Genomic DNA, 57,671 nt, shown 5'->3' on the forward strand with positions numbered 1-57,671 from the left:
TCCACAGTTTGATGGTGTTGTCACTGCTTCCAGAAGCCAAAGTCAACCCATCTGGACTAAAAGCCACGCTATTGACCGAACTGCTATGCCCGGTGAGGGTAGCGATGGGTTTTTGGCTTTGCAGGTGCCACAGTTTGATGGTCTTGTCATCGCTTGCAGAAGCCAAAGTCAACCCATCTGGACTAAAGGCGACGCTATAGACCGGATTGCTATGCCCGGTGAGGGTAGCGATGGGTTTTTGGGTTTGCAGGTTCCACAGTTTGATGGTTTTGTCACTGCTTGCAGAAGCCAAAGTTAAGCCATCTGGACTAAAGGCTAGGCTAATAAGCGAATTGCTATGCCCGGTGAGGGTAGCGATGGGTTTTTGGGTTTGCAGGTTCCACAGTTTGATGGTTTTGTCATCGCTTCCAGAAGCCAAAGTTTTGCCATCTGGACTAAAGGCTAGGCTAATAAGCGAATTGCTATGCCCGGTGAGGGTAGCGATGGGTTTTTGACTTTGCAGGTTCCACAGTTTGATGGTGTTGTCATAGCTTGCAGAAGCCAAAGTTTTGCCATCAGGACTAAAAGCGACGCTATTGACCAAATCGCTATGGCCAGTGAGGGTAGCGATGGGTTTTTGGCTTTGCAGGTTCCACAGTTTGATGGTTTTGTCACCGCTTGCAGAAGCCAAAGTTTTGCCATCGGGACTAAAAGCGACGCTATAGACCGGATTGCTATGCCCGGTGAGGGTAGCGATGGGTTTTTGCGTTTGCAGGTTCCACAGTTTGATGGTTTTGTCATCGCTTCCAGAAGCCAAAGTTTTGCCATCGGGACTAAAAGCGACGCTCCAGACCCAATTGCTATGCCCGGTGAGGGTAGCGATGGGTTTTTGGGTTTGCAGGTTCCACAGTTTGATGGTCTTGTCATAGCTTGCAGAAGCCAAAGTTTTGCCATCGGGACTAAAGGCAACGCTATTGACCAAACTGCTATGCCTGGTGAGGGTGTAGAGTTCTTTTTGGGTTTGCAGGTTCCACAGTTTGATGGTGTTGTCATAGCTTGCAGAAGCCAAAGTCAAGCCATCTGGACTAAAGGCGACGCTATTGACCGAATTGCTATGCCCGGTGAGGGTAGCGATGGGTTTTTGGGTTTGCAGGTTCCACAGTTTGATGGTCTTGTCATCGCTTCCAGAAGCCAAAGTTTTGCCATCGGGACTAAAAGCGACGCTATTGACCAAATCGCTATGCCCGGTGAGGGTAGCGATGGGTTTTTGGGTTTGCAGGTTCCACAGTTTGATGGTGTTGTCATCGCTTCCAGAAGCCAAAGTTTTGCCATCGGGACTAAAAGCGACGCTATTGACCAAATCGCTATGGTCAGTGAGGGTGGCGATGGGTTTTTGGCTTTGCAGATTCCACAGTTTGATGGTGTTGTCATAGCTTACAGAAGCCAAAGTTTTGCCATCGGGACTAACGGCGACGCTAATGACCACATTGTTATGCCCTTCCAAATGATTGCGCTCTTTTACTGCGGACACTGCTTGTTGCAGCGCAGCTATCACTCGTCCTCTAATTTGTTTTGTCGTCTCGGCAGAAGCATCTAGTTGTTTGAATGCTTGCCCTGCCTTTAATGCTTCCAAAAGTGCTGGGAATGTCTGTCCTGAACGAAATGATTCATTAGAAAAAGCAGTTTCCTGGATTACATTTGCTAAATTCTGGGCTTGAGTGACTTTATAGGTGGCTAATTGCTCTGCTTTAATTAGCGTCTGATTGGCTTGAGTCAAAATTTTATTCGCTTGTCTCTGTGCTTCTAACTCTCGTTCAACTTCCCGTTGTTGGACTTCCCGACTGGCATTTAAAAACTGATAATCCAAATCGCTCAAACTTTTATCTGCGGTCCAATTTTGAGCATCTTGCAAAGCTTGCCCCCGCAACAGTCGCGATTCATCTTGGCAATCAGAATCTATCCAAGCTTTAAAGCTTTCGCTATAAGGGCGGAGATTCGCTAATTGCTTTTCCACCCAATTAAGGTTAAAAATCGATTGATAAATCCGGTTATAAACTTTAAGTTTGCCAGACTGCTTAACCACCAACCCAGTTAATCGTAGTTCCATTTGTTCGGGACTATCATCAGCCGCTATCTCATTGTGCTGCAAAATTTGCTGATATAGTCCCAATAACCTACTTGCCCGTTGTTCGCTGCGTAAAATGCGATCGCGAATCGTCTTTAAATGCTCTGGTTCATCCTGCCCTTCCCAATTTTCAATCACCTTTTCTCGAACTAAATCTCCTACCCACTCAGCAGGATTTTGGATTGAGGCAGAGTTGGCGTAAATGAGAAGTAATTTACAAATTTTTTGTGTTATAAAGGGCTGTCCCCCCGTCCAATATAAGATTGCTTCTAATAATGCTTGCGAATTTTTTTCTTGAATTTCTAACCCAACTGCCAAAGGTTGGGCTTCTGCTAATTGAAACCCTGTTAACTCTATTCCTCGACCAATATTAAACGGAGTGCGTCGCTTGTCTTGAATTAAATCTGAGGGAGTTGCTACCCCTAACATCGTAAATGTTAATCGACGATAGTCGGGTTTATCCGCTCGATTATTATAGCAATCACGAATTACAGCAAAAAAATCTTCTATTTTAAAGTTTAAGCTGATTAAGCTGTCCGATTCATCGACAAAGATTACTATATTTTCTGAGATATTCTTGAGTAATACTTCTTCAATAAATTTACTAAATCGTTTAACATTCGATAGTAATCTGTTCTGCTCCCACCATTCATCTAAATCAAAAACGTCATACAAATTTAATCGGCTGATGATGCTATCTATCACCCCGGCATACCACTCTTCTGGCGTAATATCTGAGGTGCCAATTTCTGTAATATCAATGCTACTACAGGCAATTCCCTCTGCTTGTAACCGCTGCATTGTCCGCACTCGCAGGGAAGATTTTCCCATTTGTCGGGAATTAAGAACATAGCAAAATTCTCCGGCTTTTAAAGCTTGATAAAGTTCTTCGTCCGCCTTTCTAGTGACATAAGTTGGGGCGTTTGCAGGCAGGCTCCCTCCCACTTGATATTGATAATCTTTCATAGGTATTTGTTAATTCATAGGTGGAAAATCAGAGAATCAAGGAATCAATTTGTAGAGTCTTACACGTTCAGAAATTCCCTTTAACTCTTGCAGACCTAAGTCAATCACATTTAAAGATAAATGGGTTTTAACGACTTGATAAGCTGTCTCAGAAATACAGATCCCTCCTGGCTCTGCTTTCCCTTCTAAACGAGCAGCTAAATTTACGCCAGCCCCCCTGATATCATTATTAAGAGAGAAGATTTCTCCCAAGTGAATACCAATGCGGTGTTGCAGGACATGACTCGGAGGTAAGGTTGTAGCAGCTTCGGCGAAATTTCGTTGTACTTCTAATGCACAGGCGACTGCTTTTACGGCACTTTCGGGAAAGCAAATTAATAAACCATCGCCCATTTCTTTCAGGACTTTGCCTTGATGTTTAGCGCAGATGCCTCGGATGATGTTAAAATCTCGATTCACTAATTCTAGTGTCAGCTTTTGGTTGGCAACTGATAAGGCGGTGGAATTAACGACATCCGAGAAAATAATAGCTGCTAAATTACTCTCTACGTGCAAGCTTGATTGGTTATTAATTTGTTGCACAGCAGTCATCTTCGCTTGGGGAGAGGCTAGGCGATGGCGAAAATATTGACGATACAAACCACAGAAGGGCATTACAGCATTTCCCTGAAATTTGATCAACCCCATGCTTCGCAATTTAAAAGCCTCTCCGGTATTAATTTCTACAGGTTGTTCGCTGTTAATGACTTCTCTAATTGTTGCTGCTAGTTCTGCATCTGTTTCCAAGTTAACTAAATGCCGTCGTAAATGATCGTAGTAAGGGCCTTCTTCAGTAGGAGCGACTTTTAGCAAGCGCTCTAAGGTAATTCTCCCCCTAGCCACTTGGTAGAGAGCAACTCTAACTAAATAAGGATGACCGCCCACCATTTCCATCAGGTCACAAATCTCTTGATTTGACCAATTTAATCGGTGTCGATACACTAAATCTGTTACCTGTCTCTGATTGAGTTCAGGTAACTCTATGGGCAATCCCACGTTAAATGGCGATTGATTAATGTTGAGAGGTATATAAACTTCTTGAGAGTGAGAAATGACTAACCTCAGCTTTTTCCAAATAGGCTCATTTTTTCCCCGCTCGTGCCAAGCTCGTAATAATCCAAAGAAGTCGGTGGCTATTTCCGAATACTGAAAAATCCGATCAACTTCATCTAACCCTAAAACAACAGACCGATCACTGTCCGATAGTAGATAGCGTTGGAAATACTTCGTGCTTTTATTTTTACTGCCGAGAACCCCTTTCCAATATTCTCCTAACCTATCTTCTAAATTTAATTCATTGGTAATCTCACCACAAAACCACTGCAACAACTCATCAATATTGGTCAGAGAACTGCCATCAGCCGATTGAAAGTTTAAATAAGCCGTTTGATATCCCTGTTGGTTGGCGTGGGATAAAATTCGCTGCACTAAGGAAGTTTTTCCCATTTGCCGGGGGGCTTTGATTCGGATTAAAGCTCCGGGCTTTACAATAGTTTGGTAGGAGTCCCATTCAATGGGACGCCGGTCAATATATAGGGGTGAATCTAAACTAACAGAACCTTCTGGGTTATCTAAATTGAGAATAGAAAGGGGAGGTGCGGCGATCGCTCGCGCAGCTTCCAGCACAAGCAACGACTCCTCTGCATTCAACTCAGAAAAACCCGACTTCTTCTTTAATACCGGAGTAAGTTCTTCTGGAATCCCTGCCATGCTGATGCTAACGCAACCCAACTTATAGGCACGTTCGATCGACTCCCCCGCCGCCAACGTATCGTAAAAACCTACAGCAAATTCTCGTGCGGCGTTATCTCCCACCGTTTGCTTCAGGCCGATAACGTATGGAATGTGACGTGCGATCGCAGCCGCTTGCACTTCTCAATAGCAAGCGTTGAGTATGACGCACTCCACGTACTCATTAAACGCCTCAAACAAAGCTGCCAAAGCTTTAGCATTGACTAGCTTAATCTGCCCCATGCCATCTTCTAGGGCTAAACCCCCTTCTCCTGCACCATGCCCAGAGAAATGCACAATCTCTGGTTTATAATCTAATACGGCTCGCTGCATTTCTCTTGGCGTCACCGCCCACTGTTGCTCCAGTTGAAAATTGTCGCCCTTTTTAGAGCGTTGCAATCCCTCTGCAATTTCCTTCGCCTCTTTCTGTAAGTCCACATGGGTGGTATTTTTGGGGTTGGCTGCCAAAAACAGGATGGTTTTTTTCTTTCTTGGGGAACTACTCATCAATGGAACCTTCACGCTTAGGAGATACAGGAGCTTAACGACACTACCCCAGTCAGGGCGAGATATTTCTTGCCTTTAGGGTATTTAACCACAAACATCTTTATTTTTGTTGGTCAGTAAACTGGCAGAAATGAGCACCCTGACTCAAGCATAACCAATCCACAAGGCGATCGCGACTCTCAACTAATCTTTTTAGCTACGTATTCAACAAGTGCGATCGCCTTCCCCTTTTGCAGTCCTATTTCATAAATATCGAGATTCTTTAGAGTTTTATTCTCATGCCCGATCCAGGATTTTTTGATTATTATTATTGCCTAAATTAGTACATAAAATCTTCTATACTTCCGCATTTATTTAATCCACGCCCTCAGAAAAAAACGGGTTTTTTATCAACTCTGTGGATAACAACAATGATTTATTTTAGTTTACTTAAACAATCATTCAATTCCCCTACCAACCATTTTTTCTCAGCTTGCGGCAAAAATAAGCCAAAACAATAGTTACGCGACGTGGTGCGAATCCGGCAAAAAGTCATCGATTTTTTGAGCAATGGCAGATGAATTCCGCTCAACTTTACCCGCTGGATATCTTGGGGAGTGATTTTAATTGGTCTGATGAATAGACGAGAAGCAATCCTAAACAAGCACCTACACAACCACATCAAAGCATAAAATACTGTAGCTATTATTATAGCTAGGATTGATATAACGAAAAATTGGTTAAATAATTTATCTAGCCAGTCGGCAGGAGCGTATTGAGACAAACTAAATATAAAAAATACCAGAATCAAAGAGAAGGGAAGTAAAAATTTATAACTCAGATGAATGAACTGGAAAAAACACTTGATTTTGCTAGGTGAACGATCGGGGTGTATCTTGATTAATAACCACCGTTTAGCATCAATTAAAGTAATTCGTGATTGGGGCGATCGCTTAAACATTTTTTCGGGATTAATCCCGCTTGGCTGTTCCCCTCGCAGCGCTGATAAAGCATCTTTTGCTGAGTCAAATCGATCTTCACTTGCGGGTTCAATTATCTTCTCTAACCAGTCGGCAAACTCTGGAGAAATAGAGACGCGATCGCGGAATTGTACCTTCAGCTTGTGTCTGGGTAGATCGGATGGAAATTTCTGGGTTAACAAGAAAAGCAGCGTTGTGCCTAATCCATACAAATCTGTTGATAATACAGCTTTTCCTCTGAATTGTTCAGGTGCCATGTAACCGTAGGTTCCGACAACGGTACTGCCTCCTGTAACGGTATGATGGTAAGTATTTTGAACTGCACCAAAATCAACTAGGAAGACTCGCCCATTTTTTTGCAGAATTATATTTTGAGGTTTAATATCTCGGTGGATAGTAGCAGGTAACAGCGATTGCAGATAAACTAAAATTTCTAGCAATTGAGAGGCGATATGACGAACTTGCGATTCATTGGGTTTCCAGCCATTTTCTATCAATTGTGCGAGAGATTTTCCAGGTGCGAGTTGTTGGGCGATATAAAAACAACGATCTTGGGAAGTATCAACTTGAAAGTAGTCAATGTAGCGAGGAATTCCCGGATGATTCAATCCCGATAAAGTTTTGGCTTCTCGTTCAAATAACTCGACTTTCTTCCATTCAGTTGTCAGGCGCAGGGATAAAGCTTTGAGTGCAACTTTTTGATTGCTGTTTAAATCTACAGCAGCATAGGTAATCCCAACTCCACCCTGTCCTAATTTGCCGAGAATGCGATATCTTTCAGCAATGATTTTTTCCGATTTTTGCAGGATTTCCATATTTTTATGCTTGGGTTGATTTTGGATGATTAGTCTGTTGCACCGCGAGATATAAGTATTTCGGCTGCTGCTTCTCGGTTGGGGTTCGAGTCGGTTTCTGCTATCTTTAGTGGCGTTTCACCATAAGAGTTTTTAGCGTCAATCTTTGCACCTTTAGCAATCAGCAATTTTATGATTCCTAGAGTGCCATAATGTGCGGCTTGGTGGAGTGGAGTTGTGCCTGATACATCTATATTATTAACATCTGTACCGTTGTTAATTAGCAGTGCAGCAATATCATTATGTCCGAGCGCGATCGCTCGATACAATGGAGTTTGACCCTTCACATTTCTAGCGTTAACCCTCGCACCTTTAGCAATTAGCAGTTCAGCGATATCTAGAGATCCTCGAGTAGTGGCAAGATGCAGGGGAGTTTGAAGCAAGTTATTTTTGGCATTAACGAATGCACCTTTGGCAATGAGTTGTTTGGCTGCATCCTTAAGTTTGAAATCGACAGCGATATGCAGTAAGGTTCTGCCATATTTGTATTCACTATTAACATCTGGGTGTTTGCTAATCATCAACGCTACTGTATCCCTATCTGTCGAGTCTACGGCGATATCCAGTGGAGTTGTTTTGTTATTATCCTGGATATTAATTTCGGCACCATGTTCTAGCAGTCGTTCGATATTCTGCATATTGATATTCTGCATATTATTTGACATAGCAACCCGCCTATTGAACACAGCAATATGTAGAGGAGTATGTCCATAACAATCTTTAACATTGACTTTCGCACCATTAGCAATTAAAAAAGAGACGATTTCTAGGCGAGCGCGTGGAAGATCTGAGTGTAGGTAATCGTATTTAACAGCTTGGTGTAACGGAGTATTTCCAGATTCGTCCCTAGCGTTGATATCTAGCATGAGTAAAGCAGCAACTTCTTTGGTGGCTGCATAGTGCAGTGGAGTTCTTTTTCTACCATCTCTGATAACAACATTTGCGCCGTCTTTAATTAGGTGTTGTACCAACTCCTTAAAGCCTATTTTTGCTGCGTTATGTAATAAAGTTGTACCCTTGCCATTTCGGGCATTGTCTTCTTTGATGTTAATTTTTGCGCCTGCTGCGAGTAGTATTTGTGCGATTGCCTTCGAGCGCGCCGTATGTAGAGGAGTTATGCCATTTTTGTTTTTGGCATTGACATTTGCACCTTTAGCAATCAGCAACTTGGCCATTTCAGGCGATCCCGCAAAGAACAGAGGAGTTATACCCATACAATTGTCAGGTAAAAACCTTCGCAATTTATAAGTACATAGAGAATTCGACACATCCCAATCAATATGAGGTTCACTCTGGGCGTTAATATCTGCACCTTTAGCAATTAGCATCTTTGCCAATTTTACGCGACCATATGCAGCAGCAAAGTGTAACGGGGTAAAGCCAAGTGTATCCCTAGCGTTGACATCTGCACCCTTGGCAATTAACAATTCTGCCACCTCTTTTGAGCCAGCCAAGTGTAGTAAATTCAGATTGTGTACCCTGGTATTAGCACTAATACCGAGATCCAGATAATGCCTAACAGTTTTAGTATCTCCCTGTTCAACAGCGTTGACAACTGCATTGGGGGTAAATCCAATCCGGTTGAGTATGGGATATTTAAAGTGATTGAAAACAGCAACAGTAGCAATAGCAGCAATTCCTATTTTGAGGCGTTTTTTCCATTGCGTCGGATTGGATTTAACGCTAGATATTCGAGGACTGCGAAGCAATTCAAGCGCTTCTTTTGCCGAGTTAAAGCGGTTTTCTAAATCGGACGCGATCATTTTTTTTAACCAATCGGCAAATGCTGAAGAAATCTGAATTTGAGAGCGAAAATCTCCCTCTAGTATATTTGTTGGTAATTCGGCGGGGGAACGGTGGGTTAGTAAATACAACAACGTCGCTCCTAAACCATATAAATCTGTTGCAGGTACGGCTTGTCCGAGAAATTGTTCTGGAGCCATATAACCATAGGTTCCAACTACGGTACTTCCTCGCATTAAAGTATTGTTATAAGTGTTTTGCACGGCTCCAAAATCTACCAAGCAGACTTCCCAGTCTTTTTGTTGGTGGGAATTGATGGGCGATTTGAAAACAATATTCTCTGGTTTAATATCCCGGTGGATAACGGGTGGTGTCTGTGAATGGAGATAAACTAAAATCTCCAAAATTTGTGTGGCAATGCGTTGAATTTCGGGTTCAGAAGCGTGCCAGCCACTTTCGACTAAGCTTGCTAGAGATTGCCCTTGGGCCAGTTCTTGTACTATATAAAAACAACGGTTATCGGGAGTATCGACATAAAAATAATCCAAATAACGCGGAATTCCCGGATGATTCAATTTTGATAAAACATTGGCTTCTCGTTCAAAGAGTTCCAGGACTTTCCAGTCATTCATCTTCTGTAAAGACAAAGCTTTGAGTGCGACTCGCTGGTGTGTTTGGAGGTCAACGGCTTCATAAGTTGTGCTACTACCGCCTTCTCCGAGTAGCTTTTTAATTTGATAGTGTTTGACTAAGTTATGGGGAATTTGTTCAACAATATCCATAGCATTATCCTGGGTTGATGAGTACCAACAAAAATTTTATATTTGGGTTTTAAAAACACAAATTTTGAAAATTTATGCAATGTAAATTGAGTGTTTGAGTATATTTCAAACAAGTCAATAGAAAAGTCAATGACGGACTCTGTATATTTGCTTAAATTTCAATTACCGTATTTCTATGGATAACTTACCCAGAATTTTGGAGTGTCATATCACCTTTGGCGAAAATTTACGTACGGGATATTGATCGTAATCGAGCCGATAATCATAGCCGACGCGATCGTAAATGCCTGCAAGCAATTCCGGCAAATTAACAATAGGTTCTACATCTTCTTCGCGCAAAGGAAGTTGTCGGTCTTTTTGAGATGCTAGCCAACGTTCGTAGGCTTCTCTATCGCCACTTTTTCTCTCAGCGCCCTCTGCGTCCTCTGCGGTTAATCAAAAAAAGTAGTGATTTTGGATACAATTCCCGACTCAACAGTCGATCGAACTCCTCAATTTTCGATCGGGATCTAAAATTCACCTAAAGTTCGACGCCCTTTGGCAAAACCCTCCCTAAGATAGAAGTTAGGGGACGATCGGTCTAATAGCCGATACAGGCGCAAGTGTCAAGCACCTGAAAATCCCAAACTCAGAGCCGCAAGACAGGGAGGTTATCAATATCATGGTACAAGCGCCGACAGGGGAAGCCCGACTGGGCCCGATCGATCAGGTGCAAGCCTTAGACCGCGATTGCACTACTCTCTCCCGTCACGTACTCCAGCAACTCCACAGCTTTTCAGCAGATGCTCAGGATCTCAGCGCGCTGATGAATCGCATCGGGCTGGCGGCAAAGCTGATCGCGAGGCGGCTCAGCAGAGCCGGATTAATGGCAGATGCCTTGGGGTTTACAGGGGCTACGAACGTGCAGGGAGAATCCGTCAAAAAGATGGATATCTATGCCAATGAAGTCTTTATCTCGGTATTCCAGCAAAGCGGACTTGTCTGCCGCTTGGCTTCCGAGGAAATGGAAAAACCCTACTACATTCCCGAAAACTGTCCCATCGGGCGTTACAGTCTGCTCTACGACCCCATAGACGGTTCTTCCAATCTTGACATCAATCTCAATGTCGGCTCCATATTCAGCATCCGCAAGCAAGAGGGGGACGATGAAGACGGTTCTGCTTCCGACTTGCTGCAACACGGACACAAACAAATAGCGGCCGGCTACGTGCTCTACGGCCCGAGTACCATGCTGGTTTATTCGATCGGTCAGGGCGTTCATTCCTTTACCCTCGACCCCAGTTTGGGCGAGTTTATTCTAGCTAACGAAAACATTAAGGTTCCCGATCGCGGCCCGATTTACAGCGTTAATGAAGGCAACTTCTGGCAGTGGGAGGAATCTTTGAGGGACTACATTCGCTACGTACACCGCAGCGAAGGCTACAGCGCCCGGTACGGCGGGGCTTTGGTGGGAGATTTCCACCGGATTTTATTTCAGGGAGGCGTGTTTTTGTACCCGGGAACGGTGAAAAACCCGGAAGGCAAATTGCGCTTGCTCTACGAATCGGCTCCTTTGGCGTTTTTGATGGAGCAAGCCGGCGGGCGGGCAAGTACGGGCATTCAAGACATCTTAGACGTAGTGCCGACCAAACTGCACGAGCGATCGCCCTTAATTATCGGCAGCAAAGAAAATGTAGCGATGGTCGAGTCTTTTATTCAAGATCGATCGCGCAATCCTAGAACAGTCCAAGAGTGAAGGAAGAAGGAAGAAGGAAGAGGGAAGAAGGAAGAAGGAAGAAGGAAGAAGGAAGAGGGAAGAAGGAAGAGGGAAGAAGGAAGAGGGTTTTAATTTATAACTTTCGACTCCCAATTACCAATTCCCCATTGCCAATTTTCAATTACCAATTTTCAATTTCCAATTTCCAATTTCCAAGTCCCAATAAACAGCTATCAAATTGTAGGAGTTACAGTAATGACAGCAACACAAACGAATCACCTGTTAGAAATCAAAGAAATTGGCCAAAGTATCTGGATGGACAATTTGACTCGCGATCTGATCGAGTCCGGCGAGCTCAAACAGATGATTGAAAGTCGGGGACTGCGCGGGATTACATCTAATCCGGCTATTTTTGAGAAAGCGATCGCGGGTAATGTGATTTACGACGCGGATATCGAAGCGGGCATCCGCGCGGGTAAATCTGTAATGGAGATTTACGAATCTCTGGTATTTGAAGATATCCGTAACGCTTGCGACATCTTCGCCCCCGTTTACGCAGAGTCGAAGGGTTTGGACGGTTACATAAGCATTGAAGTGCCACCGACGATCGCCAACGACACAGAAAGCACGATTAGCGAAGCCATACGCTATTACAAAGCCCTCGGCAAAGAAAACGTGATGATTAAGATTCCGGGAACCGCTCAAGGTTTACCCGCAGTCGAGCAAGTCATCAGCGAAGGGATTAACGTTAACGTGACTTTACTGTTCTCGGTTGACAGCTACGTCGAAACCTTCTGGGCTTACATTCGCGGTTTGGAAGCGCGGGTGGCTAAAGGTTTGGATGTGAGCAATATTGCGTCTGTTGCCAGTTTCTTCTTGAGCCGGATCGACATCAATATCGATGGCAAGATTGATGAGAAACTCAAAAATGTCACCGATATTTCCACAAAAGCTAAACTGGAAGCAGTGAAGGGGAAAATTGCGATCGCCAATGCGAAGATAGCTTACCAGAAGTATAAAGAGATCGTAGCGAGCGATCGCTGGCAAGCTTTAGCGGCCAAGGGAGCGAAAGTACAGCGCTTGCTGTGGGCTTCCACCAGCACCAAAAACCCCAACTACAGCGATGTCATGTACGTTGATGAACTAATCGGCCCCGACACCGTTAACACTTTGCCGCCAAACACTGTTGAAGCTTGTTTCGATCACTGCGATGTCGCACCCCGGATTGAGAACAATGTTGCAGAAGCTTACACCCTGATCGAAAGTCTCAAAGATCCCGACATCGACATCAACTTGGACCAAGTGATGGCAGACTTGCTCTTGGACGGGATTGATAAATTCGTCACCCCGTTCCAATCCCTGATGGATTCCTTGCAAGAGAAAGTGCAGAAGTTGTCACCCGTCGCCTAGACAGATATCTGTATCCTTGAAGGCAGAAGCATTTAGGAGTCGGAATAGATAATTGTTTGGCTTCTTAAATGCTGAGTTTTAAATCCTCTCTAGGATTTTTGAGATTAATGCCTCTCAGAGTTCCTAGAGAGCAAAATCATCTGCCTCCTCTAGCAGTATGAAGAAGCGATTAACTCTCTCACCAAGAAACTAGCAGAAATGACCGCAAACTATCATGGTGTTTTGGCACGGTTAACAGCACTAGAACAAGGAAAATAAATAATGGTAACGCTACTTGAAAATCCACTGCGGGTCGGTTTACGAAAAGAACGGGTGCCGGAACCACAAATTCTGGTAATCTTCGGAGCTTCTGGGGATCTCACCCAGCGCAAACTGGTACCTGCAATTTATCAGATGAAGCGCGATCGACGCTTGCCACCGGAAACCACCGTGGTGGGAGTAGCCCGCCGCCCTTGGAGTCACGATTACTTCCGAGAGCAAATGCGCGAAGGCATTGAAGAATTTGGCGGCGGCATTGGCAATGAAGAATTTTGGCAAGAATTCGCTAAAGGTTTGTACTACTGTCCGGGCGACATTGACAACCCCGAAAGCTATCAAAAACTCAAAGATTTCTTAGCGGAACTCGACGAAGAAAGGAGAACTCGCGGCAATCACATATTTTATCTATCAGTTTCCCCGAACTTTTTCCCAGAAGCAATTAGGCAACTGGGCGATGCTCAAATGCTGGTAGATCCAGTAAAACACCGCTTGGTAATTGAAAAACCCTTCGGCCGCGACTTGAGCTCGGCAAAAGCTCTCAACCGAGTCGTGCAGAAGGTTTGCCAAGAACAGCAAGTTTACCGGATCGACCACTATTTGGGTAAAGAAACTGTTCAGAATTTAATGGTGTTCCGGTTTGCTAACGCGATTTTTGAACCGCTGTGGAATCGGCAATTTGTTGATCACGTACAAATTACAGTTGCAGAAACAGTAGGCGTAGAAGACCGGGCGGGTTACTACGAATCCTCTGGGGCGTTGCGGGATATGCTGCAAAACCACTTGATGCAGATTTTCTGTCTGACGGCGATGGAACCGCCGAACTCGCTCGACGCTGACAGCATCCGCACCGAAAAGATGAAAGTTCTGCAAGCAACTCGCTTGGCAGATTTGAATAACTTGGAGTTCTCAGCGATTCGCGGTCAATATTCCGCAGGTTGGATGAAGGGCAAACAGGTGCCCGGATATCACGATGAGCCGGGGGTTGCTCCCAACTCGACAACGCCGACTTTTGTGGCGATGAAGTTTATGATTGACAACTGGCGCTGGCAGGGAGTGCCTTTCTACCTGCGAACCGGCAAACGGTTGCCGAAAAAAGTTAGCGAAATTGCGATTCAGTTCCGCGAAGTGCCGCTGCTAATTTTTCAGTCCGCTGCCCAACAAACTACTCCGAACGTTTTGACTATGCGCGTGCATCCGAACGAGGGGATTTCGCTGAGGTTTGAGGCGAAAATGCCGGGGCCGGATTTGCGGACGCGGACGGTGGATATGGATTTCAGTTACGGTTCTTCCTTTGGGGTGACATCTTCGGATGCTTACGATCGACTGTTAATTGATTGTATGCTGGGCGACCAAACTTTGTTTACCCGTTCTGATGAAGTGGAAGAAGCTTGGCGGGTGGTAACGCCGGCGCTGATGGAATGGGAATCGTCCAACGAACAACAGTTGGTTCCTAAATACGAAGCGGGTACTTGGGAACCGGCGGAAGCAGAACTGCTAATTAACAGAGACGGCCGCAAGTGGCGCAGACTTTAAGAGTCATTAGTCAGCAGTCCTTAGTTTATTGGTCAGGATTAGTCATTATTGATTAGCTAAGAACCAATGACTGAGAACCAATGACTAAGAACCAATGACTAATGACTAATAACAAATAACAAAGGAGAAAAGATTTATGACGATGACACCGATGAAAGCTCCGCCTCTGGTTTCGCTGCAAAATCCTAAAGATGTGTCGCTCGACCAGATAGAGGCTGAATTGAGTCAAATTTGGGAAAGTTACAGAGAATCTGGTTCAAAGGGCGATTCTCCGATCGCTAGTAGGGCAACAACTTTTACTTTTGTAGTCTACGAACCCGAAGAAACTCAGCGGTTATTAGCGGATCTGGGGTTTTACGACGGGCCGGTGGACGGTATTACCGGGCCGATGACGGCATCTAGCATCAGGGCGGCTCAAAAAGCTTACGGGCTGCCGAGAACTGGCAAACCTAACGCTGAATTGCTGGCGACTTTGCGGGAAGAAGTGGCTCGCAAAAATTCAAATGGCGAGGAGATGGGATCGAGTGGTTTGGGTTCCGGGGGATCGGGCGTGGCTGACGCGATCGTGGCTGCCAATCCCTGCCGGATTATTGCTCTGTGCCCGACGGCGGGGGAAGATACGGGCGTGCAGGCTCAAGTGGCTGCTTATTGTCCGGTTCACAAGCGCACCACGGGCAATCTGATCTGCTGCGAGTACATTACGCTGCGGGGTACGGAAGCTGCTTTGGAACGGGTGAGTGGCATCGTGACGGCGTTGACTATCGCTGATTTGCCGACGCTGCTGTGGTGGAAGGCGAATCCTGATGCCGATCGAGGTTTGTTCCAGCGGCTGGCGGCAATTAGCAGTTCTGTGATTGTTGACTCTAGCAGCTTTGCCGAGTGTGAAGCCGAATTGCTGTTGATGCAAAGTCTGATCGAGGAGGGAATTCCGATCGCGGATCTGAATTGGCGCCGGCTGGCCGCGTGGCAGGAGTTGGCTGCTGAGGCTTTTGACGCCCCGGAACGTCGGGCTGCGATTCGGGAAATTGATCGGGTGACGATCGATTACGAACAGGATAATTCTACTCAAGCGCTGATGTATTTGGGTTGGCTGGCAAGCCGACTTCAGTGGCGTCCGGTTGCTTTCAAACAGGAAGAGGGCGATTACCAAATCAAGCGAATTAAATTCGCGGGACCCGACGAACGGGTTGTCGAAGCCGAGTTGGCTGCTATTCCTACTGCTGATTCGGGCGATGTCGCGGGCGATTTGATTGCTTTGCGTTTAAATTCTACAAACGAAAAGGCTGACTGCGGTACGGTTCTGTGTTCGGAAGTGGGCGGCTGTATGCGGATGGAAACGAAGGGCGGCGCTCAAACCGATCGGTTTAACCAGGTGAGTCCTCTGTTCGATCAGGTGACGGAACAGTTGCTGGGCCAGCACTTGCAGAGTTGGGGCCGAGATGTGCTTTACGAAGAAAGTTTGGCAGTGACGGCTCAAATACTGAAGTTAGCTAAGCGGTAAAGAGAAGGAAGAAGGAAGAAGGAAGAAGGAAGAAGGAAGAAGGAAGAAGGAAGAAGGAAGAAGGAAGAAGGAAGAAGGAAGAGGGAAGAAGGAAGAAGGATTGAGTTAATATTCAGTGGGGCAGGCAATGTCTGCCCTACTTTTTTGGAAGTTGTGAGTTAGAAGTTATGAGTTTTGAATTAATAATGTTCTTTAACTCCAAACTATAAATTACTTCTAAAAAGCAACGAAATTACCTATATTATTCTCATTCTTCCTTCGCGTCTTCGCGGTTCGTTAAATTGGTATTATTTGAGAAGTTCAAAACCAATACTCATAATTTTATCACCTGTCTGATTCCTGTATTTTTTGTAACTAATCTAGAACTATGGCTTTAGTAATTGCTGGTGAACGCAGCGGTGCGGGAAAGACTACTGTAACGATCGCCCTTTTAGCTTATTTAATCCGTCGCGGCTTGAATGTTCAATCTTTTAAGGTTGGTCCCGATTACATTGACCCGATGTTTCATGCTTTTGTTACTGGTCGCCCCTGTCGGAATTTAGACCCGGTATTAACGTCTGAATCTTATGTAAAAAAGTGTTTTTCTCGTCATATTCAAGATGTCGATTATGCCTTAGTTGAAGGCGTAATGGGGCTATTTGATGGGGTTTCTCGGAAGAAAGAAGAAGAAAGTTCGGCAACGGATTTCGTAACGGATGTAACGGATGTAACCGATAGAAGTTCGGCAACGATTGTACGAGATGTAAAGGATTTAACGGATTTAACAAATTTAAGGAAGCCCGAAGGAAAACAACACTATTCTATTTCCTTTGCTTCTACGGCTCATGTTGCTTATTTGCTGAATTTGCCGGTATTGTTTGTGATAGATTGCAGCAGGCTCTCTGGTTCTGTGGCTGCGATCGCCCACGGTTTTCGTTCTTTTAACCCTGACCTTAAATTCGCTGGTTTGGTACTCAATCGGGTGGCTAGCGATCGACATTTGGAGCTGCTTCAAGATGCTCTCCAACCACTCAATTTACCGATTTTGGGCGTTTTGCGTAGGGATGAGGCTGTTACTATTCCCGATCGACATTTGGGTTTGATTCCTGCTGAGGAGTTGCCGAATCTTCATGCTGCGATCGATAAGTTGGCTGATTTGGCTGCTGTTAGTTTTGACTGGGAGCAACTTTTGCCTTTGTTGACTGCAACTCGAAATGAGGCGGGTGAGGGGTCAGAGCAACTTTCGGGTAGGCACAGTCTCCCTTCTGTAATTGTAGTTAAAAAAGATGCTGTTGTCAACAGTTTGGGAAAACAATTTGGAGTGAGGATTGCAGTTGCGCGCGATCGGGCTTTTAATTTTTACTATCAGGACAATCTTGATTTGTTGGAAGAGTTGGGTGCCCAGTTGGTATTTTGGAGTCCCCTTGATGACTCGGTTTTTCCTGACAATGTGCAAGGGTTATATTTTGGTGGTGGTTTTCCCGAAGTGTTTGCTCAAAAATTGAGCAGTAATGTTTTAATTCGGGATGCGGTAAGAAGTGCGATTTTTTCGGGAATGCCGACTTATGCGGAGTGCGGCGGTTTGATGTACTTGTGCGATTCTATTGTAGACTTCGATGGCAATTCTTGGCCAGGGGTGGGAGTGTTGGAAACTGCTGCTGCAATGGGAAAGCGTTTGACGCTGGGATACCGAGAAGCTGTGGCGGTGAGGGATAGTTCGGTGTTAACTGCTCTTGATGAGGTTTGGGGACATGAGTTTCATCGATCGCATTTAACTGTGGAACCGACTAATCCAGTTTATCACAGTTGGAGGTATGGGAAGCGAGGGGAAGTTGAGGCGGTTGCTGAAGGTTGGGGAGTTTGTCAGGTGCACGCTTCTTATTTGCATTTGCATTGGGGTGCTCGTCCTGATATTCCGGCTCGTTTTTTGCAGCAGTGTGCTGAGTTTGATTGTAAGGGTGTTTTGGGCGATCGAGAAAGCAAACTAGATTTTTTTATTTAATTAATTAAGCGCAGAGGCAACAAAGGGCACACAGAAGAGAAAAGAGACGAGTTACTGTATTAGAATGTTCGTGACGGATCAAGCTAGAGATGTTGGGATTTATGAGCGAATCAATTTCGACTAAGCAGTTATCCGCACAATGGGTGACACCGGAGAATTTTCGGAGTTACGGTCAAGTTATCTTTGCGGCTGTTGATGGCAAGTCTTTCGATGCTGAGGACGCTCAGTTAAATTTGCAAAATGGTATTCCTAGATTTTACATTATGCGGCTGCACCATAAAGGTCGCAAGTTTGGCAAAATTACACGACACGTTAAATGTACTCAGTGTTTGGGTTCTTTGGATGGGAAAGATTGGTTGATGGCGGTTGCGCCTCCTGGGGATAGCTATAAACCGAGTTTAGAGGATATGGCTGCTTTTCAGATTCCGGGCAATTGTTTTATTAAGTTAGATGTGGGGACTTGGCACGCTGGGCCGTATTTTGATGCGGATTTTGTTGATTTTTACAATCTGGAATTGAGCAATACTAATGTGGTTGACCATTTTACTTTTGATTTGGTAAAAAATCACAATCTGGAGTTTGAGATTGTCTGATATTGGCGATTTGTAGTTGCGCTTTCTGCGGGGTGATTCTCGTTAGAGGTTGCTTTTGTGAGTAATATTTTTTAACCGCAGAGGGCGCAGAGGACGCAGAGGAGAAGAAGGAGGGGGTTCGCAAGTGATTGGGGAATTCTTTTGGCCTCACTAGGCTGAATCGCAACTAGGAAGGATAAAGTTTACAAGTGTTAAAATAAGTGCAATTGTCATGCCTGAGCAAAAGTATAGCATTGTTCTGCGCGATGTCGTTTTTAATTGGGTTGGATGCTGATGATTGTTATGATGCAATTAGGAGGCGCGCTGCGGTTCGGTATGTGATTTCGCGGGGTAAGTTGCTGGCGGAAACTGAACCTGCTAAAATGAGTTTTTATTCGGTTTGACAAACAATATTTTAAGCAGTTAAATTGTGAATCAAGGTGCTATCCCCGATGAGAGTCCGAGAAATTTGCCGGAACAACTTCTGCTGCAAGACGCTAAGGCTGATAATTGTATAGTAATTCATTGCGGTACAGATAGATTGTTGGGGGATGCACCGAGACTTATTGCTGTTTATGGCGGAAATTCTGAGAATTGGGATAAAATGACAAGTGTTGAGGCTTTTGAAATTAATGGAGCTTCCGTACAAGTCCATTGGTTTCGGAACAGTCAGACTCTTCAAGATGTGGAGTTTAAATTCAAGCGACAGTATCCCAAAACCGCCCCTAAAAATCTGTAGGTAATCAAGTTATGAAAATTCGTTGTATTGCTAAGACTGGTGAATTTCTTCCTGAAGAATATATAGATCCGCCACGCGGTTACACTAGAAAGGTTGAGTTATCACTAACTATAGGCAAGGAATATGTTGTTTATGCTATCCGAGAATGGAGAGGGACTATTTGGTACTATATTTGTGATGATCATTACAGCTATTATCCTATCCATAATCCGGCACCGCTGTTTGAAGTGGTTGACAGTAGAGTTTCTAAGTATTGGCGGTTTGAACTTTCGCCCAATGGTTTGTTAATGATAGCGTTTGAGCAGTGGTTTACTGACCCTTATTTTTATGATAAGCTAACTGATCAGGAAGAGGCGGAGGTTGAGATTTTTGATAAGGTTAAGGAATTGATGGATGCTGAGGATTTTGCTTTGCCTACGCTGGATGTTGCCGTTGATAAGTTGCGGGAAACTGTCAGTGTTTGAGTGGGAAAAGTGCGAGAGTCAATTTATTTTGTTAACCAGCTTGACTCAGATAGCTTGAAATAATATCAAATAGGAATCAGCAGAATTTTGTGAAATAAAATGAACGAAAAAAATGAAATCACTAGAAGCTATGAGATACTAGACGGCGAGGATGATGTTTTGTTATTGGGGAAAGCTACTTTTACGGTGGGGAGGTTTAAAGAGCTAGTCGCTAGGAAGTTTGATTATATACTATTTTCTATCGAGGCAGCAGAAAAGGAATCTCGCAAGAAAGCGATATATTATTGGATGCAATCTCTGTCGATTAACGAAGAAACAACTATTCAGACAGGGGAGATAAACTGGAGTTCCCCTCAAGAAGGAATCGATTGTCAAATTCTCAAGATTGGTGCCAAAGGTTGGCAAAAAGGAAAGCTTAAAATAAAAGTTAATAGAAGTTTCCTGTCGGGGGAACCGCAGACATCTATAAAATTTTGTTCTGATGAACCACTAGAGCCAAAATCTCCTTTAGATGATATCAGACAATCCGAGGAATACAAAAAACTGAGCAATAATAACTGACAGCCCGATCGCGATTACAATACAATAATCGATCGCACCTATATCTGAATCTTAGATTTTCAACCGCAGATGAGGGCAGATGTACGCGGATGAACGCTGATGTTTTTTTGGGATGGACTAATGACAAATATAGAAGAATATGTCGATCGCACGGCCGAACTGATAAACTTACCGTTAGACCCGGAACACCGCCCCGGTGTTGTGGTAAACTTCGAGAGGATAGCTGCGATCGCCCGACTCGTTACTGAATTCCCTTTACCTCAAGAAGTAGAAGTCGCGCCGGTGTTTGAACCTTAGATTTTTAACCGCAGATGAGGGCCGATGAACGCAGATGAACGCAGATGTTTTTTAGAGAAGGCTGATGCGGTTGCTACGGCAGCGGCTGTTAAATGTGGTAAGGTTACGGCTACAGAGGCGGTAAGTGCTGCTTTGGAACGGATTGCTGTTAAGGATAAAGCTTTTAATTGCTTTACTGCTATCACTGCATCAAGCGCACTCGCAGCAGCCGAAAATATAGATAATTCGATCGCAAATAACCAAAACCCAGGCCCTTTAGCAGGCGTTCCCTTCGCAGTCAAAAACCTGTTCGACATCGGCGGAATTACTACTCTAGCTGGGTCAAAAATCAACGCTGACAATCCTCCGGCTACCCAGGACGCGGCCGTGGTCGCCCGACTAAAACAAGCCGGGGCTGTACTCGTAGGTACTCTCAACATGGACGAGTACGCCTACGGTTTCGTCACCGAAAACAGCCACTACGGCCCGACTCGCAATCCCCACGATACTAGCCGCATCGCCGGCGGTTCGAGCGGCGGTTCCGCAGCAGCAGTCGCCGCCGGTTTTGTACCCATCACCCTCGGTTCTGATACTAACGGTTCCATCCGCGTACCGGCTGCTTTGTGTGGTGTCTTTGGGTTTAAGCCTACTTACGGCCGTTTGTCCAGGGCTGGCGCTTATTTATTTTCGGGTAGTTTGGATTGTGTAGGGCCATTTGGGCGATCGATCAGAGACATGGCGCTGCTGTACGATATCCTGCAAGGCCCTGATTCTCGTGACCCAGTTTGCACTCAACGCCCCCCAGAACTTTGTTCGCCGCAGTTAAATCAAGGTATCGAAGGATTGCGAATTGCTGTTGCTGACGGGTATTTCGCCACAGGGGCCGAACCCGAAGCAATGGATGCTGTAGAAATAGTTGCTAAAGCCTTGACAAATGTCTTGGATTGTGGTATAAGCACAAAAAAAACAACAAACCCCCCAAAAATAGGGGGGCTTGCGACTGTCAGCATACCGGAATCAGATCGCGCCAGGGCTGCGGCATTTATCATTACCGCCTGCGAGGGCGGAAACTTGCATTTAGATAATTTGCGATCGCGCCCTCAAGACTTCGATCCCGCCACGCGCGATCGCTTTTTAGCGGGAACCCTGATCCCTGCGACTTGGTACTTGCAAGCGCAGAGATTCAGACAGTGGTACCGCGATCGAATTCGCGAAATATTCCAACAAACAGACATCATCCTCGCACCCGCAACCCCGATAGCTGCCCCTGAAATTGGCGTCGAGAAAATGGTAATAGCCGGACAAGAAATCTTAGTGCGTCCCAATCTCGGACTGTTCACCCAACCCCTATCATTTATTGGCTTGCCCGTTCTTTGCGTGCCCGTCGTACAGCGGCCCGGCGCTTTGCCCTTGGGGGTACAAATTATTGGTGCTCCCTACAGCGAAGCGGTGATTCTCCGAGTCGCTGCGGTACTAGAATCGCAAGGCATTATATCTGCCGAATCAATTTAGTGCTAATAATTCTAGGGTTTGTTAGTGCGGTGAAAGCGTCTCTTAGTCCTTCTGGCAATAGCTTTGCGCTTCTGCTTTTCCAACGGCGTTTCAAAGTGGCGGTGCTTTCTCATGTCGGGGAAAATACCCGCTTTGGAAACTTGTCGCTTAAACCGTCGTAGGGCTGACTCAATCCCTTCATTTTCGCCTATTACAACTTGGGTCATTATTTCTCCTTAGTGTTTGTCAGATCAAGTTTTATCATATCAAGGTTTTTGACCGCGCGACCTGTTGAAGGTCGGGCGATCGCCCAAAACCTCAAAATTATAGCAAATCCGCTGCCATTACTGCTCTTGATTCTTTAGTCTGCACAGGCAGACTTTGTATGTCAAGGCGCCAATTATATTCGCGCGGTTGAATCAGTTTGGGCTATCAACTGATTTTCCTGCCGCAGGTAAGCTTGAATAAACGGCTCTAATTCGCCGTTCATCACATCTGCGATGGCGGTTGTTTCCACCCCTGTACGCAAATCCTTGACCATTTGGTATGGGTGAAAAACATAATTGCGAATTTGGTTGCCCCAAGCCGCCTCCACCATATCGCCGCGAATCTCGGCAATTTCTGAAGCCCGCTGTTCCTTAGCAATTACCAACAGCCTAGCCTTGAGTAATGCCAAAGCTTTTTCCTTATTTTGCAACTGACTGCGTTCTTCTGTGCAGCGGACGGCCAAACCAGTAGGAATGTGAACGATGCGGACTGCGGTTTCTACCTTGTTAACATTTTGCCCGCCCTTGCCACCCGCGCGGGAAGTCGTGATTTCCAAATCTTTTTCGGGAATGTCCAACTTGACGGATCGATCGAGAACTGGCATCACTTCAACGCCTGCAAAACTGGTTTGACGCTTGTCGTTAGCATTAAAAGGCGAAATTCTGACCAAGCGGTGAGTGCCTTTTTCCGATCGCATATAACCGTAAGCGTAGCGACCGACAATTTCCAAAGAAGCCGATTTAACACCTGCTTCCTCTCCCTCGGAAATTTCCATTAAATGTACTTTGTAACCTTGACTTTCCCCCCAGCGGGTGTACATCCGCAGCAGCATTTCCGCCCAATCTTGAGCATCTGTGCCGCCGGCCCCGGCGTTAATTGTCAAAACGGCGCCGCCTTCATCGTAGGGCCCCGATAGTAATTGTTGCAGTTCCCACTGGTCGAGTTCGCGGGTTAACTGAGAAAGACTCGATGAGGCTTCTTGGAACAGCGACTCGTCGGCTTCTAACTCCAGCAGTTCTAAAATAGCTTTAGCATCTTCCAAGCTCGTTTGCCAGCCGCGATATTGTTCTAAATGAGATTTGAAGTCATTAAGTTCTTGGAGGGTTTCTTGAGCTCGATCTTGGTCGTCCCAAAATGCTGGTTGGGCGCAGATTTGCTCTAAGTCTTGAATTTTGGCTGTAAGTGCGGGGATGTCAAAGATAGTCCTGGGTTGTACCCAGTCGATCGGACAATGTTTCGATATTGTGTTTGATGTCTAGAACTTCCACTGTGAGTTCTCCTAGTTTTGGGGTGTATTTTTAAGTTTAGCTGAAATTTTGACATTTCAGCAACTAATCCGTGTATCCGTGTCCAAATCCGTGTCCAAACCCGTGTCGTGCCTTCCTTCTTATATATACTGCGAACCTGTTGAATTGAAAGTTTTACCGCATTCGTGAGCGCATACGTCCAACCTTTTAGAACAGGAAAAACTTTTTGTGAGGTCTTCGCGAAACCAATCTCTGGCGATTGCATCTTTCACCGATTGAGTTCTGAGAGAATTAAAACCATTTCCGTACTTTTCAATTAAAGCCAGCATTTGCGGTCTGTAAGTGTGGTTATAAACAGCGTATTTAGTATGGCTTACCCAACAGCAAGGCCAGAGTTCCGCTTCAAAACTGATGAAAATCTCTTTGCTGGCTTGAGTTTGGCAGCTAATTTCTACATTTCGGTAGTAATTGTTTAGGCTACCAAATTTTTCTACAGCTTGGATAAATTGGTCTCCCTGTGGATTTTTATATTGTTCCAACGATGGGGGTTGGAGTTCTTCACTGGCTGGCTTTGATGGAACAGAACGAGTTGGTTCTGGTGCTTGAGAGGTTTCGATAGCTATAGCTTGATACCAAGCATAATTTGCTTTTTCTGGTTGCCCCAACTGCGTCAAAACTTTAGCTAAATTGCGATAAGCTCCGGCAAAAGTGGGTTTAAGCTCGATCGCCTTTTGGTAATAAGCACTAGCTGGCTGCCACTGTTGCTGTTGAGCATAAAGACTGCCGACATTAGCATAAACTTCTGGAAAATTAGGCTGAATTTTCAGTGCCTTTGCGTAACAGTCTGCTGCTGCTTGCATCTTCCCCAAACCTTGAACAGCATTGCCCAAAGTTTTCCAGGCTGCTGCAAAATTAGGTTGAATTTTCAGGGCTTGTTGGCTGGCTGCGATCGCCTCTGATAGCTTTCCTTGTTTCAAACATTCCTCAGCTTGTCGATGGAACTGAAGCGCGGCCTGTTCTTGATGCTGAGGGGCTGACACATTAGCTGTTGCTGGTTGGTTTTGGCGATCGCTCTTAGCCTCTACCTGAGAGTTTTCTGCCTTCTGGGGCTGTTGATTTGCGGACTCTTTGTCATAAATCTCTTTCGCCACAAAACGAGAAGTAGCTTTCGGTACAAACTCGACAAATCCTAATTGTTGGGCTAAATCCCGCGCTGCTTCTACTTGGTGCTGGTTGTGTTCAAATATCAAGTAATGCCATACAGCTTTTCCGCCAGCTTGGATAAAGGCATTAACAGATTGCATTATCCTGTCCCAGTTGGTATTTTGGCGGTAGATGCTGTTAGTATCTGCCAACCCGTCGATACTAAAAATTACGCGATCATGTTCTCCTGTCATCGCCTGTGCCAGGGCTTGCCACCAGTCTGGATTGCGTCCGCTACCATTTGTGTACAGGCTGATATGAGGAACTCCCATGCGGTGCAAATACTCGATCGCCGGAATTGTGGTATTGCTAGTCATAGCATCGCCGTAGTTGCCGCACATATAAACCAAATCCAACTGAGAGCAAAACTCTTGTGGGAAAATTCTCTCAATATCCTCCATCTTTAATTCCGCCCCCGGCAAAATCGGGTTGTCGGTGCGGGGACACTGCGGGCAAGCTGCATTGCACCGGGAGGTAATTTCTACGCTGACTGTCCTGATATCTTCATATTTTAAGTACATGAGTTTTCCCCAATTAATTTGTGATTAATATTGAAATCGCGATCGACACAATTAGATAACAAGAGCTTTGATTGAGTGATTAAAAAGTAAAATTATACCTGATGCCTGCCGGCTGTGAACATGATATAAATTTTTTGTATGAGGGACAGAGGAGAGGATGACGACTATCTTGATTCCAAATCTAAAAAAAAAACCGCGGCAGGATGTCGATCGAGCCGCGGTTTTTTTTAATAAGCTAAAGTTTGAATTAATCGCGGCCGTTGAGAGCAATCAGCAGGCGCAGAATAAAGATGAACAAGTTGATGTAGGTCAAGTACATCGACAGAGCAGCGGGCAAATACTGATCGTCGCGGTAGCTGCGGGGTAATATGTAAAAATCGACGATCGCAGCACCGGCAAATATAAACACGCCGATGCCAGAAATGCCAATTTCCAACCAAGTTGGGGTGTAGACGCCAAATAGAGAGAGCAGAAACTGACCGGCAACAACGACAAACAAAGCAATCACACCTAAACTGATAGTTTTGGTGAGGGCCATGCCGTCTTGTTCAGAAAGGTTGGAGCCAATTTGGCGGGCGGCGATGAAGGTAATGCCGCATCCGAGGGCGGCAAAACCGATGCCGGAGATGCCGACGCCTTGGCTTCGGAGGGCTACAGACACCAATCCGCTGAGGGTGTAGCCGGAAAGCAGGCTGTAGGTTGCCAGCAGGGGCAAAGCGGTATTTTTGTTACCTTGTTCGGCGGCGGCGCGAGCGACAAAGAACAGAATTAATTCTAGGACGATCGCGGCGATGAATGTGGGAAAGAAGATCCTGGGATAGTTGCGGATCACTCCCAGGCCCCCGTAGGTGCCGACAGCAGTTAAGACAAGTCCGCCGCCCACGAAGGGGAGAGCGTTGGAGATGACGTTGGGCCCTACCAGCGCGTGGTTTTTGGCCTCGCGCACGGCTTCGCGGAAATTGCTAGTGTTACTCACGAGGATTTACCTAATTTTGGCTGAGAATTGCTATCTATCATTTTGACAGCTTTACACTTTGTTTGCAAAACCTGAAAGAGTTTAAAGATTTGATAAAGAACGGGGGTGAAATCACTGCAAAGCAGGGATCGATTGTTTATAATCGACTGCGTACAGGTCTGTGCCGTGTAGCTGTCTGGCACCGTTGCGCCTCGCGGCAAAGCTATAATTAAGTTTAAAGGGTCGGGGCTATATGCGGCCAAGGGCTAGCTTAAAGTCGATCAAATCACATATAGCTGAAGTCAATCAATTTTGGAGGGGGGATTTACGATTGGGGATCAAGGAGTATATGCTAGAGGCATGGGCCACATTTGATTTTAGGTTTTTGATTTGCGACTTAGTTGAAACTAGGGACCAGAAACTTCAATAATCTAAAATATAAAATATAAAATATAAAATATAAAATCGGTTCCGTTAATTGCTAAGGTAGCTCAGACAGAGGATACCCAAAAAATTAATGAATAGATCAACTTCTATCGACAAAATGCCAAATAGGTAATATCTAATGTACACCTTTTTCGATCGCAAATTATTGCCACCTGCAGCCGGAATTTTATTAGCCGCAGCCGTTATTTCCGGCGGTCAAGCTGCCCTTGCAGCTAATGTCCGAGCCGTTTCTACCGCTACTTCATGGCAGGGTTCAGAAAATTGGCTGCTGGCTCAGACTGGTCAACTCCCCCAAAGTACAACTTCTTCAACCCCGAACCGGGGGACGGCAAACCGCGTACCTCTGCCCGTAAGAATTCCTGAGCCTTCGACGGTGGTAGGGTTGGGTTTAGTTGCGGGTTCGCTGGCGGTGAGCCGCCGGAGAGCGAGAGTTAAAAATTAGACTTTTGGCAAAAAGTCTAATTTTGGGATTTTTAACCGCAGATAAACGCGAATAAACGCAGATAAATGCGGCTATCAGGATTTTAGCCGATCGCGTCACGCAGAGCATTTTTAGTCATAGCGGCGATCGACTGTTCGGTAGCTTTCGGCAAGTGATAGTATTTCCCTCCAGAAGTGTTGGCCAATTCCTTCGCAAAGCCAGTCGAAATAAACTTGCTCTCGGTATCAATCACCAGCAACTGCATTCCCAACCCGCGAATTTTCGCCGCAATTTCTAACAATTCCTTCTTAATATCAGGCTTTTCTCCATCTACAATTGGTTCCCCCAAAGAACGAGCCAAAGGAATATTCCCCCGCCCGTCGGTAATTGCGACAATCGCCACTTGACCGATATCTCCAGACTGCCGCGCATTGACTCCCACGCGCACGGCTTGAGTCAAACCGTGTGCCAGGGGGGAACCGCCGCCGCAGGGCAACCGTTCCAAACGCTTGCGGGCCAAGGCTATCGAGCGAGTCGGCGGTAGCAGCACTTCTGCTTGTTCTCCGCGAAAGGGGATGAGAGCAACTTGGTCGCGGCTTTGATAAGCTTCTGTGAGTAGCTGCATGACTGCACCTTTGGCCGACTGCATCCGGTTGAGCGCCATCGAACCCGAAGCATCGACGACAAATACGACTAAAGCTCCAGCTTTTCTGGCCAAGCGCTTCGCCCGAATGTCTCCCTGTTCGACAAATACACGCTTCTCTCGATTTGTGATTGAGCCGGCGGTGGATTCCTGGTCTGAATTCCGGTCCCGGCGGGCTTTTTGGTAGGGTGCGGCGGCTCTGAGGGTGGCGTCAACGGCGATGCGGCGGACGGGGCCTTTGGGCAATACTGGCTTGACGTAACGGCCTCTATCTTCCGAGAAAATGGTGCTTCTGCTTCCCGATTTGCCTTGGCGGTTGGCGGCTTGGGCGAAGAAAAGCACGCTGGGGTCGAGAATTACGCCTTCGGGGTCGAAGAGAAATTCTTCGGGAATGGTATCTTTTTCTGGTTCTTCTTCAGGTTCCGGGTTGTCTTCATCCTCTTGGTCTTCTTCGTCTTCTTGCTCGTTTTCTGGTTCGTCTTGTTCTTGTTCTGACTGCTTTTGCGGAGGCGGTGGGGGTGGAGGAGGAGGAGAGTTTTCGTCTGGGGGAGTTTGGATGATGGTGGCGCGGGGCACGATGACTAATTCTACGGCGCGGCGCAAATCTTCGGCGTTAACTTCTGTGCGTCCCTCGATGGCAGCCGCGGCTTTGGCGACGCGGACTGCGAATATTTCGGCGCGGTGTCCTTGAACGCCACCCCGGATGGCTTCTTCTACTAGGTAGGCAATTTGTTCGCGTTTAATGCTGACATCTTTGAGCCATTCTCTGGCTAGAATGATTTGGGTTTTGAGGTTGTCGGTATCTTCGCTGTATTGATTGAGAAATTCTTGGGGGGAGCTGGAGTAGGATAAAGCTTGTTCTACTGCATAGACTCTTTCTTCTAGTTCGAGTGCTGCGTCGGCTGAAAGTACGATCGCGATTCGATCGAGCAAATGTTCTCTCAGCGGCCCTTCTTCGGGGTTGTAGGTGGCGATAAATAGAGGCTTGCAGGGGTGTTGAAAGCTAATGCCTTCGCGCTCTATTTGGTTGCGTCCTTCGGTTAATACTGTTAGCAATTGGTTGGAAATATTGTCATCGAGGAGGTTAATTTCGTCTACATAAAGTACCCCTCGATTTGCTTGGGCTAAGAGTCCAGGTTGAAATACGGTTTGACCAAATTTTACTGATTGTTCGACATCGACGGAACCTAAGAGTCTGTCTTCTGTGACACCCAAAGGGATTTGAATGAATGGTGTGGGAATTATTTCTGTATGTGGGGAATTAGTATCGGTGGTGTGGGCATCTTGCCCGCCATTTTCTGGTAACAAGCCTGATGCCTGTTCTGCAAGAATTTCATTAGGTTCGGCGTTGCAAAAAGAATCTTTAACAATTTCAATGGGTGGCAGTAAGGAGTGCAAGGCGCGGGCCATTACTGATTTTGCTGTACCGCGGCGGCCTGCGATCGCAACTCCTCCCAATCCGGGATCGACTGCTGCTAACAGCAGGGCGAGTTTGATTGCTTCTTGCCCGACTACGGCGGTGAGGGGAAAGGCTGTGGTGGAAGGGCTCAGGTTGGCTGCGGGCATAGGATTTGCAGATGTAAAAATTTGAACTTAATGTTTAGCTTACTTCTTGGAGGATTTTAACTTCTAGGGGCAGAATCACGGTAAAAGTTGAACCGACTCCTATTTCTGATACTAGCTCTATTTTGCCTTGCAGCAGCGTGACGAGCCGCGATACTATTGCTAATCCCAGGCCCGTGCTTTCGGCAGGAAAGAGCTGTTTGCTGGCTTCTCCTGCTTGAAAGAAGGGGTCAAAGATACGGTTTGTATCTTCGGGGGCGATGCCAATGCCGGTATCTGTAACTGTGATCGCCCAATTTGCTTCTCCAGCGTAGTGGCAACTTAATTCGATGGTACCGGATTCTGTATAGCGAATGGCATTGCTTAGAAGGTTGGTCACAATTTGTTGCAGCCGCTGTCCGTCGGCGATTACTTGTTTTGGGGCGCAGTCGGTGGTAATAGCGAGCTTTAATCCTTTAGCATCAGCCATTGGCTGCATCATTTCTACTACGGTGTTAATTACCGATCGTACATTAGTTGGCCGCAGGTGAAGTTTAATTTTTCCGCTGTCGGCGCGAGAAAGTTCTAGTGCGTCGTTAATCAGGCGCAGCAACTGTCTGCCGTTACGCAATACTCGCTCGATGTGTTCGATGCCGGGGAGGGTATCTTTGACTTCAGATTGCCATTTTTCTTTTCGCAAGAATAGTTCGGAATAACCAATAATTGAGTTGAGAGGAGTTTTGAGTTCGTGAGCCAAATGGTAGACGTTTTCTTGATTGACGCTGACAAGGCGAGAGAGTTCTTGATTGGTGAGTTGTAACTGAGTTTGGATTTGTTGAAGTTCCTGCAGCCTCTGAGCGACGTAGCTATTGAAACAGTGGGCAATTGCTTCGTCTAGTACGGTATCTATCAGCCGAAAAGCTCTGAATACGTCTGCGACGCTTCCTGCTAGCAATTCGGCTTCTAATTGGGAGAATATGACTTGACGCAATAAATGGTATTCGCGGGCTACTTCTGCGGCGTCGTAGCCTTGTTCGGCTCTGAGAAATCCGTGATCTAAACTGGCTTCAATTATTAGTTTTATTTCGCTGTTTTGATATTGGGAAAGCACTGTGACCATCGCCGCCAGCAGGTAAGGTATGTGATTTTCGATTGCTGAGTGCGGTAGGGCCTCAGCAATTTCAATTTTCCGATCCAGACGAACTGCTTCAATCCAGTTTTGGACGATAGTATCGGTTTTGTCGGCGAGCACTTGGCTGTAGTCCATGATGTCGGCGTGGGGGTGAAGTTTGGCAGATATTGGCCATGCTTCATTGTAGTTGAGCGATCGCCCGATCGCCATACCAAACTTCTGGCGATCGCGACCCGGCCAAAAGAAGTAGTTTTGAGGTGATTTTTTCCCTGTGCGGGCTCTCTCTTGATGAGTCGATACCAGCTTGTTGCTGCAACAACCAGCACTTAAGTTTCTTGACAAAAGAGCCCAAAAGTAGTATATTCCCTCAAGCATAGAGGGTTTAATTTTTAATTTTTAATTTTGTCAGGGGACTAAATGGAAAACGTGCAAGCTGCGATCGCACAGGCAACATTTACTTGGCAACTCAAGCGGATTTTTTGTTTAAAATCGATCGATTTCTAAGGGAAAAGTGACAGTGAAGGAGGAGCCAACTCCTATTTGAGAAACTAATTCGATTTTGCCTTGCAATAGGTTGACTAATCGAGCTACGATTGCTAGCCCTAAGCCGGTACTGTCAGGAATGTAAGGTGCCAGGGAGTTGTCGGCCCGAAAATAGGGCATAAAAATCTTATCGCAGTCTTCGGAAGCAATGCCAATTCCTGTATCGGTGATGCAGATACTCCAATGTTGGTCTGGCAATAATTCGGTTTTTATGGTAATAGTACCAGCTTGGGTGTAGCGAATGGCGTTGCTCGCCAAGTTGGTGAGAATTTGCTGCAAGCGCAAGTAATCTGTCATAACTTGATCGAGAACCGGATCGCACTCAACGGCGATCTCTAAATTTTTTGCTTTAGCCAAAGGATCGAGTATTTCGACAACAGTGCCGATCGCCGATCGCACATTTGTCGCACTTAGCTGCAATTTTATGCGTCCCGCGTCGTACCGGGAGATTTCGAGAGTATCGTTAATTAATCTAAGTAACAGTCTGCCGTTGGTGAGGACTTTATCAATATGTGCCAAATTGGGAGCCGAATCTTTAAGTCCAGGATTGTTTCTTTGGCGCAAAAACAATTCTGAGTAACCAATAATAGAGGTGAGGGGAGTTTTCAATTCGTGAGCTAAGTGAGATAGATTCTCTTGACTGGCGCGAAGTAAGCGATTCAGCTCTTGATTTGTAAGTTGCAATTGGTTTTGCAACTCCTGTAGTTCTTGGAATCTTGCCTCGGTATAGGTTTTGAAACAGTCAGCAATTACTTCGTCGAGGGCACTGTCAATTAAGCGGTAAGCTCGGCTGACTTCAGCGGCTGAGCCTTTTAGCAATTCTGGCTCTATAGCATCGAAAATTACCCTCCGCAGCAAGCGGTATTCCCGCGCAATTTCTTCGGCATCGTAGCCTTGTTTTGCCCTGACAGTCCCGTGGTCTAAACTTTTTTCTATAAGTGTCCGAATGTCGCTTTCTTCTGATTGGGACAGCATAGTTACGATCGCTTGCAGTACGATGGGAAGGCTGTCGCGCACGGAAGTGTAGGTGAGTTGCTTGGCGGTTTCGATTTGCTCGTCGGCGCGAACAGCTTCGATCCAGTTTTCGGTAATTATATCAATTTTATCTTGTAGCGCTTGGCTAAAATCTATCATGGCCCTATATATAAATATATAAATCAAGTTAGCGATCGTATTTTATATGTCTAGGTTAGTTGAATAATTAACTGTTTGAATTTTCACTCAACTTTTTAGCTTCGCCACAAATAGCTACTCCTAAAGACGTATTGACAGAATTATACGCTCATGCTAGCTTATGTTAAATTGGCTTAAAAAGTCAAGCCTAATCCAGCACTGCGCGATCAAACCAAGCGTGTGGCTGGAGCGGAGGAACCAATTTTCGGGGCGAATCTCTACAGAATTAAAAAGCAAAGTTAAAAATTCCCAAATTGAAGTGTAATTTTTGATTTTGAAATCTCAGGAGAAGGACATCTCTCAGTCCTAGCCCGTCAGCTAACTTCGCAGGCATTGAGAAGAGACTGAAAAGCCAAATGTTCTGAAAAAGATTTTTTGGCTTCGTCAGTGTCTCAGGTTGGTATTGTTCAAGATTCTTGTACCTGCCCTGACTCTGAAGGAGATTGAAATGTTCATACAGCTTAATTTATCTGCGATCGCAGTTGCAGGAGTTGCAACGTGGAAACGTGTAAAACCCGTTGTCATCCGAGATGCTGTTTTGTTGCCGACGGCGGGTTTTTTGGGAATTCTTGGCCTGTGGTGGATTGTTGCCAGCTTCAACAGCGATTTGATTCCCACTCCTTATCAGGCGTTAATAGCTAATTTAGATTACATATTCCATCCATTTTATCAGCGCGGGCCTGGAGATTTAGGCATTGGCTGGCTGCTGCTAGCGAGTTTGCGACGGGTGTTGGTGGGATTTTTGCTGGGTGCAGCAGTGGCGATTCCCGTGGGATTTCTCATAGGGATGTCGAAACCGGCAATGATGGCGCTCAATCCGCTGATTCAAATCTTCAAACCAGTGTCGCCGCTAGCTTGGCTGCCGATAGCTTTATCAATTTTTAATTTAGCAGAGCCGTCGGCAATTTTTGTCATATTCATCACATCTTTGTGGCCGACAATTATCAACACAGCTTTGGGAGTTTCTAGCGTTTCTCAGGATTATCTGGATGTGGCGCGAGTGTTGGAAATGCCGCGCTGGAGGCGGATTACCAAGATAATTTGGCCCGCGAGTTTGCCATACATTTTTACAGGTTTGCGGATTAGTTTGGGGATTGCTTGGCTGGTGATTGTGGCGGTGGAAATGCTGACAGGCGGTGTGGGAATTGGCTTTTTTGTCTGGGATGAGTGGAGCCGTTTGAACCTGAGTTCGGTATTTTTAGCGGTGTTTGTAATTGGTTTAACTGGATTGTTGCTCGACGCTGCTGTTGACAAAGTTCAGGAATTGGTAACGCATCGATCGATCGTTAATCATTAGTCTATTGGCAGTTGTCAACAGTTAACAGTTAACAGTCAACAGTCAACAGTCAACAGTCAACAGTCATTAGTCAAATTAAATATGAGTGACAAGTTTTCCAATGAATGGAAGCGCCGAGAGTTTTTGCAAGGAATGGGCTCGGTGGCGGCGGGAATGGCTTTATCTGGTTGTGCAATTAGCGCGGATCGATCGGCAAAAGGACTCACAGAAGAAGCCTCAGCCGTAAAGCCGATCGTCGATTCCCGAACCTTAGAAAAACCAAATTTAACCGTAGGATACGTGCCGGTTAACGATTGTGCACCATTTGCGATCGCCTGGAAAAAAGGCTTTTTCCGCAAATACGGTTTAAACGTCCAACTCAACCGCGAAGCAAGCTGGGCAACCTCCCGCGACGGCGTAATCTTCGGTCGCCTCGACGCCTCCCCAGTCGTATCCGGCGCCGTCACAAACGCCCGAATTGGGGCCGAAGGAGCGCGCCACGCACCCCTGTGCGCGGCAATGACAATTCACCGCCACGGCAACGCTATGACGATGAACAAAGCGATGTGGGATTTCGGTTTACGCCCGTGGCACGAATACAACGGCAATTTTGAAGAATTTGGCAAACAATTTCGAGCCTTTTTTGACAGTCAGCCGCCGGAAAAAAGAGTTTGGGCAGTGGTTCTGAGTTCCGCGATTTACGAATACTTTGTCCGCTACATATCGGCGGCTGCCGGTGTCGATCCGTTCAAAGAATTTCGGGTAATTATTGTGCCGCCGCCGCAGATGGTAACGAACATCAGGATTGGGGCGATGCAGGCTTACATGGTGGCAGAACCTTGGAATACGCGGGCAATTCAAGGCAATTTGGGAGTGGGTTTTACCTTCGTGCAAGGCAAGGAAGTTTGGCTGGGACATCCCGATCGCGTTTTGGGAGTAATGGAATCATTCATTAACGAAAATCCGAAGACTTATTACTCGCTGGTTAAGGCAATGGTGGAAGCTTGTCAGTATTGCAGCAAGCCGGAAAATCGCAATGAAATAGCGGCGTTGCTGACTGAGCGATCGTTTACGGGGGCGAAACCGAAAAAAGGGCCGATCGACAAATTTACGCGACCGGCAATAGTTGGCGACTACAACTATGGGGGGTTTGACGGAAAAGACCGCACCATACAATCGGAAGATGTAACTATTTTCTATGACATTCCTAAGAATTTGCCTCAAATACCGGGAAATCATTCAACATTTATGTGGCAGTCTCAAAGTATTTGGTTGATGACTCAAGCCGCTCGCTGGGGACACATTAAAGAAATGCCAAAAAATGCTGAAGAATTAGCTAAAAAAGCTTGGAGAACCGACCTTTACCGCAAGATTGTTGCCGAAATGGCGATCGATTGTCCGAAGGAGGATTACCAAGTGGAACCTGCGGAACTTTTCATTGATAAAAAGGGATTTGATCCTAGCGATCCGGTGGGTTATTTGAATAGTTTTGAAATTCGAGCAAACCGCCCTCAGTCTTTTTTTCAGTCTTAATGTTTGAGATTTGGCGCTTTTCCTACCGTCTCGCCAGTGACTTAAGTCCCTGGCTAATAGCTAAAGTCGGTGGAAACCGACTGCCCAATTTTAGGATTTAGGCAACAGCCAGAAAATTTAATTAACACTTTACTACTTTTTAGGAGAATACCGTGAGCCAATACACTTCTACTTCTACCAGTACCAAAAGTTCCCTCAAGAGTGATCGTCTATTTCTGGAAATCGACAATTTGTTCAAGTCTTACAAAAATGGTGACGGTACAGAATTTAGCGTCTTGGAAAATATCAATTTAAGTATTGGAGAAAACGAATTTATTTCGGTAATCGGTCACTCTGGCTGTGGCAAATCAACGCTGCTAAAAATAGTGGCAGGTTTGGAAAAACAGAGCGGGGGAATGGTTACACTGGAAGGAAAAGAAATTCGCAAACCGGGAGCCGATCGCATGATGGTATTTCAGCACTACGGATTGCTGCCTTGGCTGACGGTGCGGGAAAATATTCGGCTGGCAGTTGATGAAGTTTTGCAAAGTCTTAGCCGTTCCGAGAAGATTAGTCTTGTCAACGAACACCTAGCAATGGTAAACTTAACATCGGCAGCCGATAAATATCCAGACGAAATTTCAGGGGGCATGAAACAGCGGGTTGGGATTGCGCGAGCTTTGGCAATTCGACCGAAAATGTTATTAATGGACGAACCGTTTGGAGCCCTCGATGCTTTAACTCGCGGCAAGTTGCAGAAACAGGTGCTGGATATCTGGGAAAATCACAGACAAGCTGCCATGATGATTACTCACGATGTGGATGAAGCTATCTATATGTCCGATCGCATTGTGCTTATGACAAACGGCCCGGCGGCGACAATAGGAGAGATTTTGTCAGTGCCGTTTGCGCGCCCGCGCGATCGCCAAGAGTTGCGGGAATCCCAGGAGTATTACGAACTCCGCAACTATGCTTTGAATTTTCTCGATCGCTACTTTACTCAAGACGAATAACACCCGACGGATCGACATAACAATTTACTTAAGAGAGGTTAAGCCTGTGAATCTCAAAACAATGTTAGCGCGTTTTGAAAGTGCATTGGGATACCAAAATTTAGCAGAAGAAATGGTGTTGCTGCCGGAGCAAACCTTACCAGTTTCTAAGAAATCAAAATCCCCAAAACAGGCCAAAACTATCAATTTTATTGTCGGTTACAACAGTTCTCCCCAAAGTCAAATAGCTCTGGATATTACCCTTTGGATGGCGCATCAAACTCGTTTAGTAACAACTAAAGAAGTCACGGTTCAAGTCGTATACGTGATCGACGAATCGCCAAAAACTTACCGCGAAGATACTTGCAACTTGGCTGTAGCAAATGCCTTGGCTGCACAGCAGAAAGTGTCTGATTTAGAGGAAACATTCGCCCTTAGTTGTGTCGCGTCTGCGCTCGCTTTACCAACCGAAATTCCCTCGGTATCCCAGCAAAAAAATTGGAGAGATCCGCATTATTTCCCAGCAACTTGTGGTCAAAATAATGAGTACGAGGTAGCAGATAAGTTGCTGTGGCAAGCGCGGTGTTTGGCTGAGGAATGGCGCGGTTTATTCAAAGCTCATTTACGCATCGGGCGGGTTGCTACAGAACTGACAAATGTGGTTGAATTAGAATCAGCAAATTTACTGTTCTTGGGCTGTGGTTCTGGCAACCATCGGCTGGTTAGGGAACTAGGCAATAATTTTCCGTGCTGCGTACTCGGGGTTCCTTCGGCACTCAGCTATCAGATGGATGTTCAGCCTGAAGAAAGTTTGAGCAAGTTACAGTTGGCGACAACTATACCTGCACGTTAAACTTGTTCACTCGTTGGGCCAGAATCTAATTATGTAAGGTGCAGCGCACCCTACGACTATAATTCGCGCGCCCAACTTTTTTTTGCGTAAGTTCTATATCGCTCACAAATTAAAAATGGTTTCCTTGCTCGAAGTCCTAATTATGAGACAATTAGGACTGTTTTTGATTGTGGAGATTTTAAAAAATATCGTCAAGGAAAATAATCGGCACTTATCTGATCATAGACAGTTCGTTAACTAATTTTATCCTTCCCCGGCACACAGAGCGCAGCAGCCGATCGATCGAGCGTTTGTCTTCCTCAGGCAAATTTTCATCAAAAATAGCAGCCATCAAACCATACCTATCGGCTAGAGTAATGTACCCATTTTGATTCACTTCGGCAAACAGCTCGCCCAAAGCAGATGGAATCAGGTGGACAGGAGTTTGCATAGCGATTAAGTCTGAATTCGACGATCGCGCGATCGGGAGTTTCTGGGGTAACAGGAGGCGATCGCACTCTGATATTCTGTCAGTGTATTTCCTTAAAAAGTGTGACAATCAACAGCAAAAAGTTGTGACAGCAAATAGCAAAAATTGTGAACTCAATCACATTTAATCTTTGCGAATTATGCTAAAGATTGCAGTTGCTTTTTAGCACAAACAGAGCAACTGCAAACTTAATGTTTTCTAAAGATTGTAAATCTGCACTTCCTCCACAGGTTCAGCTAACTCAAACTTAAACACCCGCGAATAGAAATAGAATTCGCCGTCAAGAGTTCTTTTGATATTTTCAGCGCGGCGAAAACCGTGCTGTTCCCCTTCATAAGCAACATAAGCAACCGGCAAACCTTTAGCTTTCAATATTTCTACCATCATTTCTGCTTGATTAGGCGGAACCACTTTATCTTCTAATCCTTGAAAAAAGATAACGGGACAAGATAAACGTTCGGCGGAATGAATCGGCGAACGAGCTACATACAAATCTTTTCTTTCAGGATAAGGCCCGATCAATCCATCCAGATAGCGCGCTTCAAATTTGTGAGTATCCGTGGCCAAAGCTTCCAAATCGCTAACTCCATAATAGCTCGCACCGGCCTTAAACACATCGCGGAAAGTAAGAGCGCAGAGAGTAGTGTACCCCCCTGCACTGCCTCCGGCGATCGCCATTCTTTCGCCATCAACTAAACCCTTTTGAGCTAAATATTTAGCACCGTTAGCGCAGTCGTCAACATCGACAATTCCCCAACTATCTTGCAGTCTCTTTCTGTATTCTCGGCCGTAACCAGTGCTCCCGCCGTAATTAACATCAAGTACGGCAAAACCGCGACTCGTCCAATATTGAATTTTCAAATTCATGCTGCTAGAAGTAGCAGCAGTTGGGCCGCCGTGACTTTTAACAACAAGCGGCGGTTTTTCACCAGCAGGCGCTGCGAAATCTTGATTTTTCGGGGGATAGAAGAAACCAAAAGCCGTCAAATTGTTTTCCGTGGGGAATTCAATCGGTTCCGGTACAGAAAGATAACCCGGATTGATGCTTAAATTGCTCGATTGGCGCAATATTTCTAGTTTGCTTGTTGCTACATTGAGTTGTACAATCGCAGTAGATTCAGTCGGCGAACCTGCTAGAAAAACCACAGTTTCACCCCGCGATTTGACCGACGAAATATCAGTGTAAGGCGTGTCAATTGTTGTCAACTGCTTTGTCGTCAAATCGAGACTCGCTAAATACCACTTGCCTTGCTGAGTGTAGGTGCAAATAATTTTGCTTTCCGAGACAACAGCATAAGTAGACATTCCAAAAACCCACTGAGGAAGTCCGAATTCAGCCGCCATTTCGCACAAGCTGGTTTCTATCTCTGCTTCCCCCCTTACCAAGGAGGGATTGAGGGGGGTTATCGATGGCCAGCGGTAGAAATTCCACCAGTTAGACTTGTCAGAAACAAAATACAAAACTCCATCGGGCGACCATTCCGGTTGAAAAATCGACTCATCAACCCCACCAGCAACTAAGTATTTTTCCCGTAAAGAACCGTCAGCATTAATTTCTGCCACCCACAATTCTGTGCCATCCCACGGCATATTTGGATGGTTCCAACAAATCCAGCAAAGTAGAGAACCGTCTGGACTTAAACGAGGGGAAGCATAAAAATCATTGCCCTGAGTTAAAATTTGAATATCTTCGCCGTCATCTAAATTAATGCTAACAATAGTATTAACAGGTTCGCCCTCACCTGCATGGTCTTCGCGCACGCAAATCAGGCGATTTCTCTGCTTGTCAACTATCGCATCTGCATAGCGACAATTAGCAGCAGGAGTCAGAGGTTCGGGTTGAGAATTTAATGTTTGAACATAAATACGTTGGTCGGGAAAATGAGAAAAATACACAACACTGCCAGCAACTGCAAAAGCAGCGCCGCCGTATTCGTTAACGCGAGTGCGAACATTAAAAGGAGGGGGTGTCACGTCGCTGATTTTACCGTCAGGAGTGCGCCGCACGAGGACGCTTCTCCCGGCTTCCGAAGGCCTTCCCTCAACCCAATAAATATCATCGCCGTCAATAGCAATTTGTCCGAGTCCGACAGTTCCAGAAACAATTAAATCGGAAGAAATAGGTGATTTCCAAGAACCGTAAGGTGATACTGTATTCATATAGTTGAGGCAGTTGTGTTTATCGGACAAAAAAATTAATATTTGTACTTTACACTAATTCAGTCACCCGGGAAGCAAAATGTCCAAAAAACTCGTACTCATGGATCACGACGGTGCAGTTGACGACTATCTATCAGTCGTGTTGCTGATGACAATGGAGGAAGTCGAAACCCTGGGAGTAATTGTAACTCCTGCGGACTGCTACATTCAACCGGCGGTGAGTGCAACGCGCAAAATCCTGGATTTGATGGGGCGTTCAGAAGTTCCGGTGGCGGCGAGTACGGTGCGGGGACTCAACCCATTTCCGGTGTTATTTCGGCGAGATTCCTTTGCAGTCGATCGACTTCCCATTCTAAATGAAAAAGGAACCATTGAGACGCCGTTAATATCAGAACCCGGACAAAACTTTATGGTGCGAGTTTTGCGAGATGCAGCCGTACCAGTCACATTAATGGTAACGGGGCCGTTAACAACAGTAGCGCAAGCTTTAGATATCGCGCCAGAAATTGAAAGCAAAATTCAAGAAATTGTCTGGATGGGAGGCGCCCTAAATGTTATCGGCAATGTTAGCAAAGATATGGAACCCGGACAAGATATGTCGGCGGAATGGAATGCTTACTGGGACCCGATAGCAATCGATAGAATTTGGCAAACCCAAATTCCCGTTGTCATGTGTCCTTTAGATATCACTAATAATGTACCGCTGACTGTAGAATTTTCCAATCTCTTAGCAAGACAGCGCAAATATCCCATTTCCGACTTAGCAGGACAGTGTTATGCCTTCGCAATATCTCAAGATTTCTATTTTTGGGACATTTTGGCAACCGCTTATTTAGCGCATCCCGAATTTTACCAACTGCGAGAATGGGAAACAGAAATTATTACCGAAGGCCTCAGCCAAGGACGCACAAAAGTTAAAATAGGAGGGCGAAAAATTCAAGCAATGGATAAAGTAGACACCGCCAAATTTTACAATTACATATTAGAACAGTGGGCGCGGTAAAAATCACAATATCTCCTAGGGACGAGTGAGCAAAATCTCAGTACCCAACCCGCCTGACACGAATATTTACTTCCTCTTCTCTTCCTCTGCGCCCTCTGCGCCCTCTGCGGTTAATAAAAGAATCTCCTCTAACCCATGCAAAATATCAAAAAATGCTGCCACTTCTATCAATTATCCCCTTAGCCCCAAGCCCTTCCACACCTCAAGAAATGATCCAAATCCAAGAAGTGCGAGCTCTCCCCGGACAGTTAGACAACATACCAGTATTTAACAGCAACAGTCCCGAATTAGTGCTACAAGAAGGAATTTTGCTTTCGACATTTCCCCGGGAGGGTAAAAGATTTCCGGCGGCACATTTAAACTTTCCGTTTGAAGGACGTTTCGACATATTTGCCCACCACATCGCGCGCGCACCTTCGCCGGAAGATTTGCGAACCTTGTATCAAGGAGTAATTGTTTACAATCCGGGCAATAAACCAGTAAAATTAGATATATTGCAAGCTGCGAGTTATCTCAGCCAACCCGATGCACCTTTTATTGAATTACCGCCGCAAGTCGATAATTCAAACAGTAATATTTACGCGGGGCCGGGAAGCCGCGCTGTGAATGATATTCTGAGAGGAAGAAGACAGTCAGAGTTTGGGCCTGGGTTAATTATTCCACCGGGAAAAAGCGAACTGTTGATGAATCATCCGATACCGGTGCGGGGATTGGTACCGCCGTTAAACGGTCGATCGACTTTGATGCGGTTACGCAGCGATGGTATAGTCTATGTTGCCAGTCTGGCCATGTTTGCCCGAGTTGACGCACAGGGAAACGAGCGATCGCCCAACTTAGCAGAATGGCAAAACTTATTAGACAATGGTAATATAGCCGGGCCGCGCGATCGAACTCCCACACCGCCCGAAATCACCGAAGGTCAAGTAATTTACGGCAGAGTAGCCGGTGTAGCATTAGGTTCAGAATGGCGAGCACTTCTCTCAGACAACCAAGCCACATCAAACCTAGCAATTCCCCAACCCGGAACAGCATTTTCCTACGCATTAAGCAGCCTCCCGCGCGGAATGCTGGGCACAAATCAAGTGCAAAGTGCCAGGATGTTAGTCCGCTACCCAGATACAGCATACCGCGCCCACGGCAATTACGGAATTCAATACAGTCTCAGCTTGCCGCTGTACAATTCTACCAGCAAAAATCAAACTGTAACGGTCGCGATTCAAACTCCAATTAAGACAGACAAATTAACTTCAGGAGGACTTAGTTTTTTAGAACCTCCGGCACCTCAAACTTTTTTTAGGGGAACTGTCAGAGTGCGGTATAGTGATGATGCTCAAGTGCCTCAAACTCGCTACGTGCATTTAGTGCAGCGGCGGGGACAGCAGGGGGAACCTTTGGTAAAATTAGAGATGCAAGCGGGAGAAAAGCGACTTGTCGAAGTGGATTTTATTTATCCGCCCGATGCGTCGCCTCCCCAAGTTTTGACAGTGAAAACAAATTAAATTTAACCCGCGGCTACGGGTAGGCAGACACCTACAAATACAATACGTAATTAACCAGATGTGTTTTTATTTTTGCGCTGCGCGGAATTGATTTGTCCCTAGTTGCTATCGGCAAAAAAAAGATGAAGTTATCAAAAAAATTCTGGATTATTGCTTGTTTTGTGTACGTTTTAATTCTTCTCAGTATCATGCTTTTAGCAGATACGGGGAACTTAGTCAACTTTCCTCTCGCTCATCCGCCTTATGACAAACTTGGACACTTTATTTTGTACGGAATAGCATCTTTTCTGTGCCATAGAGCAACAGGAAAAAAAAATATCAATTTGTTTAATTATTCAATTCCTTTCGGGCCCGCAATTTTTACTATTTTCACTGTTGCGGAAGAAATGCTGCAAGGAATTTTACCCAATCGTACTGCTAGTATTGAAGATTTTTTGTTTAGTTTTTGCGGGATTGCAGTTTTTTATTGGATTGGAGAAGTTTGGGATAGAAAAAAAGGGTATTGATGATATAGGAGGAAGTTCGGCAACGGATTCGCTCGACGGATGTAACGAATGTAACGGATGTAAAGGATATAAGGAAGAAGGAAGAAGGAAGTTTGTAGGGTGTGCAATGAGCATCGGTTGACGAGTGTCAGCAACCTTTGTCAATGGTGACTCTGCCCGCACGGGTAATATCAATTCCGGTTACACCGGAATGATGGGAAGTGGGGGAATGTGGAATTATTGACCTTGACTTTATCATTCCCATGCAACCGGAAACGATATAAAGAGATATCGGCAGCACAAACACGAGCAAATGTCAATACGCTGGCTGCTGCTGTTTCAGTTAAAATTTGATTTTTTTTGAACTTGTTTAAGATTAGCAATTAACCGGGATTTCCCATCTGGACAATGTGTTTGAGAGCGTTTAATCACTCTCTTCCAAAAATGTTTGTACTCGACCGTTTGGTCGCAAAACAACCCGAATTTTCGGGGTTTTTCCATTAGAAACGGCAGAAACAAACGGCTCGCCGGCTAATGGCATATTAATTTGCTCGATATAATCTGCTGCAGCTTTTCCCATCGGCACAATACTTTGAACTGACCCATTTTCATCGATCAGCAGGCTGTATTCCAAAGTTTGTTCCATTCCTTCAGGAGGCTTCCAGCGTTCCTCAAAGTAAGTTCTAGCTTCGGAAACTTGAGGAATTGTATCAAATAAAGTGCGGTTTTTTTGGCTCGTCGCGGCCTGGTTGTTGTCCTTGGACTCGGTGGTTGATTGAGCGTCCTCAAGGGGTGGGAGTTCGGTACTGGCGGGGGGGACAATCGGCTCGATGGGGCTGGGGAAAGGCTGCGGCGGGCGAACGGGAAATCGGGAAGCAGACAGGGAGGGCGGCAGGGGGGGCGGTACGGCGGGAGCTAGTCTCGGCGGTAGGGGGGGTAGCAGGTAGGGTACTGGTGCGGGTGCTGGGCGCGCGGCAATGGGTGGTTCTTCGGGGGCGGGAATTGTGATTGTTTGCCCTTGAGGGAATGCTGGGGCGCTCTGTGGGGCACTGGCTGCGCTGCCGTTGGGGGGAAATAGCAGGGGTGGCTGCTGGATAGGGCTGGGTCTGTTGGTGGCTGGAGTTGGGGCGAGGGCGAGGGGGGGCAAGCTGGGGCTGGGGGAGGTAGCGGTGTTGATGGGCGGGGGCGGCAGCGGTGGTAAACCGGGTGTGGCTGCGGGTGTTGGTGCTGGGGGTGTCGGTACGGCGGGAACTGGACTGGGGGAGACGCGGGCAGCTAACTGGGGGTTTCCTGGATCGGGGGCTGTGGCGATTTGCGGGGAGGTGGCGGATCGATCGAGCATTTTGATAGTTCCTGTCGTCACGCCCGCCATCGCCACCAGCAATGCTGCCACCTTGAGCCAGGGTGAGGACAGCGGTTGTCGGGACTCGCGGTTAAGGTTGGGAAGCGCCATCACTTCGGCGGCGCAGTCATCTAGTGCTGTGGCCAAGTCAAACAGTTGCAGGGTGCTCAACGGAACTACTGGCCCGGATTCTGCGGCGCTCAAAGAGCCTAAAAACAAGTTGTGGGCAAGCAAGCCGCGGGGTTCTAAGCGGGGGGGAACCGGAAGGTAGGAAGTGTTTGGGGCAGAGGTTGGGAGAGAGTAGGGGTTGGAAGTTGCTAGTTCGGAAGTGTTGACGGATCGATCGAATATAACGGCATTACGCGCGGCTTCTGGCGAGTCTGAGCCCCCAGCGGTACGAGCGGTTTGAGAGTTAAGGTTGCTTTCCCAATCCCGGGATTCGCCCAGCAAGTTTTGGACGTAGGTGCTGACAGCTTCGTGGAGGGTTTCGAGTTGAATTCGATCGCCCCTGAGAGTAACGTGTTGGGTATCTGGCAGCCTGGGGTCGTCGAGTCGCAGCTCGAAACTTAAAGATTTAAACACCGGTTGGCCCGCCCAGCGAGATAGAGGCGAACTTTTGGCTGTAATTTCCAGCGTGCAAGTGGGGGGCGTGTACCGTTTGAGAACCATAGCAGAAAGTCTGTTGACTGTTGACTGTTGACTGTTGACCGTTGACTGTTGACCGTTGACTGTTGACTGTTGACTGATGACTAATGACTACTGACTAATGACTACTGACTAATGACTGTTGTTTAATTTTTAGCGCGGTCTAGAAGAGCCAGCCAGAGGCGGCGGTGACCGCCGGGACTGCTGTAAAACAGCAAATCGATCAGGAGTTTGAGGGCCAAATCAGTCAACTCTCGGGCCGATAAATTTTCTGCATCTTCCATGCGCGAGCCATAAGTGTTGCTGAACCTGTCAATATAATCTCCCAGCAAAGCGATTGTGTGAGGTTCGCGGTTTTGCTCTGCCATTTGTTCCAGCAAAGCAACAGCGCGGCGGATTAAAGCTTGGTGCTGTTTTGCCAAATGACAGCTTATCAAAACGAGCGATCGAGCTTCCTCCACATCGAGTTTTTTGCGCCCTCCATGGCCTTTCCGCAGTGGGTTAGATTGGCGCAGCCGCCACAAAGCTACCCGATCGGCTACCATTGGCTCTAAATTCAGTTCGGCTGCTACCTTGAGCATCGCCTCTGAGCCAATTTCTGCCAGTGCTTCTAGGGCTAACAGCACTAAATCCAGTTGGGCTTTAATGTTGTCCAACTGGGTAGGTTCTGGTGCTTTTTGGGTCAATTCTTCCCAGTTGGGAGATGGGCCCGTTTCGTTTGTGGGAGCGGAGGACTTTACGGTCGAGCGCATGGCTTCAGCACGGGAAATTAAGACAGGTTGAGGCAGGATATCAAACAGTATGCAGTGATGAAAGCTTTTCCGCCTGCGGGCAACAGCACATCTGTTAAGTTGTCTCCATAGCTCGTTGCTTTGATTCCGGCAATCCTAACTGCTGGACGGAGTTGCTGGTTAAAAGTTGCGGCTTCAAGTTTGATCGATCGCAATCCGCAAAACCCATAGATTTTCACCCCTAACCATCCTACGCCACACAGTGACCGAAATCAAATCAGTGCTTTGAAACTATTGGGACTTATATCAATGCAAACATCCTAGCGCTCTCGAATGCTACTTATAGTCTGTCGCTACTTATAGTCTGTCAGATTATAGTTGTCATTGCTTCATCTGGCGCCATCTATGGATATTACGGAGCAATTTGGTAAAAAAGTTAGACATTTCAGAAAGCTCAGAAATCTTTCCCAAGATCAGCTTGCAGAACTATCGGAATTACATCGCACCTATATTGGTTCAGTTGAACGAGGTGAAAGGAATATAACGCTACTTAATGCCAGCAAAATAGCCAAGGCATTATCCGTTAGTCTAGCTGAACTGGTAACTGCTGATGACTGAAAGAAGACTAGAGCAAATTTTAGCAAAATACCAAAAGTCATTTACAGAGAAAATTTATGCAGAAGAGAATGAAGAACACGATATCTTAATGGATGTGTTTGGTATTTCTCCCCTAATAAAAAAAGAAAATAGGCAATATTGGGGACGTGAGTTAGGTATGTGTTGGCAATTGTTAGTTACTGAAACGTGTAAAACATATTGCAGTAGCTTTCAGCCACCATTTAAAGTTGGAAGTGATGAGCCGTGCGATCTGATTGTTGATGGGTACGCAATAGATACAAAATATCGTATTGGCTCAGGAGACTCTGGAACACTGAAAAAGTTCAAATCTTATGGTCCACTACTTCGTACTTATAATTACGAACCCGTATTTTTAATTCTTAGACAAGATAATTTGCCCGCAGCTATTACAGCGTGCCAAGTAGGAACCTGGAAAGTTTACACTGGGGACAATTCGTTTGAGTTCATAAAAACAATAAGCGGGTTTGATTTAAAGTCATTTCTTATTGAAAAAGTGGGAGAATTCCCTGTATACCGCTGAAACTATCAAGGCGCTTGTTGATAATCTCTATGTAGTCCGGTACTATTTCAATCCCAACATACCTAATGCCAAATTCTTGTGCCGCCAGCAATGTAGTTCCAGATCCTGCGAAAGGATCGATTAGAATAGAATTTTCCAAACGCGGTACAAATATTTCGACCAGCTTTCTCATTAGAGCGATTGGTTTAACTGTGCAATGGACGTTAAACTCCTCGGTTTTCTCACGCTGTATACCTTCTAAAATATTTGACTGAAAACCACCGAACTGATCTTTAGTATAAAATAGACCAGTACCGTACTCCTGTAGAGTTTCCAAGTAATTATTGACCAGTGGTTTTTGAAGTACGCAGATTGCTTCCCATTCATTCCTCAGACAACTGTGCCAACCATCCCATTTTTCAGAATTTTCATATCCTTTCTTCTCTAACTGTTGTTTGATATTGACACCTTTAGGGATACCACTCGATCTTTTATAAACAAGAATATCTCTCGCATAGAAACCAGCACTTTCAAGTGCTACTTGTACATGAGCAACAGTTCGTGTGCTGTTGAAAACTAAAACTGTCGCACCCGGTTTGCAGATCCGAAAAAGCTGCTCACCCCACTCAAAGCACCATTTTTCATAATCCAGAGTGTTGTTACGATTCCTTTGATACCATTTTTCGTTTCTGACTCCACCTGCTAAACCACTGCCATAGGGAATGTTTTTAACAAGGGTTTTATTTCCCTTGCCATTGACTCTTTCAATACGCCTTTGAATTTCTGAGTCATCCCATTTATGCCCAATAAATTCATAATTATAAGGTGGGTCAGTGATACACGCAGAAATATAATTCTCTGGCAAGGTCTTCATCACTTCACGACAGTCGCCAACCAAAACTTCATTTGAGGGAGTTTTTTTCATTAGTCAGGCAGTTACTAAAGTGGTAAATCAACTCTTAATTATGCCACATTTGCAGTATAGTATCCCTTCCGGTTGCATCAGTATGATATGTTCGTTGCGACTTGTTTTGCAGCAGACAACTATATAATTACGAGTCAACCGGAAATGCGTAAATCCTGACTATTTCAAATAAACCACTGTCACACCTGCGCCTCCTTCTTTTTGACTGGCGAGTTCAAAGCGGGAAACCTGCGGGTGAGTCGCGAGGAACTCGTGAACCCCGCGCCGCAACTGTCCCGTACCTTTGCCGTGAATTATCCACAGCACTCCGTATTCCACGGCTTTGGAAAGAGCTCTGTCTATTTCGATTTCCGCGTCAGAGACTCTCGCACCCCGTAGGTCGATCGAATTATTAGCAGTGCGAATGGCGATTTCGGGATTGGGTTTTGCAGGTTCCGACGCTGCTTGCTTAGCTTTAGCCGTAGCGAGTGCTTGTGCTTGGGCTGCTACCTTGGCTAATTGAGCTTTAGTTTCCGGTTTTTGACCGTCGAGGGATTCAATTTCTCCTAGTTTGACAGTCATTTTCATAATCCCAAACCGAACGCTCAACTCTTCGTTAGCGTCGGGACCGCTGAGGACTTCGGCGGTTTGGCCCAAGCTGGGAATGCGGATGCGATCGCCCACTTTCGGCATAAAACTCGGTTTGGGTTTAGCCGGTTGTTGGCGAGAGGGCAGGTGTTTTTCAGAAATTTGATTTAAGGTTTCTGTCGCTTGTTGGGCATTTTGAGCCGTCTGGTTGCCCGACTGCAAGCGACGAATGATTTGAGCAATTTCTGATTTTGCCGACCCTATCGCCTCATTTACTGCCACTTCCTGAGCTATTTTTAGTTCTCGCTCCCGCTCTTGCAAAGCGGCTGCTTTTTGAGAAACTTCTCTGTGCAGTTTTTCGGTTTGGTGTAGCAGTTGAGTTGCTTCTCTGGCCTTGGTTTCCTGTTTCCGGCGCTGTGCTTCGAGTCCAGCAATCACTTGATTGACATCTTGAGAGGCTCCCCCGACATAGGTTTGAGCTTCTTCGACTATGGATGCTAGCAAACCGAGTCTTTTGGCAATGGTGAGGGCGTTGGAACGTCCGGGAATTCCCCACAGCAAGCGATAGGTTGGCTGCATGGAATTGTCGTCAAATTCTACTGAGGCATTTTCAAAGCGGGAGTCTTGATATTTGAGGGCTTTGAGTTCGCCAAAGTGGGTAGTTGCAACTGTTAATAGGGAATGTTGGGCGAGGTATTGCAACAGGGCGATCGCCAATGCACTGCCTTCTGATGGGTCTGTCCCCGCTCCTACTTCGTCTAACAAAACTAAAGATTTGGGAATTGGGAATTGGGAATTGGGATTTGGGATTTGGGGTTGGGGAATTTGTAATTTAGGTTTGAGGATTGGGAGAGCAGAAACAGTGTTCTGTGTATCTGTGACTTCTTCGTCTTGCTGTTGGGAATTAGTAATTGGAAGGTTTGATTTTTCTTCCCCTTCAGCCTGTGATTTATTTTGTAAAACTTCTAAAATGCGGCTGATGCGGCGGATATGGCCGGAGAAAGTAGACAAACTTTGCTGCAAAGATTGTTCGTCACCAATATCGGCCAAAATATTGTCGAACCAAGGCAATTCAACGGGTTCGCGGGCGGCAACAAACATTCCTGCTTTCGCCATTAAAGCTGCCAATCCCAAGGTTTTGAGGGTGACAGTTTTGCCGCCAGTGTTGGGGCCAGTGATGGCGACGACGCGGATGTGCGGCCCGATCGTTAAATCCACCGGCACGACTGGAAAGCCTTGCTCGTGCTGTTGCTGCCAAACTAATAAAGGATGGCGCAACTGGCGCAGGGTAATTTGCGATCGCAGGTTGCGAATTAATAATTGACTGTTTTCTGAGTTTTCCTCATCTTCTTTTTCCTCATCTTCTTTTTCGGGATTTTTTGGTGCTAATTCTGGCTCTCCCAATTCGATAAATTTCGGCGGATTTGCTTGCAACCAATAACTATAACGCGCTTTAGCGGCGGCTAAATCTAAAGTTGTAACTACCACCACCAATCTGTCTAAATCGGGTTTTACTGCTGCGACTTGCTCGGTGAGGGCGCGGCGGACTGCTTCTTCTTCCGCTTGTTCTTGCCTGAGCAACTGCCGCATTTGGTTGTTAAGATTGACTGTGCTGTGGGGTTCTACGTACAGTGTCGCGCCGCTGGCAGAGGAGTCGTGAACGATGCCCGGTATGGCATCTTTTTGGGGAGCTTTGACGGGAATGACAAAGCGTCCGCTTCTTTGGGTAATTAGCTGTTCTTGTACGGCGTTGGATTGGCGCTGCAAAATCCCCTGCAATATTTGATAAATGCGATCGCGCAACTGTCGCATTTGAACTCTAATTCCTGCTAATTTAGGAGTGGCTCTGTCTGCTACTTGAGCGCGATCGTCTATACAGCGATGGATTTCTTGCTCTAGTTCGGGATAAGTCCGCAATTGGGCTGCCAGTTCTTTGAGCGTCGGCACATCTGCCTGAGAGTCAATTATCCGGCGCAATTGCCTTGCTCCGGCGAGGGTAGTAGCAATTGCCAGCAATTCTTCGCCGCTGAGCAAACCTTGCAGTTCGGCTCGTTGCAGGGAAGTGCCGATGTCTTGGATTCCTTCAAAACTCAAAGCACCGCCAGCGCGGCTCTCTAACTGATAAGCTTCCTGAGTTTGGCCTAGGAGTTCTGCTGTTTGAGCTTGAGTTGCCGGGATTTCGAGGTCTAGGGCGGCGGCGACGCCGAGTTTGGTGGCCGCGAAGGTAGCCAAGTGCTGACACAGGCGCGGCCATTCTAATAGTTCTAGTGTTTCGGCTTGAATCAAAGTTGAGGTGGTGGTGGTAATTGGCATTCTCAGGCGCTGACCGAGAAGGTGAATTTAACGATACTATTAATTGATTTTAAAGTTTTTTATTGTTTCCTGGCGCAAGTTGAGAAAGTATCTGCGATCGCCCTCAGCAGTCTTTCGGCCGAAAGCTCTGATGTAACATTAATTACGAAGGAGAAAATTTGCATTTTTGCATTGCCCGTCTAAAATTATACCTTCTAGTGATACCAGTCCCAAAAAAATATGCAACTGTAGGCAAGCTCCCAACTATTATTATACAGTAAGTCATTCCCCATTTTTTAGTCAAAAACATAAAATATAAAATGGTATGGGCTATTTTGGGTTTTGAGGGATCGGGCATCGGCTGTTTTTAGATGGAATTGAACTATTTTGGAATTTTAAATCTGTCAGCGCAATTCGGGCGGTTGTATCCTAAAAAGTAATTTGTGGAGATGATAGAAGTATGGCAAAGATTTTGGCGATAATCGCGGATACTGTGACTTTTCAAGTTGTGCAAGAGTTACTCAGCCAAGACGGACATCAGGTGAGAGTCGTTTCCGACGACCAAGAGGCTTTAGACTGGGCGAGGGAATTGTCCCCCGATGCGATAATTTGCGACGGGACTTCGCCTCAAATTAACTTTTTGGAGGTGTGCCGGCTGGTGAAAGCCGATTCCCTACGGGATAGCTTCGCTTCACGAGAATTGGCGGCAGCCTATTTTATTCTGCTGACAACACCGGAGCAATTTGATGAAGTTCAAGAATTGGATGCGCCCTTTGACGATTTTCTGTTTAAACCGATAGTTAAGCAGGAATTATTGGCGCGGGTGCGCGCTTCTAAGCGATCGCGCGAGTTGAGGGCGCAGTTGGCTCTCACCCAGCAAGAATTGCAACTGTCGCGCGATCGAATGCTGCAAACTGAAAAAATGTCTAGTTTGGGCGAATTGGTGTCTGGGATAGCCCACGAAATTAACAACCCAATTACTTTTATTTACAGCAATCTAACTCACGTCCAAAGCTACGCGACCGATTTAATTGAACTGCTGCGATTGTATCAAAAAGAGCTAGTCAATCCCGGATCGGAAATTATGCAAAAACAACAAGATATGGATGTGGAATTCGTACTCGACGATTTATTAAAAATTGTGAGTTCCATGCGTACCGGGAGCGATCGCATCCGCCAAATAATCTTGTCGCTACAGGATTTTTCCCGCAGCGATCGCTCGGGCTGGCAGTTATTCGATGTTTCCGACGGTTTAGAAAATACTCTGTTGTTGTTACAGCACCGCTTGCCGGCTCGCGAGGGAAGGCGAGACATCAAGGTGATGAAAGAATTCGGCAATTTGCCACAAATTGAGTGTTATGCAGGTTTGCTCAATCAAGCTTTTCTGAATATCATCAATCACGCGATCGATGTTTTGGAAGAGTCTGCTCAAGAGTTGGCCGAGTTGGAATCAATCAAATTTAAGCCTGTGATTTTGATTAGCACTCAGGTGGTCGATGCTGAGCGAATTTCTATAGAGATTGCTGATAACGACATGGTTATGAGCAAAGATATCACAGCGCAACTTTCTGAACCATTTTTGGTTGCCCAAGCTGCGGAACCACCCATCTACTCGGGACTTGCTCTCAGCTATCGGATAATTGTAGAGCAGCACAAAGGAGAGTTTAAGTGTTTTTCCGAACCGGGTAAAGGCACTAAAATTCAGATAGAAATTCCGATGCGTCACAGCTAATTAATACTATTTACCGTTGGTGGGGGCGGGTTTTTGAGATTGTTTATTTTAGCCTGAAATTATGGTGAATCCGCCCCTACAATGACTTCATTTTTTTAAAATGTAAAATTTAATAGAGGGAATGACATAAGTTATCGAAAAGAGAGGATAGTTGATATTCAAGAAATTTGAATAATCGGCGAAAACAATTTTTAATTCGGTGGTGAGATAGGCGTTCGTGAATAGAGGTCGGAACCCAATTCCGGTTGTGATTGATATAATTAATCTGCGTTAATCTGTGTTAATGTGCCCTCATCTACGGTTAAAAAAGATCATTTCTCAACCGCAGATGACAATGGATTGACGCTGATTCACGCAGAGGTCGAGAATAGAAATATGAATAATTCCATGGAGAGGGGCAACCACAGGGGACTGCCCCTACAAAACACGGTTATGTAGATGTTGGGTGTCTAGGAGTGGAATAACTAAAGGGAGACTTGGGCGCCTTGAGTATCGAGCCCGATCGCCCTTACATCAGCCTTTACCCCAAATTCCATCCAAGCAGCCACCATTTCCCTCACAACCGCATCAGCGTTAGCCACATCCGTTAAAGCCAAAAGCGTTGGCCCGGCACCGCTAATTACCATTCCACAAGCCCCTGCATTCAGTGCAGCTTGTTGCACCGCTTCATATCCCTGAATCAGAGATTGCCGGTAAGGCTGGTGAATTTTGTCTTGGAGGGCGCAGCGCAGCCAGTTTTCATTCCCAGTTTCCAAAGCCCGCACTAGCAAACCGAGGTGTGCAGCATTAAAAATCGCGTCAGCCTTACTGTAATCTGCTGGCAAAACTTTGCGGGCTTCGGCTGTAGACAGTTCAAAATCGGGGATGGCTACCACGGGCACAATATTTGGATGCCAGGGAATATCGCAAATTTCCCAGGAACCCCCCCCCTGCCCCCCCGTAGTAAGGGGGGGTTGGGGGGGTGGATTGCTAGCAGCGAGGCGACACCCTCCGAGTAAAGCGGGGACAACGTTGTCGGGATGTCCTTCAAGTTCGATCGCCAATTGCATCACTTCCACTTGACTCAAAGGCGCACCGGCTAATTCATTTGCACCGACTAACCCACCGACAATAGCTGTGGCGGAACTCCCCAAACCTCTAGCCAGCGGCACTTGCATATCTATATGTATGGCTACAGGTGGCGGCGATTGGTTCAGGCGATCGTATAACTTGACAAAGGCTATATAAGCGAGATTGCTGTCGTCTGTCTTGACTTTGGCAACTTCTTGGCCCGTAACAGTAATTTTTACTTTTTCTGTTGCTGAGGGTTCGAGTCGGGAGAATTGAAAGCGGTTGTAGAGGCTTAAAGCGGCGCCGATGCAGTCAAAGCCGGGGCCTAGGTTGGCGGTTGTGGCGGGTACGGTAACGGTGACGGTGGAAGTTTCGGGCATTTTTTGAATGGTGGATTTGGAATGTTTAACCGCAGATGAATGCGGATGAACGCCGATCGCAGGATATTATACTATGTTTTGAAAAGCCATTTATTCTTGCAGCATTTCAAGGTGCTTGATGGCATCTTGATAATCGTTGGTATTGCCATCTTTGTGATAGAGTTCGGCTGCTTTATGATAATCGGCGATCGCCCCGTCTTTGTCTTCTAAGAACTCGCGGACTCGGGCGCGGTTGTAGTAGGCGTCGCCGTAGTTGGGGTTGATTTCAATTGCGCGATCGAAATCTGCTTTAGCTGCTGGATAGTCTTTGAGATTGCGGCCGTGGATGATGCCGCGTTTGTTGTAGGCTTGGGCGTAGTTAGGATTGAGGCGAATGGCTTCGGTGTAATCGGCGATCGCCCCTTGAATATCTCCTACTTCTGATTTGGCTAAAGCGCTGTTAAATAAGTCTTCAGCAGAATTTTGAACGATGAGTATTGGTGAGGGTTGCGTACAAATGGCAGGAGATATGCCGCTCAAAACGGTAACAAATCCTAAAATTCCGATCGCCCGGTAAAAGTGTTTCATAAATCTAAGCAAAAATTCGAGCGACAGAGCAACTAAAACCAGGTAACAAAGGCGAGGTCAATTCATCAGCGGTCAACAGCGTAGCAATGAGCTTTAAACTTGCTTGTTCCCTGCGATAAACTTCTATTTGCTGTAACCGCCAATTCACAATCCAGTATTCCTGTACTCCTCGTACCGAATAGAGTCTGAGTTTCAAATCTCTATCCCGTCTTTCATTGTCTGCACCAAGGGACAATACTTCAACAACTAACTCAGGTGCGCCGGTTAAATGGCCGGCTTCGTCTAGCAAGATAGCCAAGCGTTCATTGCTAGCCCAAACTACATCAGGAATAACGTTATCAGCATCCGTGAAAATGATACCTGGATTGATTCCTGCTCGTCCTAAATTAGTCTCTCGCGACCAAGTATTAAGTTCTTGGTAGAGGTTGCCTATAGCTTGTTGATGACCCCAATGCGGTGATCTAGTCACAAATAACTCTCCATCAATAATTTCGTAACGATCGCCGTTATCGGGCAATAGTTCTAAATCGGCGGTAGTCCAGCGTACTTTATCAGATATTGTCTGGTTCATACAAGCACTCTTGATAGGTGATACAAACATTCTAAACGATCCAGCTTCTACACGCTCCACGGCTTGAAACAATCGGCATACACTGACTTTCGCTTTTTGTAGGCGAGACTCAGAATATTGAAACCCGCCTGGGTGCGGGTTTCGTTTTTGTAGACGCGATTTGCGATCGACGAATTGTCCGATCGCCAAATTTAAAATTATTTAAAATTTCAAATCGCGCGATTACTTCAAAATAGTTTTAGAAGCAATCCGAGTTTTCTTGCGATCGGCTTCACTCAATTGTTCGCCAGACTGCAAACGAGTAGCAGAGGTTTGGAGCACAGTTGCGGCACTTTTATCGCCCATTTGCAGAGCAGTTTTAGCAGCAGTTTGTAGCATCGTGGCTGCACCGGCGCGATCGCCCTGTTGTAATCTAGTTTCGGCCAGTTGAGTTTGGCGGTACTTAGCCAAAGCTAAAATGTGCTGCTGTACCATCGGGTTGAGTGCCGGCTGATAAACTTTCAGGACATTAGCAGAAACTGCAACGGGATCGGAAAGTAAACTTGAACCCACCGTCGGATCGTCGTAGCGAATTTGCAATTGCCCGATCGCCTGTGTACCTTCGGGCAACTGTCCAATATAAATATTAGCCAAAACTACTCGCTCTATATCCTTCATTAAATCTCCCAGGCGCACCATAAAACGATCGCCTTCTTGTTGTACCGGTAATTCGATCGTGTCTGGGGCAACTTGGGCGATCGGTTTGAGTTCGGCTAACCGTACTTTTGGCATTAGGGAAAATAGCAAATAAGCATTAGTCAAACCTACACCTTGGATGCGAGTAAATAGTTTGCCAAACTCGTCAACCGCATCTTCGGGACGCTGAATGTGTGCCAGAGCACCGCCGCCAGCGTCAGCAATCTTTTCCAAAATATCCTGGTTCCAGTTATCGCCAAATCCCAGAGAATTTAAAGTCATGTTGTAGTCGGCAGCCAATTTAGCCAACTTCAAGCAGCGGCTGTCGTCGCCGTGTTCGTTTTCGCCGTCAGTCAGCAGAAATGCCTGAGATATAGCTTCTTTTTTACCTTTGCCCAACTCTTCAATACCTAACTTAATGCCCTCATCAATTGCTGTGCCACCGGCCGAGCGCAATTGCTCAATTTGCCGTTTAATACTGCTGGGATCTCCCACAATTTGATTGGGGACGAGGACTTTGGCTTTGTGGTCGAAAGCCACCGCGCAAAAGCGATCCCCGGGCTTCAACCTGTCGAGCAACCGTCCGGCGGCTTGTTTGACGGTTTCCAAGGGGCGTCCACCCATCGAACCGCTGTGATCGAGAATCAGGCACAGGTTTAAGGGTACGCTGGAGTCGATCGAGCTTGCCGTCGCAGACACCGAAATTGCTAGCTGGCGCTGCGTTGAGGGCGCAGCAGCGTCAAGGTTAGGGTCGTTTAAAACCGGGAGCAAACTAACTTTCATGCGGGATACCTAAAGATTGCGTTACTATTTCTTTAAGAATAGCTCCATCAGTTCAGGCAACATTTCGGTTATATGAACACACCAATTAAAGCTGTGCAATCGCCATACTACGGGGAAGGGAACTCTCGGACGCCACCTCCCGATTTGCCATCCCTGTTGCTGAAGGAGCGGATCGTTTATCTGGGTATGCCTCTAGTGCCTGCGGTAACAGAACTGATTATCGCTGAACTGTTGTTCTTGCAGTACGAAGACCCCGAGAAGCCGATCAAAATCTACATCAACTCAACCGGCACTTCTGGTTACAGTGGCGAACCCGTCGGCTTTGAAACAGAAGCCTTCGCTATCTGCGATACGATCAGATACATTAAGCCGCCCGTGCACACTATTTGCCTCGGTTCGGCAATGGGGATGTCTGCGATGCTTTTAGCGGCTGGTACAAAAGGCTTCCGGGCGAGTTTGCCCCACGCTTCTATTGTGTTGCACCAACCCAAGGCGTACACGCGGGGTCAAGCAAGCGACATTCAAATTCGGGCTAAGGAAGTGCTGGCAAATAAAGCGACGATGCTTGAGATTTTTGCAAGCTGTACTGGTCAACCGATCGAAAAGATTACTAAAGATATGGATCGGTTGCTGTACATGACGCCCTATGAAGCTAAAGAATACGGTTTGATCGATCGCGTTCTTGAAACTTCGGAAGAATTGCAGAAACCGCTGCCTGCCGGAGTCATCTAACTGGGAATTGGAAATGGGGAATGGGGAATGGGGAATAGGGAAGAGGTAATGGGAAATGGAGAATGGGCATGAGTAATAATTAAGGGTTAATGGCTAGTAGTTTCTACCCTGATTAGTTATTCAATAGTCTTTTTATGACTAACAATTCCCAAATACCGATTCCCAATTACCGATTCCCAATTACCAATTGCCGATACCCAATTCCCGATGCCCAATTCCCGATCACCAATTACCAACTAAACGGAGTTCCGAATTATGCCTATAGGTGTGCCAAAAGTTCCCTACAAGATGCCGGGTGGTTATGATACTCAGTGGATTAATATCTACGATCGCCTCTACCGGGAACGGATTATTTTCTTGGGCAGGGACGTTGACGATGAAATTGCCAATCAAATCATCGCTGTGATGCTCTATCTCGATTCGGAAGATTCAGGTAAGGATATTATTTTGTACATCAATTCCCCAGGCGGGATGGTGTCGGCAGGCATGGCTATTTTTGATACCATGCAGCACATTAAATCGGACGTGGTGACGATTTGTGTGGGCTTGGCTGCTTCGATGGGTTCTTTCCTGTTAGCTGCCGGTGCGAAGGGGAAACGGTTAGCTTTGCCTCACTCGCGAATCATGATTCACCAGCCTTCTGGGGGGACGCGGGGACAAGCAACGGATATTCAGATTGAGGCGAAAGAGATTCTGCGGCTGCGCCACGAACTCAATAATATCTATGCTAAGAATACTGGCAAGCCGATCGAGAAAATCGAGAAGGACATGGATCGCGACTATTTCATGTCCGCTGAGGAAGCCAGGGAATACGGCTTGATTGACAGAGTGATCGAAGATCGTCCGTAAGTTATTTTTGCGCTTCAGTAGTGTGGGCCACCCTTCCACTACAACCTAGTTCGCAGTAAATTTTGGCAGAATCTTTACATTTAAGGATTCTGCCATATTTAATGGTATTATCAACGCTCATTCATGCTAAATGGATATTGCAGACTATTACCGACAGTTAGGACTGAGGTCTGGCGCGAGTT

At 46.1% G+C, this 57,671-nt stretch carries 49 protein-coding genes and 1 riboswitch (1 of these 50 only partly in view); of the genes, 25 read left to right on the forward strand and 24 right to left on the reverse strand.

Features of this window, described 5'->3' with window-relative positions:
* The 6 genes from QT996_RS02340 to QT996_RS02365 all read right to left on the reverse strand — a co-directional run.
* A partial coding sequence (locus QT996_RS02340) for an AAA-like domain-containing protein (RefSeq protein ID WP_333044263.1) occupies nucleotides 1-3,070 on the reverse strand: 3,070 nt, incomplete at its 3' end.
* 36 nt (nucleotides 3,071-3,106) lie between these two features.
* On the reverse strand, nucleotides 3,107-4,981 hold the full coding sequence (locus tag QT996_RS02345; protein WP_333044264.1) for an AAA-like domain-containing protein: 1,875 nt from the start codon (nucleotides 4,979-4,981) through the stop codon (nucleotides 3,107-3,109).
* 3 nt (nucleotides 4,982-4,984) lie between these two features.
* On the reverse strand, nucleotides 4,985-5,347 hold the full coding sequence (locus tag QT996_RS02350; protein ID WP_333044265.1) for a CHAT domain-containing protein: 363 nt from the start codon (nucleotides 5,345-5,347) through the stop codon (nucleotides 4,985-4,987).
* Nucleotides 5,348-5,762: 415 nt separating this feature from the next.
* Nucleotides 5,763-7,121, reverse strand: coding sequence for a serine/threonine-protein kinase (locus QT996_RS02355; RefSeq protein ID WP_333044266.1), 1,359 nt, complete (start codon nucleotides 7,119-7,121; stop codon nucleotides 5,763-5,765).
* A 29-nt stretch (nucleotides 7,122-7,150) separates the two neighbouring features.
* Entirely contained in the window at nucleotides 7,151-9,685 is a 2,535-nt protein-coding gene (locus QT996_RS02360; RefSeq protein WP_333044267.1) for an ankyrin repeat domain-containing protein, read from the reverse strand.
* 204 nt (nucleotides 9,686-9,889) lie between these two features.
* Nucleotides 9,890-10,024, reverse strand: coding sequence for a DUF4058 family protein (locus tag QT996_RS02365; protein ID WP_333038323.1), 135 nt, complete (start codon nucleotides 10,022-10,024; stop codon nucleotides 9,890-9,892).
* A gap of 322 nt (nucleotides 10,025-10,346) precedes the next feature.
* Here QT996_RS02365 and fbp point away from each other — a divergent pair, with 322 nt between their 5' ends.
* The 11 genes from fbp (at nucleotide 10,347) to QT996_RS02420 (ending at nucleotide 22,188) form a co-directional block, all read left to right on the forward strand.
* Nucleotides 10,347-11,420 (forward strand): class 1 fructose-bisphosphatase, encoded by a 1,074-nt coding sequence (fbp, locus tag QT996_RS02370; RefSeq protein ID WP_333044268.1) that lies wholly within the window; start codon nucleotides 10,347-10,349, stop codon nucleotides 11,418-11,420.
* A gap of 216 nt (nucleotides 11,421-11,636) precedes the next feature.
* A complete protein-coding gene (tal, locus tag QT996_RS02375) occupies nucleotides 11,637-12,791 on the forward strand; it encodes a transaldolase (RefSeq protein ID WP_333044269.1) in 1,155 nt (384 codons plus the stop codon).
* Between the two features lie 261 nt (nucleotides 12,792-13,052).
* Nucleotides 13,053-14,582, forward strand: coding sequence for a glucose-6-phosphate dehydrogenase (gene zwf, locus QT996_RS02380; protein ID WP_333044270.1), 1,530 nt, complete (start codon nucleotides 13,053-13,055; stop codon nucleotides 14,580-14,582).
* A 136-nt stretch (nucleotides 14,583-14,718) separates the two neighbouring features.
* Nucleotides 14,719-16,083 carry a glucose-6-phosphate dehydrogenase assembly protein OpcA gene (gene opcA / locus QT996_RS02385; RefSeq protein ID WP_333044271.1) on the forward strand — a complete coding sequence of 455 codons (1,365 nt, stop codon included), beginning with the start codon at nucleotides 14,719-14,721 and terminating at the stop codon, nucleotides 16,081-16,083.
* 367 nt (nucleotides 16,084-16,450) lie between these two features.
* Entirely contained in the window at nucleotides 16,451-18,064 is a 1,614-nt protein-coding gene (locus tag QT996_RS02390) for a cobyrinate a,c-diamide synthase (RefSeq protein ID WP_333044272.1), read from the forward strand.
* Nucleotides 18,065-18,165: 101 nt separating this feature from the next.
* Nucleotides 18,166-18,657 (forward strand): ureidoglycolate lyase, encoded by a 492-nt coding sequence (locus QT996_RS02395; protein ID WP_333044273.1) that lies wholly within the window; start codon nucleotides 18,166-18,168, stop codon nucleotides 18,655-18,657.
* Between the two features lie 409 nt (nucleotides 18,658-19,066).
* Entirely contained in the window at nucleotides 19,067-19,375 is a 309-nt protein-coding gene (locus QT996_RS02400; RefSeq protein WP_333044274.1) for a hypothetical protein, read from the forward strand.
* An 11-nt stretch (nucleotides 19,376-19,386) separates the two neighbouring features.
* Nucleotides 19,387-19,839 (forward strand): hypothetical protein, encoded by a 453-nt coding sequence (locus QT996_RS02405; RefSeq protein ID WP_333044275.1) that lies wholly within the window; start codon nucleotides 19,387-19,389, stop codon nucleotides 19,837-19,839.
* Between the two features lie 99 nt (nucleotides 19,840-19,938).
* A complete protein-coding gene (locus tag QT996_RS02410) occupies nucleotides 19,939-20,400 on the forward strand; it encodes a KGK domain-containing protein (protein WP_333044276.1) in 462 nt (153 codons plus the stop codon).
* 120 nt (nucleotides 20,401-20,520) lie between these two features.
* Nucleotides 20,521-20,697, forward strand: a complete 177-nt coding sequence (locus QT996_RS02415; RefSeq protein ID WP_333044277.1) for a DUF4089 domain-containing protein — start codon at nucleotides 20,521-20,523, stop codon at nucleotides 20,695-20,697.
* A gap of 24 nt (nucleotides 20,698-20,721) precedes the next feature.
* Nucleotides 20,722-22,188, forward strand: coding sequence for an AtzE family amidohydrolase (locus tag QT996_RS02420; protein ID WP_333044278.1), 1,467 nt, complete (start codon nucleotides 20,722-20,724; stop codon nucleotides 22,186-22,188).
* Between the two features lie 11 nt (nucleotides 22,189-22,199).
* Here QT996_RS02420 and rpsU read toward each other — a convergent pair whose 3' ends face one another.
* The 4 genes from rpsU to QT996_RS02440 form a co-directional block, all read right to left on the reverse strand.
* Nucleotides 22,200-22,394, reverse strand: a complete 195-nt coding sequence (rpsU, locus tag QT996_RS02425) for a 30S ribosomal protein S21 (RefSeq protein WP_333044279.1) — start codon at nucleotides 22,392-22,394, stop codon at nucleotides 22,200-22,202.
* A 173-nt stretch (nucleotides 22,395-22,567) separates the two neighbouring features.
* Nucleotides 22,568-23,702, reverse strand: a protein-coding gene (gene prfB, locus QT996_RS02430; RefSeq protein ID WP_333044280.1) for a peptide chain release factor 2 whose coding sequence is annotated in 2 segments (ribosomal slippage) — nucleotides 22,568-23,629 and nucleotides 23,631-23,702 — 1,134 coding nt in all. Because the reading frame shifts where the segments join, the coding sequence is not laid out codon by codon here.
* A 119-nt stretch (nucleotides 23,703-23,821) separates the two neighbouring features.
* A complete protein-coding gene (locus tag QT996_RS02435; RefSeq protein ID WP_333044281.1) occupies nucleotides 23,822-25,405 on the reverse strand; it encodes a tetratricopeptide repeat protein in 1,584 nt (527 codons plus the stop codon).
* Nucleotides 25,406-25,652: 247 nt separating this feature from the next.
* Nucleotides 25,653-26,381: a Bax inhibitor-1 family protein gene (locus tag QT996_RS02440; protein ID WP_333044282.1), complete on the reverse strand. Its 729-nt coding sequence runs from the start codon at nucleotides 26,379-26,381 to the stop codon at nucleotides 25,653-25,655.
* A 544-nt stretch (nucleotides 26,382-26,925) separates the two neighbouring features.
* Between QT996_RS02440 and QT996_RS02445 the strand changes: the two genes are divergently transcribed.
* Nucleotides 26,926-27,249, forward strand: coding sequence for a PEP-CTERM sorting domain-containing protein (locus tag QT996_RS02445; protein ID WP_333044283.1), 324 nt, complete (start codon nucleotides 26,926-26,928; stop codon nucleotides 27,247-27,249).
* Nucleotides 27,250-27,331: 82 nt separating this feature from the next.
* Here the strand turns inward: QT996_RS02445 and bchD are convergent, their stop codons facing one another.
* The 3 genes from bchD to QT996_RS02460 all read right to left on the reverse strand — a co-directional run bounded on the left by bchD (nucleotide 27,332) and on the right by QT996_RS02460 (nucleotide 32,222).
* Nucleotides 27,332-29,437, reverse strand: coding sequence for a magnesium chelatase ATPase subunit D (bchD, locus tag QT996_RS02450; RefSeq protein WP_333044284.1), 2,106 nt, complete (start codon nucleotides 29,435-29,437; stop codon nucleotides 27,332-27,334).
* Between the two features lie 34 nt (nucleotides 29,438-29,471).
* Entirely contained in the window at nucleotides 29,472-30,887 is a 1,416-nt protein-coding gene (locus QT996_RS02455; RefSeq protein WP_333044285.1) for a HAMP domain-containing sensor histidine kinase, read from the reverse strand.
* A gap of 141 nt (nucleotides 30,888-31,028) precedes the next feature.
* Nucleotides 31,029-32,222: a sensor histidine kinase gene (locus QT996_RS02460; RefSeq protein ID WP_333044286.1), complete on the reverse strand. Its 1,194-nt coding sequence runs from the start codon at nucleotides 32,220-32,222 to the stop codon at nucleotides 31,029-31,031.
* A gap of 174 nt (nucleotides 32,223-32,396) precedes the next feature.
* A riboswitch (cyclic di-AMP (ydaO/yuaA leader) is annotated at nucleotides 32,397-32,609 on the forward strand.
* A 100-nt stretch (nucleotides 32,610-32,709) separates the two neighbouring features.
* Here QT996_RS02460 and ntrB point away from each other — a divergent pair.
* The 4 genes from ntrB to QT996_RS02480 all read left to right on the forward strand — a co-directional run bounded on the left by ntrB (nucleotide 32,710) and on the right by QT996_RS02480 (nucleotide 36,894).
* The gene (ntrB, locus tag QT996_RS02465) at nucleotides 32,710-33,558 is read left to right on the forward strand and encodes a nitrate ABC transporter permease (RefSeq protein ID WP_333044287.1); all 849 of its coding nucleotides are present in this window, start codon (nucleotides 32,710-32,712) and stop codon (nucleotides 33,556-33,558) included.
* A gap of 81 nt (nucleotides 33,559-33,639) precedes the next feature.
* Nucleotides 33,640-35,070 (forward strand): ABC transporter substrate-binding protein, encoded by a 1,431-nt coding sequence (locus tag QT996_RS02470; RefSeq protein ID WP_333044288.1) that lies wholly within the window; start codon nucleotides 33,640-33,642, stop codon nucleotides 35,068-35,070.
* 152 nt (nucleotides 35,071-35,222) lie between these two features.
* Complete coding sequence (locus QT996_RS02475) at nucleotides 35,223-36,062, forward strand: nitrate ABC transporter ATP-binding protein (RefSeq protein ID WP_333044289.1); 840 nt, start codon at nucleotides 35,223-35,225, stop codon at nucleotides 36,060-36,062.
* A gap of 46 nt (nucleotides 36,063-36,108) precedes the next feature.
* The gene (locus tag QT996_RS02480) at nucleotides 36,109-36,894 is read left to right on the forward strand and encodes a universal stress protein (RefSeq protein ID WP_333044290.1); all 786 of its coding nucleotides are present in this window, start codon (nucleotides 36,109-36,111) and stop codon (nucleotides 36,892-36,894) included.
* A gap of 211 nt (nucleotides 36,895-37,105) precedes the next feature.
* On the opposite strand, the gene QT996_RS02485 is transcribed toward QT996_RS02480, so the two are convergent.
* Both QT996_RS02485 and QT996_RS02490 read right to left on the reverse strand, forming a co-directional pair.
* On the reverse strand, nucleotides 37,106-37,324 hold the full coding sequence (locus QT996_RS02485) for a hypothetical protein (protein ID WP_333044439.1): 219 nt from the start codon (nucleotides 37,322-37,324) through the stop codon (nucleotides 37,106-37,108).
* A 237-nt stretch (nucleotides 37,325-37,561) separates the two neighbouring features.
* Nucleotides 37,562-39,523: a S9 family peptidase gene (locus tag QT996_RS02490; RefSeq protein WP_333044291.1), complete on the reverse strand. Its 1,962-nt coding sequence runs from the start codon at nucleotides 39,521-39,523 to the stop codon at nucleotides 37,562-37,564.
* A gap of 79 nt (nucleotides 39,524-39,602) precedes the next feature.
* On the opposite strand from QT996_RS02490, the gene QT996_RS02495 reads away from it, so the two are divergent.
* The 3 genes from QT996_RS02495 (at nucleotide 39,603) to QT996_RS02505 (ending at nucleotide 42,531) form a co-directional block, all read left to right on the forward strand.
* The gene (locus tag QT996_RS02495; protein ID WP_333044292.1) at nucleotides 39,603-40,526 is read left to right on the forward strand and encodes a nucleoside hydrolase; all 924 of its coding nucleotides are present in this window, start codon (nucleotides 39,603-39,605) and stop codon (nucleotides 40,524-40,526) included.
* Nucleotides 40,527-40,678: 152 nt separating this feature from the next.
* The gene (locus QT996_RS02500) at nucleotides 40,679-42,025 is read left to right on the forward strand and encodes a DUF3370 domain-containing protein (protein ID WP_333044293.1); all 1,347 of its coding nucleotides are present in this window, start codon (nucleotides 40,679-40,681) and stop codon (nucleotides 42,023-42,025) included.
* Nucleotides 42,026-42,147: 122 nt separating this feature from the next.
* Complete coding sequence (locus QT996_RS02505; protein ID WP_333044294.1) at nucleotides 42,148-42,531, forward strand: VanZ family protein; 384 nt, start codon at nucleotides 42,148-42,150, stop codon at nucleotides 42,529-42,531.
* 403 nt (nucleotides 42,532-42,934) lie between these two features.
* Here QT996_RS02505 and QT996_RS02510 read toward each other — a convergent pair whose 3' ends face one another.
* The 3 genes from QT996_RS02510 to QT996_RS02520 form a co-directional block, all read right to left on the reverse strand.
* Nucleotides 42,935-44,521, reverse strand: a complete 1,587-nt coding sequence (locus tag QT996_RS02510) for a DUF4335 domain-containing protein (RefSeq protein WP_333044295.1) — start codon at nucleotides 44,519-44,521, stop codon at nucleotides 42,935-42,937.
* Between the two features lie 122 nt (nucleotides 44,522-44,643).
* Entirely contained in the window at nucleotides 44,644-45,249 is a 606-nt protein-coding gene (locus tag QT996_RS02515; protein WP_333044296.1) for a DUF3038 domain-containing protein, read from the reverse strand.
* A 17-nt stretch (nucleotides 45,250-45,266) separates the two neighbouring features.
* Nucleotides 45,267-45,467 carry a hypothetical protein gene (locus tag QT996_RS02520; RefSeq protein WP_333044297.1) on the reverse strand — a complete coding sequence of 67 codons (201 nt, stop codon included), beginning with the start codon at nucleotides 45,465-45,467 and terminating at the stop codon, nucleotides 45,267-45,269.
* A gap of 166 nt (nucleotides 45,468-45,633) precedes the next feature.
* Here QT996_RS02520 and QT996_RS02525 point away from each other — a divergent pair, with 166 nt between their 5' ends.
* Both QT996_RS02525 and QT996_RS02530 read left to right on the forward strand, forming a co-directional pair.
* The gene (locus tag QT996_RS02525; protein WP_333044298.1) at nucleotides 45,634-45,846 is read left to right on the forward strand and encodes a helix-turn-helix transcriptional regulator; all 213 of its coding nucleotides are present in this window, start codon (nucleotides 45,634-45,636) and stop codon (nucleotides 45,844-45,846) included.
* On the forward strand, nucleotides 45,839-46,387 hold the full coding sequence (locus tag QT996_RS02530; protein ID WP_333044299.1) for a hypothetical protein: 549 nt from the start codon (nucleotides 45,839-45,841) through the stop codon (nucleotides 46,385-46,387). The genes QT996_RS02525 and QT996_RS02530 overlap by 8 nt, the downstream gene beginning before the upstream one ends.
* Here QT996_RS02530 and QT996_RS02535 read toward each other — a convergent pair.
* Complete coding sequence (locus QT996_RS02535) at nucleotides 46,350-47,291, reverse strand: site-specific DNA-methyltransferase (protein ID WP_333044300.1); 942 nt, start codon at nucleotides 47,289-47,291, stop codon at nucleotides 46,350-46,352. The two genes, QT996_RS02530 and QT996_RS02535, sit on opposite strands and share 38 nt — an antisense overlap.
* A gap of 159 nt (nucleotides 47,292-47,450) precedes the next feature.
* Nucleotides 47,451-50,144 carry an endonuclease MutS2 gene (locus QT996_RS02540; RefSeq protein WP_333044441.1) on the reverse strand — a complete coding sequence of 898 codons (2,694 nt, stop codon included), beginning with the start codon at nucleotides 50,142-50,144 and terminating at the stop codon, nucleotides 47,451-47,453.
* Nucleotides 50,145-50,610: 466 nt separating this feature from the next.
* Here QT996_RS02540 and QT996_RS02545 point away from each other — a divergent pair, with 466 nt between their 5' ends.
* Nucleotides 50,611-51,882 (forward strand): response regulator, encoded by a 1,272-nt coding sequence (locus QT996_RS02545; RefSeq protein WP_333044301.1) that lies wholly within the window; start codon nucleotides 50,611-50,613, stop codon nucleotides 51,880-51,882.
* 464 nt (nucleotides 51,883-52,346) lie between these two features.
* On the opposite strand, the gene thrB is transcribed toward QT996_RS02545, so the two are convergent.
* The 4 genes from thrB to QT996_RS02565 form a co-directional block, all read right to left on the reverse strand.
* Nucleotides 52,347-53,312: a homoserine kinase gene (gene thrB / locus QT996_RS02550; RefSeq protein WP_333044302.1), complete on the reverse strand. Its 966-nt coding sequence runs from the start codon at nucleotides 53,310-53,312 to the stop codon at nucleotides 52,347-52,349.
* A 90-nt stretch (nucleotides 53,313-53,402) separates the two neighbouring features.
* Nucleotides 53,403-53,879, reverse strand: coding sequence for a tetratricopeptide repeat protein (locus tag QT996_RS02555; protein ID WP_333044303.1), 477 nt, complete (start codon nucleotides 53,877-53,879; stop codon nucleotides 53,403-53,405).
* 4 nt (nucleotides 53,880-53,883) lie between these two features.
* On the reverse strand, nucleotides 53,884-54,450 hold the full coding sequence (locus QT996_RS02560) for a Uma2 family endonuclease (protein WP_333044304.1): 567 nt from the start codon (nucleotides 54,448-54,450) through the stop codon (nucleotides 53,884-53,886).
* A gap of 222 nt (nucleotides 54,451-54,672) precedes the next feature.
* Complete coding sequence (locus tag QT996_RS02565) at nucleotides 54,673-55,908, reverse strand: VWA domain-containing protein (RefSeq protein ID WP_333044305.1); 1,236 nt, start codon at nucleotides 55,906-55,908, stop codon at nucleotides 54,673-54,675.
* A 72-nt stretch (nucleotides 55,909-55,980) separates the two neighbouring features.
* Here QT996_RS02565 and QT996_RS02570 point away from each other — a divergent pair, with 72 nt between their 5' ends.
* From QT996_RS02570 to QT996_RS02580, 3 genes are all read left to right on the forward strand, one after another.
* Nucleotides 55,981-56,640 carry an ATP-dependent Clp protease proteolytic subunit gene (locus QT996_RS02570; protein WP_333044306.1) on the forward strand — a complete coding sequence of 220 codons (660 nt, stop codon included), beginning with the start codon at nucleotides 55,981-55,983 and terminating at the stop codon, nucleotides 56,638-56,640.
* 255 nt (nucleotides 56,641-56,895) lie between these two features.
* Entirely contained in the window at nucleotides 56,896-57,489 is a 594-nt protein-coding gene (locus tag QT996_RS02575) for an ATP-dependent Clp protease proteolytic subunit (RefSeq protein ID WP_333044307.1), read from the forward strand.
* Nucleotides 57,490-57,619: 130 nt separating this feature from the next.
* Nucleotides 57,620-57,671, forward strand: partial view of a DnaJ domain-containing protein gene (locus QT996_RS02580; protein WP_333044308.1) — the beginning only. The gene runs 575 nt beyond the window's last position; the window shows 52 of its 627 coding nt (coding positions 1-52); its start codon is at nucleotides 57,620-57,622; its stop codon lies off the right edge, out of view.

This window comes from Microcoleus sp. S13C4 (assembly GCF_036700865.1).
In the GTDB taxonomy this organism is placed as follows: domain Bacteria; phylum Cyanobacteriota; class Cyanobacteriia; order Cyanobacteriales; family Microcoleaceae; genus Microcoleus.

Excerpts from the sequence above, each read along its gene's own strand:
- QT996_RS02410 (WP_333044276.1), top strand. The coding sequence starts at position 19,939 with ATGAACGAAAAAAATGAAATCACTAGAAGCTATGAGATACTAGACGGC.
- opcA (WP_333044271.1), top strand. The coding sequence starts at position 14,719 with ATGACGATGACACCGATGAAAGCTCCGCCTCTGGTTTCGCTGCAAAAT.
- QT996_RS02565 (WP_333044305.1), bottom strand. The coding sequence starts at position 55,908 with ATGAAAGTTAGTTTGCTCCCGGTTTTAAACGACCCTAACCTTGACGCT.
- QT996_RS02490 (WP_333044291.1), bottom strand. The coding sequence starts at position 39,523 with ATGAATACAGTATCACCTTACGGTTCTTGGAAATCACCTATTTCTTCC.
- QT996_RS02390 (WP_333044272.1), top strand. The coding sequence starts at position 16,451 with ATGGCTTTAGTAATTGCTGGTGAACGCAGCGGTGCGGGAAAGACTACT.
- tal (WP_333044269.1), top strand. The coding sequence starts at position 11,637 with ATGACAGCAACACAAACGAATCACCTGTTAGAAATCAAAGAAATTGGC.
- QT996_RS02525 (WP_333044298.1), top strand. The coding sequence starts at position 45,634 with ATGGATATTACGGAGCAATTTGGTAAAAAAGTTAGACATTTCAGAAAG.
- QT996_RS02460 (WP_333044286.1), bottom strand. The coding sequence starts at position 32,222 with ATGATAGATTTTAGCCAAGCGCTACAAGATAAAATTGATATAATTACC.
- QT996_RS02360 (WP_333044267.1), bottom strand. The coding sequence starts at position 9,685 with ATGGATATTGTTGAACAAATTCCCCATAACTTAGTCAAACACTATCAA.
- QT996_RS02395 (WP_333044273.1), top strand. The coding sequence starts at position 18,166 with ATGAGCGAATCAATTTCGACTAAGCAGTTATCCGCACAATGGGTGACA.
- QT996_RS02505 (WP_333044294.1), top strand. The coding sequence starts at position 42,148 with ATGAAGTTATCAAAAAAATTCTGGATTATTGCTTGTTTTGTGTACGTT.
- QT996_RS02415 (WP_333044277.1), top strand. The coding sequence starts at position 20,521 with ATGACAAATATAGAAGAATATGTCGATCGCACGGCCGAACTGATAAAC.
- QT996_RS02535 (WP_333044300.1), bottom strand. The coding sequence starts at position 47,291 with ATGAAAAAAACTCCCTCAAATGAAGTTTTGGTTGGCGACTGTCGTGAA.
- zwf (WP_333044270.1), top strand. The coding sequence starts at position 13,053 with ATGGTAACGCTACTTGAAAATCCACTGCGGGTCGGTTTACGAAAAGAA.
- fbp (WP_333044268.1), top strand. The coding sequence starts at position 10,347 with ATGGTACAAGCGCCGACAGGGGAAGCCCGACTGGGCCCGATCGATCAG.
- QT996_RS02530 (WP_333044299.1), top strand. The coding sequence starts at position 45,839 with ATGACTGAAAGAAGACTAGAGCAAATTTTAGCAAAATACCAAAAGTCA.
- thrB (WP_333044302.1), bottom strand. The coding sequence starts at position 53,312 with ATGCCCGAAACTTCCACCGTCACCGTTACCGTACCCGCCACAACCGCC.
- QT996_RS02560 (WP_333044304.1), bottom strand. The coding sequence starts at position 54,450 with ATGAACCAGACAATATCTGATAAAGTACGCTGGACTACCGCCGATTTA.
- QT996_RS02575 (WP_333044307.1), top strand. The coding sequence starts at position 56,896 with ATGCCTATAGGTGTGCCAAAAGTTCCCTACAAGATGCCGGGTGGTTAT.
- QT996_RS02500 (WP_333044293.1), top strand. The coding sequence starts at position 40,679 with ATGCTGCCACTTCTATCAATTATCCCCTTAGCCCCAAGCCCTTCCACA.
- QT996_RS02470 (WP_333044288.1), top strand. The coding sequence starts at position 33,640 with ATGAGTGACAAGTTTTCCAATGAATGGAAGCGCCGAGAGTTTTTGCAA.
- QT996_RS02570 (WP_333044306.1), top strand. The coding sequence starts at position 55,981 with ATGAACACACCAATTAAAGCTGTGCAATCGCCATACTACGGGGAAGGG.
- QT996_RS02350 (WP_333044265.1), bottom strand. The coding sequence starts at position 5,347 with ATGAGTAGTTCCCCAAGAAAGAAAAAAACCATCCTGTTTTTGGCAGCC.
- QT996_RS02445 (WP_333044283.1), top strand. The coding sequence starts at position 26,926 with ATGTACACCTTTTTCGATCGCAAATTATTGCCACCTGCAGCCGGAATT.
- QT996_RS02510 (WP_333044295.1), bottom strand. The coding sequence starts at position 44,521 with ATGGTTCTCAAACGGTACACGCCCCCCACTTGCACGCTGGAAATTACA.
- QT996_RS02355 (WP_333044266.1), bottom strand. The coding sequence starts at position 7,121 with ATGGAAATCCTGCAAAAATCGGAAAAAATCATTGCTGAAAGATATCGC.
- QT996_RS02485 (WP_333044439.1), bottom strand. The coding sequence starts at position 37,324 with ATGCAAACTCCTGTCCACCTGATTCCATCTGCTTTGGGCGAGCTGTTT.
- rpsU (WP_333044279.1), bottom strand. The coding sequence starts at position 22,394 with ATGACCCAAGTTGTAATAGGCGAAAATGAAGGGATTGAGTCAGCCCTA.
- QT996_RS02545 (WP_333044301.1), top strand. The coding sequence starts at position 50,611 with ATGGCAAAGATTTTGGCGATAATCGCGGATACTGTGACTTTTCAAGTT.
- QT996_RS02435 (WP_333044281.1), bottom strand. The coding sequence starts at position 25,405 with ATGTACTTAAAATATGAAGATATCAGGACAGTCAGCGTAGAAATTACC.
- bchD (WP_333044284.1), bottom strand. The coding sequence starts at position 29,437 with ATGCCCGCAGCCAACCTGAGCCCTTCCACCACAGCCTTTCCCCTCACC.
- QT996_RS02420 (WP_333044278.1), top strand. The coding sequence starts at position 20,722 with ATGAACGCAGATGAACGCAGATGTTTTTTAGAGAAGGCTGATGCGGTT.
- ntrB (WP_333044287.1), top strand. The coding sequence starts at position 32,710 with ATGTTCATACAGCTTAATTTATCTGCGATCGCAGTTGCAGGAGTTGCA.
- QT996_RS02555 (WP_333044303.1), bottom strand. The coding sequence starts at position 53,879 with ATGAAACACTTTTACCGGGCGATCGGAATTTTAGGATTTGTTACCGTT.
- QT996_RS02515 (WP_333044296.1), bottom strand. The coding sequence starts at position 45,249 with ATGCGCTCGACCGTAAAGTCCTCCGCTCCCACAAACGAAACGGGCCCA.
- QT996_RS02405 (WP_333044275.1), top strand. The coding sequence starts at position 19,387 with ATGAAAATTCGTTGTATTGCTAAGACTGGTGAATTTCTTCCTGAAGAA.
- QT996_RS02495 (WP_333044292.1), top strand. The coding sequence starts at position 39,603 with ATGTCCAAAAAACTCGTACTCATGGATCACGACGGTGCAGTTGACGAC.